This window comes from Pseudooctadecabacter sp., assembly GCF_965657175.1.
GTDB lineage: Bacteria > Pseudomonadota > Alphaproteobacteria > Rhodobacterales > Rhodobacteraceae > Octadecabacter.
Map to the genome: position 1 here is coordinate 1 of NZ_CBFHNH010000016.1, position 56,631 is coordinate 56,631.

Consider the following 56,631-nt stretch of genomic DNA (forward strand, 5'->3'; position numbering starts at 1 on the left):
CCCGCTGACCGGCAGTGGCTTGCCAAAGGCAAGGTCACGAGAGGGACGCGTCCCGAGAAGTTGATGCGAGGCGTCCGCTAAAAAATCCCGTTCCACCACCAACTGGCCAATCTTCGAATGCAGCTTGTCGATATCGGCAGCACTCACCTGTTCTGGGGCCGTACCTCGACGCGCAAAAGCAGTCGCCATGTTCTGTATCGCGGCGCGCTTCCATGTTCCGATCTGTGTCGGATGGACGCCGTAGCTCTCGGACAGTTCCGCAAGCGTCAGCTCCTCGCGGATCGCCTCAAGCGCAACCTTGGCTTTGAACTCCCCCTCTCATCGATACTGCGTATCGACTGCCGCGCAGTGAGACGAATGGTTCTTTCTTTTCTTCATTTTGGAGCGTCACTTTCGTCATGCGATCCACCTTAGCGGATGGCCCTAATTTCCGCGACCACCTCTCACCCCGAACCACTGACGTCAACCTCGCCGAAAAGTTTTGGGATCCTTGAGGCGGGCTGATTTGGGGGCCTTCCGGAGGATATGCTTCCGCACTCATGTGTGTGTGTTTTGACGGCAGGTTTACCCAACACGAGCAGGCAAACGGCCCGACCGGACGCGGGAGACGGATGAAGCGGCGGGATCGTTTTGCCCCGCAAAACAGACCAGAGCGCAATCCGGCGGAGCGGCCGGCAAGGGACGTGCTCGCGAGGCGGGCAAACCGGGATGCCGGGGTGCGACGCCGCGGTGAGGCCGCATGGCCGAATGCGACGGACCGCAGGGCCGTTCCTAACGACGATCGTTGGTATCAAGCAATTTCTTACCCATAATAACCCGCATCAAAAACGCACCGGATCCTGTGATGACAAGGAAACCAAGGAACGCTTCCATCGCTGCCAAAATCCGCAACTGTCCGGTTGGATTGATGTCGCCACGCCCCAGCGTCGTGTAATTGACGAGCGAAAAGTAAAACCGATCCGTGAACAACACTGGCTTCCCATCACTTCTAACCAAGCTGCCCAACTGCCACCCGTCTTCCAAAACTTGAAACGCTACTGCGAACGCCATCGCGATCATCAGATGCGACAGAATGATGAATTGCACCGAAAAAACGAAACATCTGATGGGATGCAAATTGGGATCAATCGTCCGAGCGAGATACCTCAACCCGTAGAAATGAAACAACGCTCCGCAATTGAAAAGGATAACACCCAACGCAATGACTGCACTCATCTGACCAAACGCTCCTTCGGCTTCCCGCTACATTGGCAAGGCTTTGGCCCCTGCCCTCGTGAATAGATATGACGAATAGCGGCCATTCAGCCCACGTTTCCAAAGCGATTGAGCGGGATTTTCAGATACCGCTCACCATCGTCTGCCGTTTCAGGTAATCGCCCGCCGCGCAGATTGATCTGTAAGACGGCCAGCATCCGGTCGGGCAGCCCAAGCGTGGCATCGCGGTCGTCGCGGGTCTTCAAGAATTCAGCCTTTGTGACATCGCCGCCCACATGAATATTTTTCCTGCGGTGGGTATCAACAGTCGTTTCCCATTCGGGCTGGTCCCTGTTGTCGGTTCCGTAGTCATGGCCGATGAAAAGGCGGGTTGACCCGGGCAAGGACAGGATCGCTTGCAACGAGTCCCAAAGGTCGCTGCTGCTGCCACCGGGAAAATCCGCGCGGGATGTACCGCTGTCTGGCTGCATGAATGTGTCATGCACAAAGGCCGCATCCCCACAGACATAGGTGATCGATCCCAGGGTATGGCCTGGTGACAACATCACCTGAACCTCCAGATCCCCGATCTGAAAGGTGTCCCCGTCTGCAAACAAGCGATCAAAATCACGGGTCACGTCGAAAGCGTCGGGCATGTTGTAAAATCCCCGCCAAAGCTTTGCGATGTCGGCAACCTTTTCACCGATCCCTGTGCGTGCGCCCGTTCTTTCACGCAATTGGGCTGATGCCATGGCGTGATCGGCATGCGGGTGCGTGTCCAGAATCCATTCAACCTTCAGATTCTGCTCCGCGACCAGATCAAGGACCCGCTCCATGCTTCGGGTCGACGTCGAAAAGCTGGCGGGATCAAAGTCAAGCACCACATCGATCAACGCCGCTTTCCGGGTGGACGGGTCCGCGCAGACGTACTGGATTGATCCAGTATCCGGCTCGTAAATTCCCCAGACGTGCGGGCTGCGTGGTCCCGTCGAAGGGGAATACCGGACAATCGGCTGGTCAAGTTGTGACGTTTCGGCCATGACACGCCTCTCTTTCGGTCAGTCTGTGTTGGTCTGAAAAACGGCGGACCAAGTGGTCCGCCGCCCTCCTTAGCCTGCGATCTGCAGGCTCAGCATCCAGATGCCCATGCCAAGCATCGCAAGATTTTCGCTCAACGAAATAAAGCCAAGGGGCACTTTGGAATCCCCACCGACGCAGGCGCAGGTCAATTCCCGCTTGTCGATGTAGACCGCCTTGATGACGCTCCAACCGCCGATGGATCCGATAAAGATACCGACGGGCGCGACAAGCCAGATCAAAGGACTTCCGGTGCCGATCAATGCCATCATACCGACGCCCGCATAAAGTTCCGCAAACGGGTAGGCATAGCCATAGGGCACATACCGCCGCGCCAAAATATCGTAGCCCAGAAATCCATTCACGAAGCCCTCGACGTCCTGCAATTTCTGAATGGCCAGCGCCACCATGGAGATCGCCAAGAACCATTTCAGCCACGTCAGGATTGGAAACCCGTCATAAAGGTTCAGCACAATCGCCAAAGCCATAAGTGCGGTGCAGGCAAAAATCGCGATCACCGGTTGATAGGTCGTATCGTCCTTGCCCAACACCCGATATCCGAAATGCTTTTTCAGATCGGTGTAACCGCCAATCATCTCGCCATCAATGAAAGTGATCGGCGTCGTCTTCACGTCGTGCGCCTCTTTGAACGCATCCACCTGATCGCGGGTTTCCAGCAAATTGTCGTCAACCTCGTACCCCTTCTGCTTGAGCAGCGAGAGAGATTTCAGACCATAGGGACACAAGTGCCCCGGCATCGCCATCCGGTAAAGGGAGGCCGTCTTGGCATTGCCTTTGCTTTTCTCACGGGCCACGTCCGGGCCGTCGATCATATCGGTTGCTGTCATGGCTGATTTCCTTATTGAACTATCGACCGCGTGAATTGCGAACGAAGAAGACTATTCCAGAGATAAGGAAGGCGATGACGAGGAGCATGATCACCATCATGCCCCCCGCCATCCACGCATTCCCGTGCATATCCGCGTCCATCATCACAGACCGCTTTCGGTGAACTCTTCGTTCCGCGGCGTGCCTGCCGGGGCATCGCCGTTGGCCTGAATGTCGTCGATGTAGAACTTCATCTCCGCAATCTCGCTCCGTTGGGCCTCGATGATGGCATCAGCCAATTCGCGAACACGTGGGTCGGAGATATTGGCCCGTTCACTGGTCATGATGGCGATGGAATGGTGTGGGATCATGGCCCGCATCCAAGAAATGTCCTCAACCGTATCCTGCGACCGGACGAGGTAGAGGCCAACCGCAAACGCAATCGCGGCCCCAACAAAAATCGCGATGTTCGCTTTACGGTTCGAATACATGCCCAGCATAAACGCCAGCATGATGATCGCCATCATCCCGCCCATATAGAGGGCCATCCACATCCGCGTCTGGCTGTAGAACACATGATCGAGCGCATAACTGTTCAGATACATCAACCCATACATCACGACCGTGGACGTAATGATCATCGCAAAGAAAGTACCGTAGCTCCCGCCAGAATGTTTTCCATCGTGCGAAACCTGAGCGGTGTTTGTAGTGTTGTCATGCTGTGTCATGGCCAATCCTTCATAATACCTTGATGGGGTATCAACAGGCGAAGGCTGATTGGGTTCCAAAAAAAGTTTGAGGTGAAAAATGAAAACGAGCAAAGACAAAACGATTGATCGTTTGTCGCGCATCGAAGGTCAGATCCGCGGCGTGAAAGGCATGGTCGAAGACGACCGCTATTGCATGGACATCCTTGCACAAACGGCGGCGATCCGGTCCGCCATCCTTGGCGTCGAAAAAATGGTTCTTGAAAATCATGCAGCCCATTGCGTCGAAACCGCAATTCAAAGCGGCGATCCAGATGAACAAAGAGCGAAGTTCGATGAACTCATCGGGCTGCTTCAAAAAGCGTCTCGCTAAGTCTTATTGCAGCGTGCGTCCTCGAAGCAGCAAGACCCCCAACCCGAACGCAAGCACCAGATCTATCCCAAAACAAAATGACCCCCACCAGTCAGGCGCGGGGCTGGCTTGAAGTCGATCAACGGTAATGTCGAAAATCCCATGTGCGAAAAGTGCTGCTGCCAAGATCCAGGCAGATGTCCGCGCACCGATTATGGACGCTATCAGAAACCCAACAGCAATCACGGTGTGTAGGATAATATCAGTTACATCGCCGCTCTGGATGGCGAAGACCACGTAAAAGGCTGCAATCGCGACAATAGTGGCCGCTCAAGTCCCGCGCTGACGCACAACCCCGCCAAGCGCCATGATGGACAAAGTCCCCCCTCCCAGAACGACGCCGATAGCAAAGGCGGTAATGTTTAGCACGATTGTGCCTCAGTTTGGCAAAAAGGCCACGCCACCAAACTGCACAACACCTCTAGTTTTAAGCCAACCTCATGACCATACGCCATCAACGCCCCTTCACAAGCCAACCTGAAAAAAGATTTCCCCCGCACCGGCCTCTCCACCAAATGCAACGACGTCATACCGTGCGGTCGGATCATTTCCCATTCCTGGCGACCCGAAGGGCATACCCGGCACGGAAATTCCAGCGACGTTCGGACGCTGTTCCAAAAGCTGTTCGATTGCTTCGAATGGCATGTGGCCCTCGACGACATAGCCGTCAATCGTCGCGGTATGGCATGCGATCATATCGTCAGGCACACCATTTTCGGCTTTCACGCTCATGATGTTATCCACGTCCGTGACCTCAATGTCGTATCCTTCTTCCCGCGCCAGCGCGATCCACGCACCGCAACACCCGCAGGTGGGGTCCTTCATGACATGCATCGTTCCTGCCTCAGCCATCTGGCCGTGGTTCTCTGCGTGAGACATTCCAGGCATCGCCAATCCAGCGAAACCAACCGCCAAGGCGGCAAAAGGTCCAGCGACGAGATTAATTCTCGATAAGATCATAAAACGTTCCTTTTTTTCCTACGGACTTACAGCACCAAGTCGAACGCCATCCGGCGACGATCGACGCTCCACGACTGATCATTCTTGCTGTCAACATAGTGACATGCAGGCCACTCGCAAGTCCAGCTTGGGAAGGTTTTCAAGGCGATGTGACGCAGTGCCCTCAATGGGCTGCGGTGCCAAGAGCCATCAACAAATGGTGTTCACGATGATGATCTTGACTCGCCATCAGCCCGAAAAATCCCAAACCTCTGATCTGTGCCGTTACCGAGGGGTCGTCACTCGTTACGATCAATTCCACTTCATCTGACCGCGGTACAACTTGAACGATATTTCTGGTGAAATCCGGGGAGGTTTCTTTAGATCGATCTCTCGACGACGGCACACCGTTGACCCTACCTAAATCGACGGTCGGAACCCTTGTGGCCGATGCGTCTTTGTTCGCGGAACGATATCATTGTGACGGCCTCGTCACAGCGAGATCAACTGTCTCGGTACTGCCTCGATCTCACGTCCTGAAGACACTGCAATCTGACGCCAGAATGGCAATACGCCTTTTTGAGAACCATGCCTCAGACGTTCAAAGACTGAAATCACACATCGAAATAATGCGTCGTCGACGTGTTTCTGAACGACTGAATGTCTGGATAGAGCTTTATGGCGAACCCGCGAAAGAAGGCTGGAGCACCGTTGCCGCGCAAATTGGCGTCTCTCCAGCTGCACTCTATCGTGAGCAGGCGCAGCGAAAACGCCTCACTTAACGAAAAAAGGGGAACCCTATTACCACGGCTCCCCTTTCGGTTCAGGTCGTCTCCCCCGCGCGTGCCAATTACGCAACCAGCGACAGCCCCGCGCCTGCGTCCTGCGGCTGCACATCGCTGTCAATGAACGGGATGATCGAGACTGTCTGCCCGCCGCGCTGTTCCTCGTTCTGCACGGCGTTGACGCGCAGGTCGCCATCGGGCGTGTTGATCTGCAGCGAAAGGTAGTCATTGCCCGTGCGGCGGCTTTTCGCCATCGGGGCCGAGCCGACACGGATCGGCGTGCCACGGGGCGAGCTGACCTCGATGCGGTAATCGGGGTGGGTTTCCTCGGTCTTGGAGCTGTTTTCGATCAACATGAACTCCAGATCGAACATCATGTTGGCGGTGTAGCCGGTGAAGGCGTTGTCGGCATCCATCGCGGTCGGTCAGGCCGATGCAGCTGCCGTTCGGCACATAGGTGATGAGGTACTGACCGAGCCAATCTTTGTGGACAACGTAGCCCGTATTGGCCCAATGCACGGTCTGCCCGGCATCGACGGCGGCCTTGATGTCTTCGAGTGTCATGATCGCCTCCCTGCCTATTCTGCTGCCACCCGGGCCGATACTGTCCGGCGTCCGTTCCCGTTCCAACGATCCGTGCCAGAATATCCACCGTGTCGATCCCGTCCCCATGCGGCAGGAACACCCGCAACTAGAAGGCGATGATCTTGGCGAGGCAACCGAGGGCCTTGAGGCCATCAATCATGCCCCGATCCACACCACCCAGCTCGAGGCGCATCTCACCTGCGACCCGGCGATGGGTCAGGCTCAGGCCCCGGCCCAGATCGACAGGCGCGGTGGTGCCAAGGGCGGCGGTCAGCAGGTAGAGCTTGGTCGTGGTGGTTTTTGGCAGGGATGCCGCCTCGGAATCCCAAAGCCGTGCGAACTCGGGCCTTCCGATCTCTTCCCAGGCCGAGGACTCGAAGCGCATCTCCCCCAGATAGCTCGACCCGTTTGGCCGCACCGCCTTGCGCATCAGCGTCACGCTATCCTCGTCATACATCTGCATGGCCCGCGCCGAGATGAGCGCCGCACGCACCGAGGCGCAGTTGACCATCGGCAGCTTGTCGGGGTTGCGCGACATTCCCAGCACATGCACCGGATCCGTCACTTCCAGCCCGATGATCCGCGTCACGGCGCTGGATTTCAGGCAGGTCCAGAAATCCTCTGTGGAAACCTGTTCGATCCTTTCGCCACGCAGGGTTTCGACCCCAAGATCGAGCGTACCTGCCGCCCGCGCCCGCTCGGTCTGATCGGCCCGTGACCTCGGCTACAGCCTCATCACCAAAAGCCCAGAGGATCTGATCGAGCGCCGAGGGGATCGGGGCCAGCGCCATCAACTTCATCATGGCCGCATCACGCAGGGCGAGCGCCTCGCGCGAGACAACGAGCGCACCGGTCTCATCCCGCAAGGGTTCCACCACCATGTTGCCGTCGATCTCCACGAGCTTTTGAGCATGGATCGGGAAGGCCTGTTCGAGATAGCCGAGAACACAATCGCGCGGCGTCAAGGCACCCTCGACCAGTTCATCCTCGGGGTCCATTGTCTCAAGCCGCCGTTTCAGCAAGCTCTCACCCGTCGACCCCACCTGAATGACGCAAGCCTTGTCCGCCGTGAGGTCATCTTCGATGGCGCGGATGATGGTCGGGGCCTTCATGCCCATCAGGAGATGGTTGAAGAAGCTGCTTGGTGCTCTCGAAGCGAGATTTGGCCGAGGCGCGTGCAGCCGAGGCATTGGTCTCCCCCGAGGCGTCGTTGACGCCGGTCGCGGTCAAAGCGGCTTCAGATTGTGGTGGATCATGCGGAAGGCGCCCACATAGGCGTCGTAGATCTCGATCTGGGCCGGGGTGAGCGCGTGTTCCAGCACGTCATACTCCACGCCATCAAAGCTGACGGCACGCGCCGTGTAGAGGCCAAACGTCTTTAGATCGCGCGCAACCACCTCCATGGCGGCGACACCGCCCGCCTCCATCGCTGAAACGAGGCTCTCGCGGCTTGGGAAGGGGTATTCGGGGCCCCTGCCCGCAGAGCCCCAGCCGCGCCGCATAGGCGAGGTTGTGCACGCTCGTCGCCCCCGTGGCCGAGATGTAGAAGACGCCGGCGCGGGGTGCTGCCAGTTGCAGCCGCAGGCCAGCAAGGCCCTGCTGGGAGGGCTTGACCCCCTGCCCTGCTCGGATCCGGCCGCGTTCTGCATGGCATGGGCCTCATCAAAAGCGAGGACACCTTCAAAGTCTTCGCCCATCGGGACGGGCTGGTCCGGTTTCCATTTGGAAAGCGGCATGAAAGCCACCAGCCGCCCACCGGGCGCGAGGCGCTTTGCGGCCGCGATGAGGTGCTTGGCGGCGATGTGCTTGTCGCGGGATCGATCGACCGAGGAGGCGAAAGGCGGATTCATCACCACGACGTCAGGTAGAACCGGCGTCCGCAGCAGATCATCCATATGTTCGCCGTCATGGCCCGTCACCGTAGGCCGCGCGCAAAAGACTCTGGCGAAAGGGATCGATCTCGTTGAACAGAAGTGTGGCACCAGCCCGTGCCGCGAACGCAGCCAGAGCACCAAAGCCAGCCGAGGGCTCCAGAACGGTTCCGCGCCGTCCCCACGCAGCAACACTCGGATGGCCGCGGCCTGTATCAGGTCGTACGCCATCCGCCAGTCCCAGGCACCGCCGGCATCGCTGCCGTTGAACGTCTCGCGCATGATGCGCAGGCGTGGGAATAAGTTGAAGCACCAATACCCTGCCGCGCTGCGCGCTCTCGGGACATTGATGCTGCTTCATCTTCTTCGTATTCCCAAAACGCCGAATTGCCGCAGTTCTGCACGATCGCGAAGGCGAGCTGTGGCCCGCCATCACGGTCCGCATGGTCAGCAGGAAGTTGTTCACGCCCTGATAGGGCTCACCGCCCACACGCAGCGGGCGAGAATTACCACCTGCGGTCCATGGCTTGCGCCACGGCAGAACACCGCGCTCGATGAGGCGGATGATTTCGTTTGTGATGGCCTCGGAGGCATCGCATTTGGGCATGCGGGATCGTGCCATGGTTGGCGTCCCCCGTGCGACCGCAAGAGTGGCCAAGGGAAAGCGTTCAATCGGCGCGAAGGTTGAAATGGTGGTCCAACCAAGATTGAGGAAAGTCCCACCCTCTCCGCAGATCACATGCGCGTGTGACAATGCTGCCGCGCGCCTGAGATAGCCGAGATCACGCAGAACGGTCTCGCGCTCAAGCCGTTGTCCCTGCCCCGTCTGGCCGGCTTGGCGTGGTTGCTCGTCTCGCCACAAAGAGGCAGCGGTCGCGCGCAGCACACGCAAGACACCTGTTTGCATGGGAATGCCCTTCATTAGGAAAGACAGACCGGAATCCGGCCCGGACCCGTCCGAGGCACCCCAAAGGCGCTCATCCGTCAGTCACAAAACCCGAAGAACCCTTTCACTTTCTGGGGCCGCAAAAATTCTCAGTGCCAGCACGCCGATTTCACTCCACAAATAAGTTTTCATCTTAATATCCTGTTTTTACACGATATTTACCGAGTTAAGGATAGATTCGAATGGAAATTGGATCTAACTGACAGTAAACCGCCACAAAGAGCGGTATTTTTCCAAAGCGGTCACTTATTGAGCGCAGTCTGTGTCCTTTTGAGGCAAAGAAAACACTGGCTGGAAATGCTCAGGACGCTCACCTCGACCCTGCAGCTGGGTTTAACGGTTCTGTCTAAAAAAATCAGCGGCTCTTTGCCTAATCAGCGCACCCCCAGTCCGTCTCCCCTGACGTGAAACAGGCGATTACCAATGCTGATCGACGTTTGAGATTCTTCGTCGCGCGCGCAAACCCCAGCCCACTTCAAACGGATCGATTTCACACATAAAAAGTTTCGACCTTTGCCCACGCCCCGCAAAGGGCGTGGTCAATGGCGCACAAACGTCTGTGGAAGACCAAGCCATTACAGCACGCCCAAACCGATCATTGTTTGAGCAGGTCGAGCCCAACCACAGGTGGGTGACGTGAGACTCTCACTTTCAAAAAGGCGGACTTGAGACGTCTCCAGATAGTCTTCAGAGCGGTGTGAGCAAAAAGGGACCACAGCAATGTCGCAGCTGATTTAAGTCTTAGTTGTCCCGTTATTCTAAGTCGTCACTGCACCCATGTCACACCTTGGGCAGCACCATCGGTCAATTGAAACGGATGAAGCAGACCAGCAACCAGAGGATGCAATTCGGAAACCAGCACTGGTCAGAGTTCACAACTGTGAACTTTTAGAAAAACGGATTGCTAGCAGAGAGTTCACAGCTGTGAACTATTTATGCAGCATTGCGTTTCATCAATGCCATTATCATGGGACTACAAGAGAACTCTCCTATGGCAGCTTTGGCCGACAACGATCTCAAATAGCCACCAGGGGAATGGATTTCGTCGAAGCGTTCAAGCATAGCGACAATGACGACTGCGGCTTCCTCAGGTCCCATATGCTGTTTGGCGTCGTCCCATGCCGAAGGGGAAATACCCATCATGGGGCGCACGATATCTGCAACTCGGACCAGATCATGCCAATGGCGTATCGGAGCGTCAGTATATGTCAGATACTCGGCGCATGCTTCCGTAACCAGACCAAGCGGAATTCTTGGAAGGTTGCGATCCAACGCTTGTACGTAGTCTGTCTCTTGATCCGTTGTTTCGACACTAGACGCTGCATTCGTCTCTGGGTCACGCCCTTTTGCCTTCGCTTTTTCTAAGCGTAGTTCAAGATCATGAGAGTCTATATTTGAATTCTGATGGTGCTGTTCATTTTGGACAGCACTGGTGCTCATATCTACTGTTTCTGGACCATCAAATACATTGCGTGCTGCATCCAACATCATTTGAAGCTGTCCTTCAATCTTCCGTAATTCCTCAAAGTCGAGTTTACGGCGCAGATCACGGGCTGTCAGGACTGCCATATCCGACGCCTGGTCCCAGAGGGGCAGGTCGGGGCGCACAGAACGGCCATAGTCCACCAGACCCGCCAGATCGCGCCGCATGAGGCTGACAGTGGTCCTGAGGCGCTTGTAGCGGTCCTCTGCGGCTCTGACGGCCTCTGCGGCCTCACAAACCTCTTGGAAGCGGTGGGCGAGGGGGGACAGGTCGAAGCCGAAGGCGACCTTTTCGTCGCCGTAGCGGCGCGCATAGCGTTTACCGTTCGGGCTGTCGCGGCGCACAACGAAGCCGGTTTGGACCAGATTGGCCAAATGGCGCCGCATGGTCGAGCACGGCATGCCGTTCAGACGTTCGCAGATGGCCTTGTTTGACGGATGCACCACAAGTTGGCTGTCATTGGCCCCGAGAATCGTTGCTTGATGAAAGCTGACGAGCGCCTGAAGGACGCTTAAATCGCGGTCCGAGAGGCCAAAGGCGATGCGGGCGGCGGAAAGTTCGCGCAGGGCCTCCCATTTGTTGACGCCTTCGGGTGGGGGTGCCTGTCGGGCTGTCGCCTGATGTTTCAGGATCGCAGCATTGATCGGTCGCCGGAATGGCGTGACGGGGGTGTAGTCCATATATCATTCACGAAGACAAAGATTTTCTGGTCCGCGAATCACTAAAGACTTGCGAAAAACGGTGATCGAGACTAACTTGAAAGTGCTAAGAACAAGTCTGGGTCTCGTGGAGCGGTCGCTTTGCGGGACCTTTTCTTTGGCTTTATCGTGCCTCCTGTTTTTTGGTTCTGCTCTGGCCTTATCTTCCTAACGCTGTTGCCAGCGGTCGTGAAGTTCTTTAATAAAATCAATGGCTTGTATTTCAACCCAATCTGCGAAGTCACCTTTTTCAAGCTCAATCGACAAACCCTTGGCAGTACGTTTCATCGTGCCACCGCCGGGCAGGTTCACCTTTGAATGTCGGGTCGAAGAGGGGGCCTTGGCGCGTTTGGCAGGTTTGCCTGTGACCTTCGAGACGGCATCCCAAACAGCCTCGAACGCCTGAACCGATGGATCATCAGCCACCGCCGCCTCATCAACGACCGCGCTTATCTGCGCCGCGTCATGGGCCTCATGCGCGATGCGGATGTAGGTTTCGGTCTGCAAGCCGTTGTCCGCGATGGCGCGGCCCAGTGCCTCCCACCGGGGACGGCCGATGCCATGGGCGGCGCCGATGGCGCGGACCAGATCCGGGCCGACCATATCCACGATGGCGATGGCCATAGAAACCGACGATTTGGTCACGGTCAGAACCTCGGCCACCTGGGATTGATTGCCGAAGCCCGAAGACACGAGGTCTTGGGCGAAAATCGCCTTTTCAATGAAGGACAGATCGCGGCGGGCCATGTTTTCTGAAATTTGGGCACGCAGGGCGCTGTCATCGTCCATGCTCGCCACGAGCGCACGAACTTTGGTGACTTTGTCAGAGCCGCGGATCGCCTCAAGCCTGCGCCGCCCATAGACCAGAAGATAACGGTCCGAGTCCTCAGGATGACGGCGCACGAGGATCGGCACGGTTTGGCCGTTCGCCTCGATCGCGTCACGCAGATCCAGAACATCCGCAGGATCGAGCCGGTCTGCCATACGGTCATCGACGATGCTGGAGGGATCAAGTTCCCAGACATGGTGGGAGTCGACCGCATCGCGGGCGGAGCGCAAAGCGCGGTTGGATGTCATCATCGGGGTCGCCGCGCGCGATTTCGGGGCAGGGGCGGGACCACCTGTTGCTGCAAGATTGTCGAGCATCGACATCCGCTTTTTCTTGCTGCTGGTCATGAGCGCCCCCATGTTTTCTGAATGAGGTCTGCGACCTCGTCATTGAGTGCATTCAGGCTTTCGAGGGCGCGATCGTAGGTGGAGCGGGTGAAGGCGCTGCGTTCGACCTCGTAAAGCGTCTGTTTCGTCAGGCCTGCATCGGAAATCGCTGTGGATTTGAGCATGGGCGAATTGAGGACCGCGTCGCCGTACATGGTGCGCAGAAAGGCCACGATCCGGTTTTGCGGCGCATCCTGCGGTTCATAGCGGGTGAGCGCGTAACGCATCCAATCGTGGGACATGTCCGCGCCGGATTCCGCGATCACGTCCATCAGATCGGCGGTCATGCGCAAGAATTGCGACATCGACATCACGTCAAGCATTTCGGGGTGGATCGTGACCAGCACGCCTGTTGCGGCCGAAAGCGCCGACATCGTGAGGAACCCCAGCTGTGGCGGGCAGTCGATGACAACCACGTCATAGTCGGCGTCAACCTGCGCAAGAGCCTCTTTCACGCGGAAAAAGAACAGCCCGGCGTTGCCCTGTGACAGGGCGCGCGGGGTTTCGTGCTCGAATTCCATCAGCTCAAGATTGCCGGGGATCAGGTCGAGGTTGGGGATATAGGTTTGGCGGATGACGTCGCGGATCGGGACAGGGTCGTCGTAGCGGATCGCGTCATAGAGCGTGCCGCCATCATCCAGATCGAATTCGGGCTGGACGCCATGCAGGGCCGTGAAAGAGGCCTGCGGATCGAGGTCAATGCCAAGCACGCGGTAGCCCTTCAGGGCCAGCCGTTGGGCAAGGTGGGCGGACGTTGTTGTCTTGCCGGAGCCACCCTTGAAGTTCATCACGCCGATGACCTGCAAATGGTCACTATCCCTGCGGCCGGGGATGTAATCACCGGGTTTGCGGGCGGTTTTTTCCAACAAGACGCGCAGGGCCTGGATGTCGTGGGCGGAATAGAGGCGGCGGTTGCCGGCGGTGAGTTCGGGGGAGGGGCCCTTGCCGTCCAGATTGAGCTTACGGAGGTAGGAATCGTTGACACCGAGAAGGGCTGCTGCCTCTCCGGAGGTGAATTTGCGCATTTCCTTCTTCGCATCGGGCGGAAAGAGGCTTTCGCGTTGGGAATGCAGCTGTCCTGCCAACCATTCGGAGTGTTGACGGATGACCGTATTCAGGTCTTGGTGTGTGAAGGTCTTGTTCATCTGCCCTCTCATCCTGTATCCGCATCTTTGGCGTGTTCACGGTAAATGACGTTTTTAGCCTCGTTTCCGTGACTATTGTCGAAAAGGGCAGATTCGCGCAAGAGTTTTCCACATGTGGTGGGGAATTGTGCCTGAGCCACAAGGGCAATCGGAACGATGCTGTGTGCGAAAGCGTCTCGGAAAGCACCGCGACGAGGGCCGCGGTGCTGGTGTTTGGCGTCCGATTTTCTCGCGTCAGATCTTCGCGCGACGCAGCCGGAGCGCGTTGAGAACCACGGAAATGGACGAGGCGCTCATTGCGAAGGCTGCGAACATCGGGCTGATGAGAATACCGAAGAACGGGTACAGCAGACCCGCTGCGACCGGCACGCCAGAGGCATTATAGATCAGTGCGAAGAACAGGTTCTGGCGGATGTTGCGCATCGTGGCGCGGGCCAGGCGGCGGGCGCGCACGATACCGTCAAGATCACCTTTGACGAGGGTGATCCCCGCGCTTTCAATCGCAACATCGGCGCCGGTGCCCATGGCAATGCCCACATCCGCCTGTGCGAGGGCAGGGGCATCGTTGACGCCGTCACCGGCCATGGCGACCTTGGCCCCGCCTTCTTGCAGGTCGCGCACGATTCTAGCCTTGTCTTCGGGCAGGACATCGGCGCGGACCTCGTCGATGCCGAGGCGGTCGGCCACGGCCTTGGCGGTACGTTCGTTGTCGCCGGTGGCCATGATGATGCGGAACCCCAGATCGTGCAGCGCCTTGAGCGCAGCAGGCGTCGTGTCCTTGATCGGGTCGGACACGGCGACAAGACCAACAAGCGCATGTTCGACAACGATGAACATCACCGTTTCGCCTTCGTCACGGCGGATGTTGGCCACGTCGCTCAAAGATCCGGTTTCAAGGCCCAGATCCTCAACCAGCTTGCGGTTTCCGAGGGCTACGGATTTCCCATCGACCGTGCCGCGAACGCCTTTGCCGGTCACGGCCTCGAAGTCAGTGGCGTTGACCATATCCACACCACGCTCTTCAGCGCCGCGCACGATGGCTTCGGCCAATGGGTGTTCCGAACCACGCTCTAGCGAGGCGGCAAGGCGCAAAACCTCTGCCTCGTTGTGACCGTCTTCGGGTAGGACCGCGACGAGGCGCGGTTTGCCCATGGTCAGCGTTCCCGTCTTGTCGACGATCAGCGTGTCGACTTTCTCAAACCGCTCAAGCGCCTCGGCGTTTTTGATCAGCACGCCGGCCTGCGCGCCACGACCGGTTGCCGTCATGATCGACATCGGCGTTGCAAGGCCAAGCGCGCAAGGGCAGGCAATAATCAGCACCGCGACGGCGGCAATCAAGGCATATGAGAGGGCAGGGGCAGGACCCCAAACGGCCCAAGCGACAAAGGCCAGAATGGCAATTACGATCACCGCAGGCACGAAGTAGCCCGCAACCATATCCGCGTATTTCTGGATCGGCGCGCGGGACCGTTGCGCGTTGGAGACCATTTCGACAATCTGGCTGAGCATCGTATCCGAGCCGACGCGCGTGGCTTCGACGATGAGCGATCCGGTGCCGTTAATCGTAGCGCCGGTAACTGCGTCGCCTTCAACCTTTTCAACGGGAATGGGTTCGCCGGTAATCATGCTTTCGTCGATAGAGGAGCGACCTTCGGCGACGACACCATCGACCGGCACCTTGTCGCCAGGGCGCACGCGCAAACGGTCACCTACGACCACATCTTCGAGCGCGATTTCTTCTTCGCTGCCATCCTCGCGGATAACGCGTGCGGATTTTGCCGCCATGTCCAGAAGGGCGCGGATCGCCTTTCCGGTGCCTTCGCGGGCGCGCAATTCCATCACCTGACCGAGAAGGACAAGTGTGACGATCACGGCCGCGGCCTCGAAATAGACACCTACGTGGCCTTGTTCATCACGGAAACCATCGGGGAAGATATCCGGCACAAGAACGGCAACAACGCTGAACACCCACGCGGCCATGACCCCCATCGCAATGAGTGAAAACATGTTGAGGTTCATCGTGCGGAACGAATTCCAGCCGCGGACAAGGAACGGCCAGCCGCACCACCACACAACGGGCGTGCCGAGTATCAGTTCAATCCAGAGCGTACCGCGTTCTCCGAATATGTCCCTGACGCCGGGAAAACCGATGAAAGGCCCCATGGTGAAGACCAGAAGCGGGATCGACAAAATCGTTCCGACCCAGAAACGACGGGTGAAATCGACCAGTTCAGGGTTCGGGCCGTCTTCGACCATGGCAGCACTTTCCAGTTCCAGCCCCATGCCGCAGATCGGGCAGGAGCCGGGATGGGTCTGGCGGACCTCGGCGTGCATCGGGCAAGTGTAGACTGCCCCCTCGTGGTCTGGCGGAACGGTATCGTATTTGCCGTCAGATTCAGCAGGACCGGCACCGTGGCCGTGCGCATGGTCATGCGACGCTGAGGCCTCGTCCTGCGGGACAAGGTGCATCCCGCATTTCGGACAATCGCCAGGCTGGTCGGACACGACCTCGGGGTGCATTGGGCAAGTGTAAACTGCCCCCTCGTGGTCTGCCGGAACGGTATCGTATTTGCCGTCAGATTCAGCAGGACCGGCACCGTGGCCGTGTGCATGGTCATGCGACGCTGACGCCTCGTCCTGCGGGACAAGGTGCATCCCGCATTTCGGACAATCGCCTGGCTGGTCGGACACGACCTCGGGGTGCATCGGACAGGTGTAGACTTGATGTTCCGGTGATGCGGTTGAATGGTCCATGTTGGAAGCCTTTTCTTGGTCAGATGAATTTGGACAAGCGACCGGATTTTCGTTTTTTGCTGACAAGGGCCGCGATCAGGGACAGCCCCGATACAGCGCCTAGGATTGCGATTGTCCAAAGGATGGATTCAGAATTTCCGGTCATCGCGACAGCCCCCATATGCGCCAGAAAAAGGCTCGCGGGGATGATGCCGGCCAATGTCGCAAGGGCAAAACGCCACGTTTGTATTGCGCTGAGACCCGCGGCATAGCTGATCAGGTCGAAGGACAGAAACGGTAGGAGGCGGCTGGCGAAGACAATGAATGTCAACATGTTCTGAGAGCCCAGGAGAGCCCAACGGGAGGTATCGCCAAAGTACCGCTCGACGAAAGGATGACCCAGTTTGCGGGCCAGCGCGAAAGCGATCAACGCGCCGAGTTCGGCCCCGATCACGACAAGTGCCGCGCCGGCCCAATGGCCATAGGCCGCACCAGCGGCCAGCGCGATCGGCGCGGAGGGCAGGGGGCTTGCCACGATCGCGATGGCCATGAGAGCGACAACCACGATCGGACCAAAGACGCCAGCAGCGTCGATCCAAGCCTCAAGATCGGCGCGGGTCGGCAATGTCAGGCCCAAATTGAGCATATCCGGTCGCGCGAGAACGACGAGGCCCCCGATGAGGGCGATCAAAGCTGCAAGACGAAGCATCTTGCCTAGCCCAAGAGGGCTAACAGAAGCGCCGAGACCAACAGTGCGACACCAAAAGCGGCATGGGGTGCGGGTTGCCGCAACACCACTACTGCGGCTTTGGGGGCGGTAGATTCTGGTTGACGGGTCTGTTCAGGGGCGTGCCGCTGTGTTGAATAAACGTGTCTTAATTTACCGTCTTGGGATCTCATATTTATAGTGCCTTCTAAGCTCGTCATGGATGCGATTATAACGCTCAGGTAGGGGTTCCACTGGCTGGAAGGTCAAGTCGCTTAAGTGTCACAATTACATTTTGAGACAAAGCGGTTCTGGTTCATGGGTCTTTGGGGTTCGTAATATCAGGGTCAGCTATCGTCATTTTGACGATTGTAGGTAAAATGCTATGTTAATCAATGCATTGTAGTGAAGTCTGATTAGGAGACGAAATGACACTTTTGACGCGCCGAACGGCTGTATTGACTGGGATCGCTGCCGCGACACAGCCAAGCCTTAGTTTTGCTCACCCCTTTGTCCTGCCGGATCGGTTTCTTCCTCAGCTTGTGAACACCTATCGGCCCGACTGGATCGCCGGATCGGTGCATGTCGTCCCCGATGACTTTTTCCTCTACTTCATGTTGGAAGACGGCATGGCAATCCGATATGGCGTAGGTGTCGGTCGGGATGATTTGTATGAGGCGGGCACGTTCAATGTTGCGCGCAAGGCCGAGTGGCCGCGGTGGCGTCCCACGAATGCGATGATCCGCCGCGAGCCGGAAAAGTACGCACGCTTTGCCGATGGCGTACCGGGTGGTCCTGACAATCCACTCGGCGCGCGCGCGTTGTATCTGTACGATGATGACGGGCGCGATACATATTTGCGCATCCATGGAACAAACGAGCCACGGACGATCGGATTTGCCGTATCAAACGGGTGTGCGCGTTTGACCAATGAACATGTGATTGATCTTTACGAAAGGGTGCAAGTTGGGGTCAAAGCGCATCTGTATCCAAAAAACCGCGTCGAGTTGAATGATGCCAACGTCGTCTGTCAGGGATTTTCTGATCAATGTATCACCATCGTGTAACTGAGGCCTTGGCCCGCGTATCAGTCCGACTCTGATATGAGCGACCTGCCCAACATCCTGATTGTAGACGATCACCCCGAAATTCGGCAGTCTGTTGCACGTTACCTGGTGCGTAATGAAATGCAGGTGGCTACTGCAGAAAACACAATCGAAATGGACAGCGCTCTTGCGTCGTCTCGTTTTGATTTGATCGTTCTGGACGTGATGATGCCGGGAGAGGATGGCCTGTCGGCGTGTAAACGGTTGCGTGAACAAAACGATGTTCCAATCCTGATGCTAACCGCAAAAGATCAGGACGAGGATCTTTTGAAAGGCTTCGACGCGGGCGCTGACGACTACATATCTAAGCCGTTCAATCCGCCGGAACTGCTTGCCCGAATCCATGCGATATTGCGCCGTGCGGCAAAATCCGAAAACGCCGACCGTGGGCTTGATGGACACAAGGTCAGTTTCGGAGATTTGATTTACGATGTAGACGCGAGGATCATTACGCGGGGCGATGGACGCATGGAAATTTTGACATCGGGCGAAGCGCAACTGCTGCGAATTTTGATAGAGAATGCGCGGGATGTCCTTAGCCGTGATGATTTGTTGATGCGGACGATGGGGCGAACGGCCGGTCCGTTTGATCGGACCATCGACAATATGGTCAGCAGACTGCGCAAGAAAATTGAACCCGACGTACTTAGGCCGCGCATCATTTCTACCATCCGCAATGGAGGGTATTCTCTGACGAGTGATGTGCAAATTCTGTGATGCGGGTTTCAAGGTGGCGACTGCAAACGCAGCTTGTCGTTCTGGTAGTCTTTGCGTTTCTGTCGGGGCAGCTTTTGAGTATCTGGCTGCTGACGGACGAAAGGTCGCTTGCGATTCAGGCCGCATTGGGCGCTGGGGCCGCTGGCAGGGCGGCCAATGTCGCAAAGCTGCTTGAGGATGCTCCACCCAACCTTCGAGAGCAGATCGTGCAGGCCGCAAACTCCCCGCTTGTCAGATTTGATATAGCCAGAGAGGCCAGCGTCAGTGAGGGAGAGCACCACGAAGATGCTGTCGTAAGCGCGAGGGTGCGCGCCCTTATGGGTGACAATTTCAGCCGTGCGATCCGCGTCGAGGTGCACGAGATCAGTCAGGAACTTCTTCCCGTCCCAAACCTGACGCCGGATATGGCGGAGCTTCATGCACAGATGATGCGCGGGACGGTTTCGACGATCGAACTGGAAATGTCGATCGCCTTGTCCGGTGGGGATTGGCTTAACGTCGGCACCCGGTTTGAACGACCACCCTGGCAAGTTTCTGGTGCGTCACTCACCTCGTTCATCATATCGGGCGGATTGATTGTTGTCGTTCTTCTTTGGTTTGTCATCGCCAAGCTGACACGCCCCTTGAGCGCCTTGACGCGTGCGACCGAAACATTGGGACGGGGCGGAGATATCGATGATTTGCCGAAATCCGGACCGTTCGAAGTGCAGCGGCTGACACAATCCTTCAACACCATGCAGGGTCGGTTGAGCCGGTTCGTGTCCGACCGAACTTTGATGCTGGCCGCTCTCGCTCATGATCTAAGATCGCCGCTGACGGCGCTGCGCGTGCAGTCAGAAATGGTCGACGATGAAGAAACACACGCTGCATTGGGACGGTCTATTGCCGAAATGTCGGACATGATTGACGCGACATTGGCCTATGCGAGTGGCGTGGGCGAGAATGAGACGGTACACGAAGTGTCCCTACGCGAGCTGGTGGCCCGCAGCGCGGAACATAGCGATGCGGCACTGTCCGATGCCGACGATGTTACAGTTCTCGTGCGCCCTGTCGCAATGGGACGGGCGCTGAGAAATCTGATCGAGAACGGTGTCAGATATGGGGATCGGGTGAGCATCGATTGGGAGAAAAATTCTACCGAAGTGGTCATTTCAGTCCGCGACGAGGGCCCAGGCATTCCTGAGGCAAAACTTGATCAGGTTTTTGAACCCTATGTCAGGCTGGAAGATAGCCGATCCCGAAAAACGGGTGGAACAGGGCTGGGTCTGTCGATCACTCGGAGTGTCGTTTTGCTTCACGGGGGTCAGCTGACTTTGCGAAATCTGCCCGAGGGCGGACTTGAGGCACGCATTTCGCTGCCGCTGTGAACAGGTGCTTTTTTGCAGCGATCATCTGCCGTTATTTCCGCGGGTTACATTTTGATACATCACATGGATGACCAGCGATGCTAGACCGCCAGAAAGAATTATACGAGGTATCGAGATGGTGCAGAAGAATGTGAAATGGACGCGTAGGGCGACCTTGATCGGTGGCGGCAGTTTTCTGGCCGCACCCGCAATCGTGAGTGCACAAGACCTGCAAAATGGATCACCGGAGCGCAATGTCGCGTCCTTCGCGCCGCACGATTGGCGGGATCATTTCGACAGCTTGGGCCGCGGGATCATCATCTCGGACACGATCACCCGTGCTTTGCAGCACTGGACAGCAGATGGCGAGATGCGAATTTATCCGACGTCCGTCCCGATGACGGATGAGTTGACGCGTCGCGGTTATACGACTGTGATTGAAAAACGCGAAAACCCGACCTGGCGGCCGACCCCGTCGATGCTGGAACGAAACCCCGATTGGCCCCGGGTTGTCCCCGGTGGCGACCCAATCAATCCGCTTGGAACGCGGGCGCTGTACCTGTCGTGGACCTATTACCGCATCCACGGAACACAGGACACGCGCAAGATTGGCCGCCGGTCGTCGAATGGATGCATCGGGCTTTACAATGAACAGATCGAAGAGGTCTATGACCGGACTCCGGTTGGAACACAGGTGAAATTAATCTGATGGACAGATCAGGAATATTGATTGGCCTGTTCTTCGTGGTCGGGCTCGGCTATGTTGGATACCAGACTTTCGCGGCACCCAATCCGGCTGGTCATTCGATGACTCCACCGGACCTGAGCGACATCGAAGCTGGCGCGCCAATCGCAAACGTGTCAGTGCCCGAAACCTTTTCCGAAGCGGCATTGGTGGGTCAGAACATTTTCAACCTGAAGTGCGCGGTATGCCACGGAGAGAACGCGGCGGGCCAGAATGGTGTCGCACCGCCCTTAGTGCACGTAACATACGAGCCGAACCATCATTCGGACATGGCGTTTGTGCTTGCTGCTCGAAACGGGGTCCGTGCGCACCATTGGGACTTTGGGAATATGCCAGCCATCGAGGGTTTGACCGAGGGCGACGTCAAATTGGTCGCGACCTACGTGCGGGAGCTTCAGCGCGAGAACGGGATCTTCTGAGCGTGGTCCGCCCATTTTCATTCCTGAATACGTTTTTGGTCGTGCTGATGCTATCTGTAATAGCATCCGTCGTTCCGAGCGAAACACAGGCGCATGTGGCCGTGCATGAAGTTGCTGAAACGGTGCCGCATCTGGATGTTGATGAGCCAGAACCGCATTGCCACGGCGAGATCGAATGTGTCGTGACCCTTTTCCCTGCCACTTTTGAGACATGGACGGCGATGTCTTATTCTCCTTCGGCCCATATCGTCGTGAGAGATACCCAACCTGTTGGGGCAGCGCTGCAACAAGATCCTCCGGTTCCAATAGCGTCCTGACCTTCGGTTAGGAAATCTAGGAAAATTGGAGAAATGAAATGAACTCGAAAATGAAAACGATGACGGTCGGATTTGCCCTTGCGGGGGGTCTGATCAGCAGTATCGCGCTTGCGCACACTGGCGCGACGGGTGTGGTCAAGGAACGGATGGACGGCATGGTGGCCTTGCGCGACGGTGTGCGCGACGTCACGCCGATGATGCGGGGCCAAACCGACTATGACGCGGATGCGGTCGCAGCGTTCGCACAGATCGTGCAAGAGCATGCCGGCGAGGCGATGACGGAACTCTTTCCTGAAGGATCAGGCGGCGGTGTGTCCAAAGCACAAGACGCGGTCTGGACCGATTGGGAAGAGTTTGAGGCCCTTGCCATGCGGCTTGAGCTACTGGGTGAGGCTTTGGAATTGGCATCTGTCAACGGTTTGGGCAGCGCCGAGGGCGGTGACGCATCTGCAACGGATATGATGGGTACGGGATCTACGATGACGACCGACACCGGCATGGGTGCCATGATGGGCACTGCCGCACCTGAAGTCATGGATCTGACCACGCTGGCGGCCTTGCCCGTTGATGACCTGTTCTCACAGGTCGGTCAGTCCTGTTTAGCGTGCCACACAAAGTATCGCGCGGAAGGAAACTGATATGCGGCGCCTTTGGAAGGGCGCAGGTGCGATCGCCGCTGCGGCGGCGGTCGGCCTTGGCGCAGTCTATGCGTGGCCGATTGGAACACCTCCCCCTGATACTCTTGCATCGCTGGACGGCAATGTCGGCAACGGGGCCTATTTGGCGCGTGCGGCCGGCTGTATCGCCTGTCACACCAACGCCGAAGGCGGCGCGCCGCTGGCGGGGGGTGTTCCCCTCGAGACGCCGTTCGGGACGCTGTATTCACCGAACCTGACGACGGATCCGGAGTACGGTATCGGAGATTGGTCCATCGAGGATTTTGCCGTGGCGGTACGCCAGGGCATTTCGCCGGAGGGTGAGCCCTATTACCCTGCCTTCACCTACCCGTTTTACGCGGACCTGTCGGATCAAGATATCGCGGACCTTTGGGCCGCATTTCAGACTGTTCCGCCAAACGAAACCCCGTCCATTGTGGCGGATATGACATTTCCGTTCGATCAACGGGCTGCTCTGAAAGTGTGGCGGGCGCTGTACCAGTACGACCCCCTGACCGAGCCGGTGGAAGGCCAATCAGACGAGTGGAACCGCGGAAAATGGCTGGTGGAAGGAGTGACGCATTGCGCTGCCTGTCATACGACCCGAAATATACTGGGCGGCCGTATGATCGAGACTGCAAAGTTTGCTGGGTCCGACATGTTGCCGGGGGGCGGTAATGCACCGCCCATTGACACCGCGTCGCTGGTGGACGGAGGCTGGGATGTAGAAAGCCTTGCCTATGCCTTGAAAACCGGAAGCACTCCGGAAGGCGACGCATTCGGAAACGCCATGGGCGAAGTCGTCCTTTACGGCACTCAGTACCTGACTGCGGACGATCTAACTGCGATGGCTTCTTATTTGATGGATCAACCAGAATGACCAAATTGGAACAGACAAAACTTACGCGCCGCGGCCTGATGGCCGGGGCGCTGGCAGGGGCGGGCCTGACGGCGTTGCCCGTGTTCGGGCAATCCGTTGCGTCACCCCCTATGGATCTGCGCGCGCAGGTCGCGATGAAACGTCTGTTGCCCGAACAATACGGGATGACAGAGGTTTGGGGGTATAACGGCGGCACACCGGCGGGCGAAATCCGTGTGGCGCAAGGGGCGCGCGTTCAGCGCCGCTTGGTCAACGAACTGCCGCAGTCCACGTCGATCCACTGGCACGGCATCCGCATTGATAATGCCATGGACGGGGTGAGCGGGCTGACACAGGATGCGGTTGAGACTGGCGCGAGTTTTGACTACGACTTTGTCGCGCCTGATGCGGGGACTTATTGGTATCACGCTCATAACCGGTCGATGGAACAGGTGGCCCGGGGTCTTTATGGACCGCTGATTGTCGAAGAAGCAGATGCGCTTGATATCGACCGCGAAGAAATTTTCATGTTCGATGACTGGTTGGTCGATCCGGCGACGGGACAGATTAAGGATGACTTCGGGGCGGCCCATGACCTGAGCCATGGCGGCCGGTCCGGCAACTACATCGTCACCAACGGAACCTTCGGGTTAACCAAACAGGTCAAGCAGAACGAAAGGCTGCGATTGCGGCTGATCAACACGGCGAATGCCCGCATTTTCCAATTGCAGTTTACCGGTCTTGCCGGATGGATCGTTGCGCTTGACGGTATGCCGCTGGCAACGCCGGAACCGCTTTCGGCAACGCTTTTGCTGGGGCCGGCGCAACGTGCGGATGTCATCGTCGATGTCACCGCCGATGAAGGTGGGGCCGCGGGTATTCTGGCGATGCTCGATCAGCAACCCCAGCCTCAGGTCCTTTTTGACGTCACCGGTCGGGCATCCACAAACCGGCGGCCCGAGGCAGGGGCCCTGCCGCCCAACGATCATACGATGGTGTCATTGGAGCAGACGAGACGGATCGAGCTGAAGATGGAAGGCGGTGCCATGGGTGGCCTTCGCTCGGCGATGTTGGGCGATCAAAACATGGGATTCCGGGAGCTGGCCAACGCCGGACAGTTCTGGGCCTTTAATGGTGCGATCGGCCGCATGGAAGATCCACCGCTTGCAAAGCTGGAGCGTGGCGAGCAGGTCCGGCTTACGATCGCCAACGAGACCTCGTTTCCGCACGCGATGCACCTTCACGGCGTGCACTTTCACGAGGTGTCCGAAGACGGCAGCCTCGGGCCATTGCGCGACACGACCCTTCTGGCCGCCGGCCGGAGCCGTGACATTGCCTTTGTCGCGGACAATCCCGGGGATTGGCTGTTTCATTGTCACATGCTGGGCCATGCCGCATCGGGAATGATGACCCGGTTTGAGGTGACCTGATGAACAAGGTGGTCGTGTCGGGAATTGTCGGTGCGCTGGTCATCGGCGGCGCCGCAGCCTTTTGGATGTTGGGCGATGACATGGCGGTCGAGGGCGCGATCGTGGCGTCAGCCGACATCGATCTGGTTGCCGGAGAGGCCATTTATGCGCAAAGCTGTGCAGCTTGCCATGGGGCCAATCTGGAGGGTCAGGCAGACTGGCGATCACCGGGGCCGGATGGACGTATGCCCGCGCCGCCGCACGATGAAACAGGTCACACCTGGCACCATTCTGACGAGGTCCTGTTCGCCTATACCAAGTTGGGTGGGGTGGAAATGATGGCCCAGCGGGGAATGGAATTCGACAGCGGGATGCCAGGCTTCGAGGGGCAACTGACCGATCAGGAGATCTGGAATGTCCTGGCCTATATCAAATCGACTTGGCCTGAAGACATTCGAGCGCGACAAGCGCAAAATAATCAATGAAACCCATTTCAAAGGATAGCCACATGAAGACTCTTATCACTTGCGCACTTTTGGCGACGACGGCTTTGCCGGGGATGACGGCAGCGGATGAACTGACCGAAGAACAGATCAAAGAACTGGTTTATGAGGCCATTCGCGAGAACCCCGGTATCATTATGGAAGCCGTCGCCATTTTGGAACGCAGCCAGCAACAAGCCCAGGAAAACGCAGTGGCGAAGGTTCTGAACGAGGAACGCGATCGCCTTGAACAGGACCCCAACGCGATCGTTTTGGGCAACCCTGATGGGGACGTTACGGTCGTCGAATTCTTTGATTACAATTGCCCCTACTGTCGGCGGGTGATGCCGGAGGTCTATACCCTCGTGGAGCAGGATCCGAACGTCCGGCTGGTCTATCGCGAATGGCCCATCTTGGGGGAAGGGAGCGATTTTGCAGCGCGGGCCGCTTTGGCATCCCGCAATCAGGGCCTTTATGAGGAATTTCACATTGCGATGATGGCCATGGAAGATCGGGCCGAGGAGGCTTCGGTTCTTCGGATTGCGCGCGAGGTCGGGTTGGATATCGAACAGTTGCGGCAGGATATGGATGCCCCTGAGATTGATGAACATATCGCCACATCCATGGATTTGACCCGCGCCCTTGGTTTCAGCGGGACGCCATCGTTTGTGATTGGGGATGCGTTGATCCCCGGATACGTCGAAGCGCAGGTTCTGATTGATGAAGTCGACAAGACGCGCGCGCAAGCGAACTGATCTGCTGTCTTGCTAACGCGGCGGGACTTTCTGGGCAGCATCGCGGCTGTCGGGGTGGGCGGTGTTATGCGGCCTGCCTCGGCTGGATCGGTGGCGCACAGGCTGCGCCCCGAGGCCCTGTCTGTGACCATCGGTGAGACGACGCAAACCATGCTCGGCTTCAACGGAAGCTGGCCGGGTCCGGAACTGCGCGTGGGGCAGGGGGACGACGTATCCGTGCAGGTGGACAACCGGCTGGACGAAGGCACCCTGGTCCACTGGCACGGGCTGCGTCTGCCCAACCGGATGGACGGGGTGAATGTGCTTACCCAAGAGGTTATTCCGCCCGGCCGGACATTTGATTACCGGTTCGCTGCCAAGGATGCGGGCACGTTTTGGTATCATTCGCACTATATCGCCTTCGATCAGGTCAGCCGAGGATTGTTCGGGCCCCTGATCGTGGAAGAGGCCGCACCACCGGACGTAGACCTTGATCTGACGGTACAGCTGTTCGAACTGCTGGTGGACAACGCGGGGCAATATCAAGAGGACTTTCCCGCCGATCAATTCACTGGGGCCGGACGCATGGGCAATGTTGTGCGGGCGCTGATGCCCGCACGCAGTGTGCAGCAGGGCGCACGCCTTCGGCTGCGCCTGATCAACCCGTCAATTGACCGTGTGTATCGGGTGCAGATTGGCGGTGTGGACGGTCACATCGTGGCCTTGGATGGAATGCCGCTGTTGGCACCGCGTGCCGTGGGCGAGATCGTTTTGGCCCCCGGTCAACGGTGCGACGTGATCGGGGACGTAACGGGGGACGTCGTGCTGTTTGATGGCGGCAACAGGATTGGTCAGGTTTCGGTGAATGGCGCACGCGCACGCCGCAACATACCATTGCCAACGCTGAGGCCGAATACAATGCCACGGCCATCATCGCAGCCGATCCAAGCGACGTTGACCTTGCAGGGCGGGGCAGGGGGCGGTGGTCACGGCGGGTTCGGCACCTGGGCGCTGAACGATGTGTCCGGTCTGCCACGCAGCCCTCTGGTAGATGTACGCCGTGGCACAAGCGTGCGACTGCGGATTGAAAACGCGACGGGGTTCGACCACGTGATGCATCTGCACGGACATCATTTTTGGGAGCTTGACCCAACAACGGATGCCGTCGGGGACTACCGAGACGGCACGTTTATCCGCGCAGGCGACACGCGGGACATTCTGTGCGTGCTTGATAATCCCGGCAACTGGATGCTGCATTGCCACATGCTGAGCCATCAGGCCGATGGCATGGGCACGTGGCTGCGGGTGCGTTAGGATTTATTTTCAGGTGAGGTCGGACGGCAACGCCTCAAGGGCGTCTTCCACTGAGACGATGGGGAACCCCCCTGCGATCCAACCTGGCCCGCGCGACGATCCCATCATGCCTTCGGACACATCGATGATACCGCCATAGCCCGCGTCCAACATTCCCGTCAAAACGGCGTTTGACCGCCCGCCCACGGCACAAATGACCGCAACGGGGCGATCCTCTGCGCGGGTCTTGGCGGCCAGCAGGCGCTGAAGAAACCGCGGTTCATGCAGGCTGATGGGCCATGCCCCTTCGGCCACGCCGGTTTGCATCCATTCTTCACGGGATCTGACATCCACGAGGCGGATACGGTCCTCGACCAAAGCCTGATAGGCTTCGGCCGCTGACCAGATTGTGTCAGATTGGGCGCGCAGGGGTAGGGCAGTGACGAGGCCCAAGGCAACACCACCCGACAGGACCAGACGCCGCGAAGGGAGAAGAACATCAACCATCGCTGTCGTCACCATCCATGCCGTCCATGCCGTCCATATCGCCGTCCATGCCGTCCATGCCGTCCATGTCGCCGCCCATGCCGCCCATGCCGTCCATGCTCATGCCACCACCCATGTGATCCATTGCAGACATATTGTCCAAGGCGGCCTGCAATTCATCGAGGTTTACATCACCGCTTCCGTCGGCGTCGAGGCTCTGGAACCGGTCGACCATCATATCGCGCAAGGCCTGGCTGTCCCATACTGCATATTCATTCATGTCCAGCATTCCGTCCCCGTTGGAATCGAAATCTGCCAATGCGCTGTCCACATCATTGCCATCGAACAGGGCGCTGATCTGACCGTTCATTGCCATCTGGGTCATCATCGACATATGCATTTGCATCATGGACTGCATCATCGCCATATGATCGCCACCCATGCCGGACATACCACCCATACCGGACATGCCATCCATACCGGACATACCGCCCCCCTCAACGAAGGGTGTTTCGCCGTTATCTCCGTTATTGTGATGGTGGTTTTCGGCAAGGGCGCTGGATCCAGCGGCAATTGCGCCGAAGGACAACAACGAGAGCATCATGGGGCGAATTTTCAAACTGAGCATTTCAAGACCTTCTTTGTTTCTTCGCAAGGATATGAGACCAAACCCAGTGGGAACAATGACAGGTGGCGTTTTGATGCGTCTTGTTTTGTCACAGGGATCGATTACAAATCACGACATGACACTGCTAAACTGTAGGATGGGGGTCTGATACCTGACGGTTGCTATGACATCCGATGGAGTATGCCATGACACCTGAGATCGGCCATTTTGCACTCGCCCTTGCTTTGGCATTGGCGTTGATCCAATCGGTCCTGCCCATTCTAGGCGCGGCGCGCAATGATGCGGTCTGGATGAAAAGCGCGGTTTGGACATCGGTCGGGCAGACCGTCTTTGTCGGGATTGCCTTCGCTGCTTTGATGACCGCCTTCGTGACGAGTGATTTCACGGTCCTCAACGTGATTGAGAATTCACACTCGCTGAAGCCCATGCTGTTCAAAATTTCCGGCACATGGGGCAGCCATGAGGGATCGCTTTTGTTATGGGTGCTGATCCTTGCGGCGTTTGGGGCGCTCGTGGCTTTGCTGGGCAACAACATTGCCGAGGGGACCAAGGCGCGGACGCTGTCCGTGCAGGCTTGGATCAGCGTGGGGTTCCTGTCTTTCATGCTGTTCACGTCGAACCCGTTCGATCGGGTTTTTCCGCCTCCGTTGGACGGGCAAGACCTGAACCCGTTGTTACAAGATGTGGGTTTGGCGCTGCACCCGCCGCTTTTGTATCTTGGCTACGTCGGCTTTTCGATTGTGTTTTCCTTCGCGGTGGCGGCCCTCATTGAGGGGCGTGTTGATGCCGCATGGGCCCGATGGGTACGGCCATGGGCATTGGCGGCTTGGGTCTTTTTGACAGCCGGCATCGCGCTGGGATCGTGGTGGGCCTACTACGAACTGGGCTGGGGCGGTTGGTGGTTCTGGGATCCGGTCGAGAACGTCAGCTTCATGCCATGGCTGATGGGGACGGCTTTGCTGCATTCTGCGATTGTCACTGAAAAGCGCGGCGCGTTCAAAAGCTGGACGATCCTGCTGGCGGTCCTGACGTTTTCGCTGTCACTGCTGGGCACATTCATTGTCCGGTCGGGGCTTTTGACGTCAGTCCATGCCTTTGCGGTCGATCCCGAGCGGGGGCTTTATATCCTTGGGCTTTTGGCGATCTCTATCGGGGGGTCATTCGCGCTTTATGCGTGGCGCGCGCCGTCGATGGAGGGGGGCGGGCTGTTCAAGCCGGTCAGCCGAGAGGCAGGGCTATTGGTGAACAATCTGATCCTTGCCACGGCCACGGGGATTGTCCTGTTCGGCACGCTCTATCCGCTGTTCTACGAGGCGCTGAACGACGGTCAGAAACTGTCCGTGGGTCCGCCATTCTTCAACGCAGGGTTCATTCCCGTGATCCTGCCGCTGGTCTTCATGAGGGGGTTGGGACCGTTCCTATCCTGGAAACGGGCTGACGTGGGCACGGTTGCGGCCCGTCTGAAATGGGTCGCAGTGCTGAGCGTCGGATTTGGCTTGGTGCTGTGGTATCTGGTCCGTGGCGGCCCAATTCTGGGGTATCTGTCGTTGATCCTTGCGGCGTGGCTTCTGTTTGCGACGCTGCGCGAGTGGGCGATGCGTATTCGTTTGTTCGATGAACCTTTCAGGGTCGCCATGCGTCGTGCGCGGAACCTGCCGCGGGCGTCCTGGGGGATGACGATTGCCCATGGCGGACTGGCCATCGCGATCTTCGGGTTCGTCGGATCGAGTGTATGGAAAAGCGAGCAGATCCTTTTTGTCTCGCCGGGGACAGAGATTTCCATTGCGGGCTTCGATGTGACCTTCACCGAGGCCGAGCAGATCCGCGGACCCAACTATGTCGCGGAACGCGGGACCTTGAGTGTCCGTCGCGACGGTGAGGACCTTGGATTCCTCTATCCGGAACGCCGTTACTATCCTGTTGCGGATTCAAGCACGACTGAAAGCTCTATCCGTTCAACCTTTGCGGGTGATCTGTATGCATCGCTGGCACAGCCGGCCTCCGAAGAGGTCGAAGGAGAAAACGTCTGGACTTTGCGCATCTTGTACGAGCCGCTTGTCATGCTGATCTGGATCGGATCGACCCTGTTGGTGCTGGGCGGCACAATATCGTTGACGGACCGAAGGTTGCGCGTGGGCGCGCCACGACGCACAGCGGCCTCGAAACCGGCGCCTCTGCCTGTTCCGGGGGAATAACGCGATGCGCTGGTTGGCCTTTGCCCCCTTGCTGATCGCGGCTGTGATCGGTGGATTCTTTTTGTGGGGCCTTGACCCTGACCGGGATCCAAACGCAATTCCGTCGGTCCTGATTTCCCAACCTGCACCTGCTTTTGATCTTGAAGCAGTTGCAGGGCTGGACATGCCGGGACTGGAGCGTGCGGACCTTGTGGGCAATGAAGGACCGGTGATTGTGAATGTCTTTGCGTCTTGGTGTGTGCCGTGTCGGGCGGAACATGCGGTTCTGACCTCCTTTGTGGAACAAGAAGGGCAGACGCTGTTCGGGATCAACTATAAGGATAAGCCCGAAGACGCGGTGCGCTGGCTGAACGAGCTGGGAAATCCCTATGCGCGGATCGGATCAGATTTGTCGGGACGCGCGGGAATCGAATGGGGAATTTCCGGCGTTCCCGAAACTTTTATCGTCGCACCCGACGGGACCGTTCTTTATCGCTACGTTGGGCCGGTGGTGGGCGACGATGCGGTGCAGACCTTTCGGGCGGCCCTGCGTGACGCCGAGGATTGGCAACCGGAGGTGGGATCATGAGAAGGTTTATTGCAACCTTGTTTGTTGGACTGGCGCTGGCCAGTGCAACCTTCGCCGTCGAACCGGATGAAATCCTGCCGGATCCGGTGATGGAGGAACGTGCCCGCGAGATTTCCAAGAAATTGCGCTGTGTGGTTTGTCAAAATCAGGACATCGACAGTTCCAACGCAGGGGTTGCGCGTGATTTGCGGCTGCTGGTGCGCGAACGTCTGGTCGCGGGCGACAGCAATGCAGAAGTCATCGCCTATGTTCGCGCGCGGTATGGCGATTATGTCTTGATGTCACCGCCGTTGAACGGGGCGACATTCGCGCTCTGGGCGGCGCCGTTTGTGCTGGTTTTACTGTCTGTGGGGGCCTTCGTTATCGTGGTGCGTCGTCGACCTTCGCAACAGCCCGCTGGCCTAGACGAGGTGGAACAGGCGGAGTTGGACGCCTTGCTGGCACCGACCAAACAGGATGGAAACACTTCATGATCTGGATTATTTTCGCGGCGCTGAGTGCGGCAGCTGTGGGGTTCATGCTAATGTCTCTGCGTCCGCAAAAGGCGGCTTTGGGACGGTCCGAGCTGTCACGCGCGATCTTTGAGGATCAGCTTGCCGAAATCGACCGCGACGAAAAGCGGGGTGTGATTTCGGGAGACGAGGCCACAGCCGCCCGAGCGGAGGTATCCCGCAACATCCTCAAGGCATCGCGCATAGGCTCGTCCGGAACGAGACAGATGGACACCACCAGCCGTATGGGAATTCTATTGGCAACCTTGCTGGTTCCCGCAATCACCTTTGGTTACTACGCTGAATTTGGAAACCCCGACATCTCGAGCCTGTCCATCGCGGATCGTGCGGCCGAACGACAGGAACGGGATGAGGTCGTGGCCCTCGCATCGCGGCTGGAGACCGAGTTGCAAGCCCATCCGGAGGGTGGCCCATCCGAGGGGTGGATGTTGCTGGGGCAGACGCGTATGCGACTGGGTGATTACGAGCGCGCGGCAGACGCCTATTCGGTCGTGGCGGAGCGTGACGAGGCTGATTCTGCGGTCTTCTCCATGTTGGCTGAGGCCTTGATTGCGCAGGAACAGGGTGTCGTGACCCCCCGCGCCGATGCGGCGATTGCCCGTGCGCGAGAATTGAGCCCGATGAACCCCGCAGGCACGTTTTATGCCGCGCTGTCGTTGGAACAATCCGGGCAGGGCGGGGCGGCCCATGACCTGCTGATCGAGCGGCTGGACTTGGCAGATGGATACTATCCTTGGATGGACACCTTGATCGCACAGGCGAACCGGATCGGTGCCTCCATCGGGCGTGACCCGATTTCGGTGGCGCAATTTGCCCCAATGGCGACCCAACCCGGCCCCACGCAGGATCAGGTTGCCGCCGCGCAGGACATGTCGGAAGAAGATCGCGCCGCGTTCATCGCCTCAATGGTTGACCGCTTGGCGACACGGTTGGAAGACGAACCGGACGATCTGGATGGGTGGCTCAGGCTTGCGAACGCTTACACCGTTCTGGGCCGACAGGATGAGGCCGTGACCGCATATGAAACGGCTGTAACCCTTGCGGATGCCTTGCCGGACACTGACCCTAGAAAGGTTGCCGCTGAACAGGGGCTGGCATCGCTCAGGGATTGAAGCTGCTGTTGGTCAGTTGGAACAGACGTTCCTGCAGGTTTGACAGTTCCGCCCGCTGGATCGCGTCCATCACCGCTGACGCTGTCAGAACCTCGGGCAGGATGATGCCATTCGGGGCATTCGGGCCGTAGACGGCATTAAAGGGAATACCGTAGCGGTTGTTGTCCTCAAGGAACCGGGCGATGGCCTCGTCCGGTCTTGTCCAATCTGCCTGCAGTGCGACGACGTCCGACCCATTCAGCGCCGTTCTGACAGGATCACGTTCGAGCACAAGAACCTTGTTCGCTTTGCAGGTGACACACCAGTCGGCGGTCACGTCGACAAAAACCACTTGCCCCCGCGACACGGCCCGCGCGATGGCCGCACGTTCAAAGGTCGACCATGCGATCAGATCATCGTCGATGACAATTGGGGCAAGTTCCTGCTGTGGACGCATTTGGATGGTCAGCACAAGCGCAAGAACAACTGTCAGCGTTGCGATAACCGGATGGTTTGCGATGTGGCGACTGCCCTGGAGCAGTGCCAGAAGGACAAGTCCCGCGCCCAGTGTCAAAGCGGTGATGGGCCAGCCTGCGACACCGATCATCACCCACGCGAGCCAGACCACTGTTCCGACCAATAAGGCGCCCACGCCCCATTTGACCCAGATCATCCACCGGCCCGGTTTGGGCAACGCCCGCGCCAGTCTCGGTGAGGCCGCCAAAGCGAGATAGGGGAGCGCAAGGCCAAGACCGAGGGCGGTAAACACGATGACGATGTCCACAGTCCGGCCAGCCAGCGCGAAGGCAACGGCTGTCCCAAGGAACGGAGCCGAACACGGCGTCGCGAGCAGAGCCGCGAAAAAGCCGGTGAAGAAATCACCGAACGACGATGACCCGCCTGCACGATCCATACGGGTCTGAAGCCGAGAGGGCAGCGAAATTTCGAATACGCCAAAGAGATTGCCTGCAAAGAGCAGAAGGATCGTCAGGGCCACCGCCAGAAATGCGGGGTTCTGGAACTGTATGCCCCACCCGATGGAGGCCCCAAGCGCCTTGAGAACAATCAGCACCCCCGCAAGGAGCCACATGAACGTGAGAATGCCGAGCGTTGTCATCAAAAGGCCACGCCGGTGATCTGTCTGGTGTGATGCGTCATTGCGCGTCAAGGACGAAACCTTGATCGCCAGAACCGGCAGCACGCAGGGCATCACATTGAGGACCAGTCCCCCAAGGACCGCGATCAGGGCATACCACAGGATCGTGTCAACGCTGACCCCCGGCACGGCCAGTTCAACCGGAGGGGCAGGGGCGGCACCCACCATGTCCGGCTGGGCCGTGAACACGGCACCACCGCGTTCGACAACTGTCACCGTGAGAGGTGCCCCGGTTTCAACATCGGCATAGTTGATCGGAAATTGCGCCCAGGCCCTGCTGCGATCCTGCGAGAAGCGGATATCGGGTTTTCCGAAGGTGGAGGCGTCGCCCAATTCCGGAAAGATATCGACTGTGTCGAAGGCCCGCGTGGCGGTCACTGCGATTGTCAGCTGCGTGCTGGCCTCATCCATGAAAGCCGTGAAACCCGAGATCTGCGATGGCAGACCGTCGGTCGGAACCGTGGCGAGAGCGTCCGCAATCGTGTCGCTCGCGACAGCATCACGGCTATCCGACAAGGGCAGCGCGACATCGAGGTTCAGCGATTGCGGCACGCAAACGTCCGAGCAGACCAACAGGTCCAACGAAAAATTTGCTTCGGCGGGTACGCCTGCCTCGGTCAATTGGACTTTAAGAGGAAAGACCACGCGGTCTTCGTAGCCGAAGTTCTCGATCCCGAAGGCGACGAATCGTGTCGGGGCGGGCCAGAGGATTTCGACAGCGCCGATGTTGGTGGAACCGCCAATCGTCAGAGCCGGGGGCAAGCCAACTTCACCGGGGGACCGCCAATAGGTTTTCCAGCCCGGTTCAAGATCAACAATGACCGCCGCCGAGAGGGTCTCTGCCCCCTGGATCACACCATCCTGAGCGAAGATCAGTTGTGCCGACACGCTGTCGGTGCGGACAATCTCCGACTGTGCGGCAAAGGCGGCGCCGGCAAATCCAGCCCAAAGGCAAACGGCCAGCATCGCGCGTCGCCAAAGTATCGGCACCCAATTTTTCATGACGATCAATCCGATCCGGTGATGATAAATCCCTGACGTCCATCCTCGCAGGTCAGCGCCTGAACCGACCCCGTGGAGGGACCTGCAAAGTCACAGGATTGCGGCATAACGGCCGACCCTGGACGCTCCACCGCCGCTTTTTCAACCCCATCGAGGGCCTTTTGGCAGGCACAACCGCTCAGCAGCATCAAGGCCATTGCGCGGAGCGGGACAAGCGTCACTGTGTTCGCGTCGCCGGAATGGACGTCGGACTCAGTGGGATGTCCGACAGGTCTTCTTTGGTCTTTTCAGTTTTATCTGATCCGTGGCAGGATTTGCCCATGACCGCAAACATGGCGACATGAACGCCGATGCAAAGCGCAATAGGGACGAACACGCCCAGATTGCCCATCAGACCGGCGATGGTTCCGCCCGCGATAAAGAAGCCCGCGACGGGCAACAACATAATGGCACAACACACTGCCATTCCGGCGTGCATGAGGCCAAAACCCTTTTTGGCCGACGTATTTTCCTGATCGTTCATAGCAAAACCTCATCGTTTCTGGTCGCTATAAACCCGCGCTTGACCTTGCAAAGCAAGATTACATTCGAAGACATTGGGGTCCCCCCTGTAGCCAAGGGAACCTCTAACCACATATTGCAGTCTAGAAATTGTTGCTACTTTGAGAGGATGAATATGAGTGCCCTGACACGCCGCCACTTCATTGCGGGATCGACGTTGCTTTTCTCGGCCCCGATCGCAAGCCCGCTTGCCGCCCGTCCAACGTCAGACAGGTTGATGTGGGATATCTGGGACGAAGACGTGCGCCCCGCCGGCTATGACCCTTTCACTTCGAACCCTTGGGGGCTTGAAGAACGGTTCTTGCCGCGCCGAGTCTTCGCAAATGACGGGTTGACGCCTGGCGATATCCACGTCGATGCTGTCGCGCGGTATCTTTACCACGTCGAGGAAAACGGGACCGCGATGCGCTATGGCGTCGCCATTGCCCGTGGCGATCTATACGAGCCAGGCACCTATACGATGCAACGCAAGACAAAGTGGCCGATCTGGACGCCCACTGCCAACATGATTGCACGTGAGCCCGAAGTATATGAACAGTTTGCCGGTGGTGTGGACGGGGGACCGGAAAACCCATTGGGATCGCGGGCGATTTATCTGTTTGTCGGGAACCGCGACACCTACTTGCGCATTCATGGCACGCCATTCCAGAGGTCTATCGGCGGCCGCGCAAGTTCGGGGTGTGTTCGCATGGTTCAGCAACACGCTATCGACCTGTATGAGAATGTCGAAACTGGAAAGACAGCTTTTCTTTATCCGCCCGAAGACGCGATCGGCGAAGCCTAAGCCGGCTGCGCCTGAGCGGAAATTATGCAAAGCTGTGCGCCTGCTGTGTTTCGAAGCGGCAGGCGCGTGGTTTCCACGACACCGGCATGCATGTAATAGAAGCAGTTGTCTGTTGGATCCATAAAGGCAGTCGACAGATCCTGATAGGTTGCAGCCCTTTCAACGACCTGTAACGGCAGTTGCGGATAGGGGCTCTCCGGTTCCGGCGGTGTAGGGTCGACAACAGCACAGGCTGTCACAACCGTCATAGTCAATAGAGCGGCAGGCATCTTGAGATGGGTCATGGCTGTCCTTTCGAAGGCAATATTTAAATAGACGGTTCTGCCGGATAACCGGCTTTTTCCAAAGCCCGACGCATCGCGTCCTGATCCGCCTTCGTGACGATGTTTACCTGCCTCAGATCAGTATCTGCCTTAACTAAGGCGTCAGCGTCAACCTCATGCGCGGCCTTGGTTATCGTCGAGACACAGTGTCCGCAGCTCATGTTTGGTACGCGAAATAGCATTTTGGCTCCCTAGTGTAAGACTTTGCGGTCACAAAAACCGCTTTTTAAGCAGCTAGAACGATTGGCGTCATTAGGCCAGTGCGCTGCCGATTACATTTCACGACAGAGGCGGCGCTGGCATAGGGGCTGTTCCCGCGTCATAACGTCGGCGTCCGCAACCCGAGGAGCAAAAAAGTGTCTCAGGCGTTCGCATTTTGGCAATGGAATATGCGCTTGCTTTTCGTATTTTGCAGCGTGCTCTTCATCATTCTAGGGGGGACAGCTCGCGCGCATCCTCATGTTTTCGTCGACGGCGGCATCGACTTCATATTTCTGGAAGACGGGCAGCTTGGCAGCATAGTGGTGACGTGGCGCTACGATGCCTTCGAGACACTCTATCTCTTGTCAGACATCGGGATCATCCCGGAGCAGGGTGCGGATTTTACCGATCAAGATCGTGCTTTGGTCGAAGAACGATTGGGAGAGTTTCCGTCCGATTTCGACGGTTCAGCCCATTTGACGGTGATGGGACAGACCGTCTCCCTCGACTGGCCACGCGATCTGACCGCGCGGTTGGTCGGCGACCGCCTCGAAGTTTCGTTTTTCAGGGATCTGACGACGCCTGTCGCGCTTTCGGACACGGGCCTTCAGGCACAGTTCTACGAACGCACCTATTTCTTCGCGTTCAGCTTGACAGATGCGCCGGATTTCATCGGAGACAACGGACGATGCTCCGGCAATATCGACCCCTTTACGCCATCCGATGACACGCAAGACCTGACAGACATGCTGGCTCAACTGAGCCGGGAAGAGACCCCACAGGATGTCAATGTCGGTGCGACTTTCACTGACACGTTGGAGGTGACATGCAACGCCGCATGATCATGACGGGCAGCGGGCTTCTGATCACGGCCGCGCTTTTGTATCTTCAATGGCCGGTCATTCTGGATTGGGCCGTGCAGGCGCAACGGGAATTTCAGAACGCCATGGCCCGCGGACTGCAGGCAGCCCGATCCGGCGATCCCTGGGCGATTATCGCGCTGTGCTCAGCCACCTTTGCTTATGGTTTCGTACATGCCTTAGGTCCGGGTCACGGCAAGATCCTGCTGGGTGGCGCGTCTGTCGCGACAGACTCCACGCACCGACGGATGATCATACTGTCGTTTGCATCGGCGCTGGCGCAGTCCGCTACGGCAATCGCACTCGTTCTGGGTTTCGTCGGCGGTGCGAGCCTATTGTCCGGTTCAGGGGCGGTCGACATGGTGGAAAGCTGGCTTATGCCGCTAAGTTATCTTCTGATCGCAGGCGTTGGTGGTATTCTTGTCCTGAGAGGACTTCGACAGCTGTCTGACCATATGCGCCGCCGCAACGACGCATCATGCTGTGGCCATGCCCATGGTCCAACGGCCGATGATGTCGCGCAAACACGAGGATGGTACGACACAGCGGCCTTGATTATTACGATTGCGATCCGCCCCTGTTCGGGCGCCTTGTTCCTGCTGATCATCGCAGTGCGCCTCGATCTGATCTGGCTCGGTGTTCTTGGCACCATTGCGATGGGATTGGGAACCGCCCTGCTGAATGCGGGTGTCGCGTCCTCGGGTGTTTTTGCGCGGCGGGCCATTCAGACCGGCAATGCGGCGTCTTTGCTGGTCGTTTCCGGATTGCTGCATGTGGTGGCCGGGGGGGTCGTTGTCCTGCTCAGCTCTGCCGTTTTGCTACGATTATTCTGATCGATCACGAAAAAGTCTTGAGCTTCCAGCAACTGGAAGGCCTATATGAGGTCTGAAAGCTGATTCAGGACCATGATATGACCTCTACATCGACGATGACCTTCAACGTAAATGGCATGAGCTGCGCCTCCTGCGTCAGCCGTGTTGAACGCGGATTGAGCGATCTGCCGACCGTCGACACGGTGCAAGTGAATCTTGCGACGGAAACCGCGACGGTTCAGGCGAACGATCCTTCGGCAGCAACAGATGTTGTGCGCACCCTTGAGGATTTGGGATATCCCGCCCGAACGGCCCGTGTGGTGCTGACCGTCGGGTCCATGTCCTGCGCGTCCTGCGTGGGGCGGGTGGATAAGGCGCTGGCGGGTGTTCCCGGGGTGGTTTCGGCCTCCGTCAATCTGGCGGCAGAAACCGCAACGGTCGAGTATGTTGAAGGTGTCGTGACCGTTGATCAGATCGCGCAGGCATCCACCGACATGGGATACCCCGCGACCGTAGCGCAGGAAGATGCGTCGCAGACACGTGCGGACCGAAAGGCAGATGAAGCCAAGGGTTTACGCAGGCTGGTGATCTTTGCAGCCCTTCTGACGCTGCCGGTCTTTATTCTGGAAATGGGCGCGCACCTTATTCCCGCGTTCCATATGGCGATTGAAAACAGCATCGGGATGCAGGTGTCGTGGTACATCCAGTTTGTCCTGACCACGATCGTTCTGTTTGGGCCGGGACGGTATTTCTTTACCAAGGGCTTTCCGGCGCTGTTCAGGGGCGCACCGGATATGAACAGCCTTGTGGCTTTGGGCACAGGGGCCGCCTGGTCCTATTCCGTGATCGCGACATTCCTGCCAAATCTGGTTCCCGATGATATCCGTGCGGTCTATTTCGAAGCTGCCGCTGTCATCGTCGTGCTGATCCTTGTGGGCCGCTGGCTGGAGGCCCGTGCGAAGGGGCAGACCGGCGCGGCCATTCAGGCCCTGTTGGGGTTGCAGGCCCGCACCGCCCGCGTCCTGCGCGACGGCGAGACTGTCGAACTGGACGTTGACCAACTCCGTGTGGGCGACACAATTCTTGTGCGCCCAGGTGAACGCATTCCGGTCGATGGTGAGGTGACCGATGGCACCAGCAATGTCGATGAAAGCATGATCACGGGCGAGCCTGTGCCAGTGGCCAAGACCAGCGGGGCCAGCCTGACCGGCGGCACCGTGAATGGCACGGGCAGCCTGACATTCCGCGCCGCCCGCGTGGGCAGCGACACGACACTGGCGCAGATCATCCGTATGGTTGAGGACGCTCAGGGCGCAAAACTGCCCATTCAGGGGCTGGTGGACCGGATAACACTCTGGTTCGTGCCGGCGGTCATGGTGCTTGCAGCCCTGACCGTTCTGGTCTGGATCGCGATCGGGCCTGATCCTGCGGTGACATTTGCGCTGGTCGCAGGGGTGTCGGTGCTGATCATTGCCTGTCCCTGTGCCATGGGTCTGGCCACGCCGACCTCGATCATGGTCGGCACTGGGCGGGCCGCCGAAATGGGGGTGCTGTTCCGAAAGGGTGACGCGCTGCAGGAACTGGCCGAGGTCAATGTTATCGCCCTCGACAAGACCGGCACGGTGACCGAAGGCGAACCCACTTTGACGGATGTCATCGTCGCAGATGGCATGGATCGCGGCGCCGTGCTGTCCCTGATCGCGGCGGTCGAGGCGCAGTCCGAACACCCCATCGCAGAGGCCATCGTGCGCGGGGCCCGCAGCGAAGGTGTTGCCCAATTGACGGCAACGGATTTCCAGTCGTTTACCGGCTTTGGCGTGTCCGCGCAGGTCGATGGCAAGACGGTGCTGATCGGGGCGGACAGGTTCATGCGGCGCGAGGGTGTGGATATCGCCCCCTTGACCGAGACCGAGAATGACCTTGCCCAGCGTGGCAGGACGGCCTTGTTCGCGGCAGTGGACGGTGCGCTGGCCGCCGTGATCGCAGTCGCCGATCCGGTAAAACCGGCAAGCCGTGCAGCCATTGAAGCCTTGCACAAACGGGGGTTCAAGGTCGCGATGATCACTGGCGACAAACGGCAGACCGCCGAAGCCATTGCCGCGGAAACCGGTATTGATATTGTCATCGCCGAGGTGCTGCCCGACGGTAAGGTCGCGGCACTCGATGATCTGCGGGCAGGGGGGCGCAAGATCGCCTTTGTCGGTGACGGGATCAACGATGCGCCCGCACTGGCCCATGCGGATGTTGGCATTGCGATCGGCACGGGCACGGATGTCGCCATTGAATCTGCTGACGTGGTCCTGATGTCCGGTGACCTGCGCGGGGTTGTTAATGCGGTTGAGGTGTCGAAGCGGACGATGTCCAATATTCGGCAAAACCTGACGTGGGCGTTTGGGTATAACGTGGCGCTCATCCCTGTTGCCGCAGGTGTGCTTTATCCCGCGTTCGGGCTGTTGCTGTCGCCGGTGTTTGCGGCCGGTGCGATGGCCCTGTCGTCTGTGTCTGTCCTGACGAATGCTTTGCGACTGCGGCGTATCACGCCCGCCATGCGCGAAGAGGCACAGCCAGCTGTGCGTGCTGGCACGATCCAAACCCAACCAGCAGAATAGGAGGCCCGTCTCATGAACATCGGCGAAGTGGCAAAGCGATCTGGGCTGCCCCCTAAGACGATCCGCTATTACGAAGATATCGAATTGATCCGACCCAAGCGCCATGACAATGGATACCGAGTTTTTCGTGAAACCGATCTTTACAAGCTGGCGTTCCTGGGCCGCGCCAGAACGCTCGGCTTTTCGATCGAGGACTGCCGCATATTGCTGAGCCTTTACGAGGATGAGACCCGCGAAAGCGCGCAGGTCAAGGCACTGGCGCAGGATCATTTGACCGCAATCAACGACAAGATCAGCCAGCTGCGCGCAATGCGTGAAACCCTGCAGGAGCTGGTTCAATCCTGTCACGGGGACGACCGACCCGATTGCCCGATCCTGAGCGATTTGTCCGGAGAGACTGCCGATCCCGTCTAGAAATCGCCGACAGGTCTGCCTGTCAGTTACAAAGTCATACATCTTTCGCAGCCAATTTTGTCGACACGACGGGGCGGGAATTTTCGCCCTGACCGGCCAGATCGCACAGTTGGCCGGCCCGTATTTTCCAATGGCCTTCATCGCTGGGGCCTTCGTATAAAGCCTAAACGCTTACACCTACATCAAGATCGGCGGCATCGCATTGTTCGGCATCGCAGCTTTGTGGGCGGGCGGGTTTCAATTTGCCGCCGATGGAGGTGAGGCCCAATCCTTCGGGGCAGGTGGTGTTCTATCTGACGGTGCTTTTGGCCGCCGTCGCCACGGCCTCGGGTGTTCTGGCCAGCGTCCTCGCAGTGTTCCGGATGCTGACGATGCTGACAAAGATGGAGATGATCCCACACAGTCATTTCGGCATGTCCGGTTCCATCCGCAGTCATATGCTGGTTTACACGGTCGTGATCGCATCCGTTCTGGCAGTCTTTTTTGATCTGTCGCGTATCGCATCGCTGGGGGCGTTCTTCTATCTCGTGGTGGACATGACCATTCACTGGGGCGTGTGGAAAAACCTCAAGTCTGAGATCGGCGCAAACGGGTTGGTGATCCTGTCGGCGTTCTTTTTTGATGCCGTTGTTCTGATCGCATTCAGCGGCATGAAACTGCAGTCTGACCCGTGGATTGTGGCAATTGCTGCTGTTGCGATTGTGATGGTGTTCATCGCACTGCGCTTTTACCTGGGGCAGTGGATTGCACCGCGCGAGGACGCGGACCAATCCACGCGACAAAACAATACAAAACAGGTCCTAGATTGAGGCTTGAGGCGATGGACGCTGTTGGTGTGATCGTTCACACCTAAACGGATTGTCACGACAAGGGTCTTCCCCATGGCCACATCATCCCATCACGTCGCTTTAGCTGCGTCCGGCGGATCATTTCTGCTTCTGGCCGGAGCCTGGACCTTTCAGGCCATAGGGTACGCCCCCTGCGCCATGTGTATCTGGCAACGCTATCCACAGGCGATTGCGATTGTGGTCGGGGTTTTGGTACTGCTGGGTCTGCGGCATTGGGGTCTGTATTTGCTTGGGGCGGCCGCAACAGCGACCACCGCCGCGATTGGTCTATTTCATACTGGGGTCGAGCGTGATTGGTGGCAGGGTCCGACATCCTGTTCAGGGTCTGGGTTCGATCCGAGTTCACTGTCCGGAGCAGACCTTTTGTCACAGAAGGCCCATCAAACATCGTCATCTGTGACGAAGTGGTCTGGGCATTATTCACCGTGTCCATGGCGAGCTGGAACGCGCTTTTAAGCCTCTTGTTGACTGGAATCTGGATCGCCGCTGTCTTAATGCGTCGTGCTAGATGACTTGTCACACATAAATCCTCCCATCATCTCAAAGGGTGAATACAGAATGCAGCAAACCATCTTCCGAAACGTCTTCTGGCTGACCTTTTTTGCCATCGTCTTGTGGGCGTGGTGGGTGATGTACAGTATGGCGACAGCGCCCATGTCGATGATGCCGAGCGAATTGTTCCGCTTGTTCATCATGTGGGCCATCATGATGGCCGCGATGATGGGGCCGACCTTTGTCCCAACCATGCGCGCCTACGAGGACCTTATTGTATCGGCCAATGGAAGCCGGGCAGGATCCATTGGCGTCGTGATTGGCTTTTTCATCGTCTGGATCGGCTTTGCAGGTCTGATTGCCACTACACAATTCAACCTCATTGAATGGGGTCTTTTGACCTCTATGGGGCAGTCGGTGTCGAAAATCTTCTCTGCCGCTCTCCTGCTTGCCGCGGGACTATACCAGTTTACGGCGCTCAAGGACCGGTGTCTTGCGCATTGCCGATCCCCGATGTTCCAGTTTCTGGCCCATTGGCGGCCCGGCTTTGGCGGCGGCGTCTATATGGGGCTGCACCACGGTGCCTACTGCGTGGCCTGCTGCTGGGGCCTGATGGTCATCGGATTTGTCGGCGGCACGATGGACCTGATTTGGATGGGGGGGGCGACCCTCATGATGACGCTGGAAAAACTGCCTGATGTCGGGCGTTACCTGACAAAACCACTTGGAATCGCGCTGATCACCTGGGGAATTTCTGTACTGGTTCTCTGACCGATTTGCCCCGCCTGTCACACATTCAATGCAGACCTCAAGAGAGGAAATGACCAATGTTGCCACTTTATATTCCGTTTCCGGAGATCGGGACCGAAGCCTTCGGCTTTGACATCGGGGACTTTCGCATCGCTCTGCGGTGGTACGCCTTGGCCTATATCGTCGGCATCCTGCTGGGATGGTGGATGATCCGCAGGGCTTTGGCACGTGCGGACCTGTGGGCGCAAAGCACGCCACCGATGACGACAAAACAACTCGAAGACTTGGTCACCTGGATCATTCTCGGCGTCATTATCGGCGGACGGCTAGGGTTCGTGCTGTTCTATCAACCTGCCTATTATTTCCAGAACCCCACCGAAATCCTGATGGTTTGGCAAGGTGGCATGTCGTTTCATGGCGGTTTCTTTGGCGTTGTCGTTGCCGGTCTGTTGTTTTGTTATCGCAACGGCATACCAATTTTGCCCACCGCCGATCTTCTTGCGTTGGCAACACCGCCCGGCTTGTTCCTTGGCCGGTTATCGAATTTTACCAACAACGAATTATGGGGTCGTCCGACGGATGTGCCATGGGGCGTCGCGTTCCCGGGTGACGCGGCCCAATATTGTGAAGGCGTCGTCGGCATCTGTGCCCGCCATCCCTCGCAGCTCTATGAGGCACTTTTGGAAGGTCTCGTTCTTGGCCTGATCCTGATCATCCTCGCCTGGCGGCGCGGATGGCTACGCACACCAGGCGGTCTGACGGGCGTCTTTCTCGTGGGATATGGCAGTGCTCGATTTCTTGTCGAGTTTTTCAGACAGCCAGACGCGCAGTTTATTACCCCTGACAACCCGATCGGTCATGCAATCCATTGGGGAACAGGGGGGCTGACTATGGGTCAGATCCTGTCCACACCGATGGTCATTGTTGGAATTCTTCTGATCATACTGGCGCGTTCTGGGCGAACCTCTCAGCAGCGGCCCGCAGAGATATGATACAGAAATTCGGACCGCTACATATAAATACAAAACTCCGGTTTGAAACACGGCCGGTTTGACTAAACCAAATAAGAACAACTTTTTGTCGGGGGCTTAACCAATGAACAGACGCTTTTTTATCGCCGGGCTTCCCATGCTCGTTGCATCCTGTTCGGCACCAGAGGTCTGGGCCCCCGATGACGCGATCTCCCGCTACATCCACCGCGAAAAGGGCCCCAAATACCTGACCCTCTACACGATGAAAAACGTCAGTTCGGGCAACGGCGCGCATTCGGCTTTGCTGATCAATGCCAGCCAGCGGGTCATCTTTGACCCCGCTGGATCCTGGGAACAGGAACAAATGCCAGAACGCAATGATGTATTGTACGGGGCGTCTCCACGTTTGGAGGAATACTACGTCAGTTTCCACGCCCGCGAGACTTACTATGTCATTGGTCAAACGGTTCCGGTTTCGGCCGAAGTGGCAGAACAGGCACTGCGTCTGGCCATCGCATCCGGACCGGCGCCGCAAGCCAATTGTTCGCGATTCACATCAAGACTGCTGCGTCAATTGCCCGGCTTTGAGAGCATTGGACAAACCTGGTTCCCCAACAATCTGTCCGATGATTTCGGACAGCTTCCGGGGGTTGAGACGCAAGAATTTCGGGAGGATGATGCGGACGATAAGACCGTCGCGGCGGCGGCTATCGCTGCGGAACTCGCATCCCCATAGGCGTTTGACGTTCTTTTTTCAGATAATCGAGGTTTTCGCGCTCGGCGGGCAGCCTCGGAGTTCACTCTTTCGCAGGAAAATTGGGGCTTGACCCTAAGGCTGCTTTAGGGTGGTGGCGTCTTTGACGACGGTTCCAACCGTGACCGATTGCAAGACGTAAAGAGGAAAACCACTAGACTGACACGACGCCATTTCGTTTCAACGACTGCGGTCCTGTTTTCTGCACCTCTGGCTATTCCGACCGTTGCGAACGCAGCGCCCTCTGCTTTGCAAAAAGCAACGTGGGATGCACAGGTTACACCCGCCAATTATGTGCCCGAAACCTCCAATCCATGGGAATTCAGCCACGCTTTCTTCGAAGACGCGTCGAGGCAAGAGACAATCTGACGTCGGGCGATATCCACGTCGATGCGGTTGCCCGCTATCTTTACCACATCGAAGAGGGCGGAACGGCCATGCGGTATGGGGTCGCGATCGCGCGCGGAAATCTGTACGAGCCCGGCGTCTATACAATCCGACGCAAGGTCGAATGGCCGACTTGGACGCCAACAGCATCCATGATCGAACGCAATCCTGAGTATGCCCAATGGGCGGATGGTATGGATCCTGGCCCAAACAATGCTTTGGGGTCGCGGGCGCTTTATCTCTACACCGGAAACCGCGACACGCTTCTTCGTATCCACGGATCTCCGCACCCGCGCTCTATCGGTGGGCGGGCTAGTTCCAGCTGCGTACGCATGGTCATGGCCCACATCAATGACCTGTATCCGAATGTGGCTATGGGCTTCACCACCTATCTGTACTTTGCAGAAGATAGTGTCGTTTCAAGCAGCTAAATCGACGGCCAAATGACGTCGAGGACGGCAAAGGATGCAACCGCTGACTTTACCGTCCTCGGCACTACGCTGATTGAGCGACACAAATTGCCCGACCATCAAACGTTCTAAGTGGCAGCAACGTCGTCTCAACCGGACCGCGGTGCATATAGCAGTAACATTTGTCTTCTGGCAAAAGCCGGGCGGTGTTCGGGTCTTCCTGAACAACGACAGGTTCGCAAGCCGCAAGGAATATTCCAGTCCCCATCAGCAATCCAAGCCTAGCAATGATCAAGTGGTCCAATCGACTTCGCGTTAAACCTTAGTACTGGTCTACTTTTTGCATCCCAACCGCCATCTTGCAACGCCAGTCGGGCCCAACCCGAAAAAAGCGAAGTCAGTTCACTTAGGGCTTGAAGCTAAAGCGGCTGTAGCAATTACGTTACTCCTGAACATGAATTCGGAGAGTGTCATGACAAACGACAATGCAGGCGATGATCACAGCAAACACGATCATTCCAACCCTGCGCATACCCACGATCATGCGCATGAGGGCGCATGTTGCGGGTCAGATCAGAGCAGTGTCGTGCCGGCGTCGCCGCCACCCGCGAACGGTCGCAGCTTTCAGGTCAACGGTCTGGATTGCGCCGAGGAAGTCTCGATTCTGTCGAAAGTTGTAGGACCCAAGTTGGGTGGTGCCGAACATCTCGCGTTCGATGTCATCAACGGGCGCATGACGGTTCTGGACAGCGCCACGTCCCTATCGGATGCCCAAGTCATGGAATTGGTCGCCAGCACGGGCATGTCGGCACGTCCTTGGGACGCCGAAAACGCGAGTGCGGATCAAGCGGCACATCTTGCCAAACAAAAATGGTTCACAATTGGCAGCGGCGGGTTCTGGGCTGCGGGGTTCGGTTACCACATCATTGAGACGGGTCTGAGCGGCGCGCTGGGGCTGTTTTCGGGCCACGGCGAGTCTGCCATGCCGTTGGTCGAGGTCGTCCTTTTTGGCCTCGCGATCCTATTCGGGGTCTGGTTGGTTGCGCCAAAGGCGTGGTCCTCGGCCCGTCGTCTGTCACCTGATATGAACCTGCTTATGGTCGTTGCCGTTGCGGGCGCGATCGTTCTGGGCGAATATTTCGAGGCCGCCACGGTCGCCTTCTTCTTTTCGCTTTCGCTTTACCTTGAAAGCTGGAGCGTGGGGCGCGCGCGAAATGCGGTGTCCGCTTTGCTTGATTTGGCCCCGCCGACGGCACGTGTCCTGAAAGATGACGGGACAGAGGCCGATGTACCCGCGGCGGAGGTCATGGTCGGCACCCAGTTCATTGTCAGAGGTGGCGACCGCATCCCGTTGGATGGCGAGGTGACCGATGGGGCAGGGGCGGTAGATCAGGCCCCCATCACGGGTGAAAGTGCTTTGGTGCCGAAAGAGGCTGGCGACGATGTCTATGCTGGCACTATCAATGGTGAGGGCACATTGACGGTCCGCGCGACGAAGGCCGCAACAGACACCGTTTTGTCCAAGATCATCCGCATGGTGGGCGACGCCCATTCGCGTAGGGCTGAAGTCGAACAATGGGTGACCAAATTTGCCCGCATTTACACCCCGATCGTCATGTTGCTGGCGATTGCGATCGCGATTTTACCGCCCCTGTTGATGGGTGGGGACTGGAACTATTGGTTCTACAACGCGCTTGTGCTGCTGGTGATTGCCTGCCCCTGTGCGCTTGTCATCTCTACCCCTGTGTCCATCGTCGCGGCGTTGGCTGCGTCCGCGCGGGCCGGGGTACTTATCAAAGGCGGGGCCTATGTCGAAGCGCCTGGGCGCTTAAAGGCTCTGGCATTGGACAAGACCGGCACCATCACGATGGGCGAGCCGGAGGTTGCCGCCGTCTATCCCTTGGGCGACGCCACAGAAGGCAGCCTATTGGCGCTTGCCGCCGCGTTGGAAGCGCGGTCTTCGCACCCGTTGGCGCGCGCCATTTTGGGTCGGGCTGAACTGGACGGGATCGCGGTCAGTGCTGCGGAAGACACCCGAACAGTGCCGGGCCGCGGGCTTGAGGGGCGTATGAACGGGCAGGGGGTCTGGCTTGGATCGGATCGCTTCACCGAGGAAAAGGGTTTTGGCCCATCTATCCCGTCAGATATCCGTGACCGCGTTGAAGGCGCGGGGAACACGCTTGTCGTGGTCGGAGACGAGACCGGTGTGACCGGCCTTCTGGAATTGCGCGACCGGATCCGGCCTGACGCGAAGGGCATCGTCGCCAAGCTCCATGCGCAGGGTGTGGAAAAGATTATCATGCTGACGGGCGACAACGAACGCACGGCGCGGGCTGTCGCGACGGAAGTGGGCATTGACGAAGTGCGCGCAGAGCTTTTGCCGGAGGACAAGGTCACTGCCATCGAAGAGTTGGTGGCAAAATATGATATGGTCGCGATGATCGGTGACGGAGTAAATGATGCCCCAGCCATGGCACGCGCCCATTATGGGATCGCGATGGGAGCGGTTGGGTCAGATGCGGCCATCGAGACGGCCGATATTGCCCTGATGACCGACGATATCGGTAAGGTGCCTTGGCTGATCGGCCATTCGCGCCGTACGATGATGATCATTCGCCAGAACATCGGGATTTCGCTGGCGACAAAGGCGCTATTTGTCGGGCTGACGGCGTTCGGAATGGCGACCATGTGGGGCGCGATTGCAGCGGATGTCGGTGTGTCGTTGGTTGTGGTGGCGAATGCGTTGCGTCTCTTGCGGTCGAAAGATACGCGAAGCACGCCCGACGACAGGGATGGTGTAGGAGAGCAACTGGCATTGGGTGCCCTTGCCCACGGACATTGATTTTGGGAGGGGTCCGCAGTAGGGTCGTGCAAAACAAATCAAAAATTGGGGCAGACCATGAAAGCACTTTCTATCACTCGACGCGGCGCGTTGTTGGGCGGGCTCATGACCTTCCTGTCCGCATGCGCCAGCAAGTTCCGGACCTACGACGGTCCCGAAGTCACCCGCGTGCGGGTCTACAAGGCAGAGCGATTGATCGTCCTTGACGGGGCGACCGAGCCATTGCGGACCTACCCCATGGGCATGGGCTTCGCACCGGTTGGTCACAAGCAGTTCGAGGGCGACGGAAAAACGCCAGAAGGGTCGTATATCATCGACCGCCGCAACCCGAACAGCCAGTTTCACCTTTCAATCGGCATTTCCTACCCGAATGCAGCAGACCGTGCTTTTGCCGCAGCGCAAGGCCGGTCCCCCGGCGGTGACATTTTTATCCACGGCGGCCCCAGACGTGGAATCGATCCGATGAATGTCCGGGATTGGACGGCGGGATGTATCGCCGTCACTGATCGCCAGATCGAAGAGATTTATTCCATGGTGAAGAACGGAACGCCGATCGACATCTATGCCTGATTTGGTTTTGGGCCAGGCACGAAAAAGAGCAGTGCGACACCGCCAACCACGAAGACATCTGCCAGATTGAATGCTGGCCAATGTAGGCTGCCCACATAGAAATCGAGAAAATCGGTGAGCGCGCCAAACCGCAAACGGTCAACGACACTGCCGAGTGCGCCGCCGACGATTGCACCGTAGGCGACGGCCTTGATCCTATTCGTCGCACGAACCAGCATCACCGCCAGACCAGTACAGATGATGCCAGCCAGTGCCGATAGACTCCACCATGGAGCCTGATCGAATAGCCCGAAACTTACCCCTTAATTGCGTCCGAAAACGAGGTCGAAGCCCGGGAAAATCGGATGTCCGGATCCGATCCGTCCCGCGTTATCGACTCTTATCGTCTTGGTTACCTGATCAATCAGCAGGGCCGCGACAAGGGCCAGACTTCCTGTTGTCATCGGTTTTATGGCCTACCCCAGCCACACATCCAGGAACAGCATAATGACAAGACCGACGGCGAGGCCCAGTGTCGCCCTGTTCTGATGTCCGTTTCTGTGGGTTTCAGGAATGATTTCGTGGCTGATAACGTAGAGCATGGCACCAGCTGCAAAAGCCAACCCCCATGGCAAAAGAGGTTCTGAAATCGAGATTATGCCAGCACCAATCACACCACCTATCGGCTCGATCAGTCCCGTCAGTGCCGCGATGCCCCAAGCGCGGAACTTGGAATAGCCTTCACCAAGAAGGGCGACCGCAACGGCGAGACCCTCAGGCGCATTCTGTAAGCCGATACCGATCGCCAAGGGCAGGCCGCCCGCGACGCCTCCCGACCCGAAGCCCACGCCAACAGCCAGACCTTCGGGGAAGTTGTGGATCGTGATCGCAATGATGAACAGCCAGACCCGCCGTAGCGACGCAGATGCAGGGCCTTCGCGACCGGTTTTGAAATGCTCGTGCGGGAGCTTTTCGTTCATCAGCGCGACGGCACCCATACCCAAAAGAATTGCGATGCAAACGATGGCTGCTGGCATCGCTTCGCTTGCGTACATTGGCTCGGCTGCGTCGAGGGCCGGTATGATCAGGGAGAAGAAAGAGGCCGCCAACATGACGCCTGCGGCAAAACCCAGTGACAGGTCTCGCGTGCTTTGAGACGGCAAACGACCGAAAAGAATCGGAACTGCTCCGACCGATGTCATTAGTCCAGCGGCAAGACTGCCCAAAAAGGCGAGGGCGAGAGGGGAGAGCGATTCCATGATATGTCCAGTCTAGTTTTCAGAGTAAGATGTGAAGTCGTCAGTAGATCCATCATCGTTGATCAGAAATACATCATATGCTTCGCGATTGTCATCGGGGCCCACGCACGGTGATCCGTAGGGCATGCAGGGCACCACGAGGCCTACGGCATCATGGCGTTCCGAAAGAAGTCGGCGGATGTCGGCCGCAGGCACGTGACCTTCGATCACGTAACCGTCGACAAATGCGGTATGGAAAGACGTCATGGCTTGCGGCACGCCGCTGTCTATCCTCTGACGAATGAGCAAACCGCCATGCATGTCTTCACCCGTCGGTGCAAAGCCATTGTCTTCCAGATGGTTCATCCAGCCAAGACAACATCCACAGCCATTGGTCTTCATCACTTCGAAAGGAGTATCTTGCGCAAATGCGGGAGCAGCGGTGAACCCGACAGGAGCGAGGGTAAGCGATGTCAGAAAAGATTTCATGGGTCAGAGCCTTTCATTTTCATCTGGCTTACGCTCAGTGGAGAGGGTGGTTACAAGAAGGGTTCTAACATCGCTTTATTGTAAGTTCCCATCGGGATCATGCGTTTCACCAGCGATGACCGCCGCAAGCCGGTCATCAGTGAGAGGGTCAATCGGATTGCCGTCAATATGCACTTCGTAATGCATATTTGGACCGGTCGCTGTTCCGGAAGCCCCAACATTGCCGATGACATCCCCAGCGGAAACGCGTTGTCCAACGGCAAGTCCATCACGATACGCGCTCAGGTGGGTGTAACGGGTCATTGTATCCGCACCGTGGGCGATTTCGACCACTCGGCCGTATCCGCCTCGCCAGCCGACAAAGGATATCTGTCCAAGCGCTGTCGCATGAACCGGTGTTCCCATGGGGGCCGCGAAATCGACACCTGTGTTCATTCTGACGTTGCCGTAGATGGGATGGCGACGTTGCCCGAACACCGAACTGACCCGTGCACCGTCGACAGGTTGTACGAACACCCGCAACAGTTCTCCATTTACATATATCGTCGCTTGCCCTGTTCCATCCTCCGGCCACACCACTTCGTAAAGCGCGTGGCCAAGGTCAAGCGCCGCATACGTTATCTCTGGCTGACCAATCCGCATGTCGTCCAAGCGTGCTTCGCGCCACAAAACCTGCGGTGTTTCACCGCCCTGCAATTCCCGACGAAAATCAACTGTCCCGCCCAGCATCTGGGCCAAATCAACGGCGAAACGCGCCGGGATGTCGGCGTGCAGCCCACCCGAGAGGGTCGTATTGACAGTTAGTGTATGTCCAGGCCGCAGGCGTCGCAGATCGAATTCCGCGCCGATGGCGAGGGCCACCTCGGCACGCAACGCCGCGTTCAGGCCGGCCTCCATCAACAGGCTGTCGAGTGTTCCTCCCGTGGCGACTTTCCCAGACCAGGATGTGAAAAGGTCTTCGGGTGCCAGCGTCAGCACCGGAGCGAAAAGTTGCGGACCGGCGGGAGGCGAAATTGCGCTCCCTTCGGTCAAGGTCAGCGCATCCAAGCCATCCACGGCCGGGGCCTTTACAGGTTCCGGTGCCCATTCCCCAGCCGTCTCAAGTGCCTCCGGAGTGGCCAATCCACCCCATGGGTTCGACACCGCGATGGTCAAGACGGCAATGCCGCCCGTCATGGCAACCGCCATGGCCCAATGTCTGATTTTCATACCGGCTCCTCGCTTGGTATTTCCAAGGCCTGTCTGATCTTTGGAACCGCAAACTCTCGCGGTTCGTGATAGTCGATTGGTCCCGATAATCTGCCCGTTTCATCGAACAGGAAGACGCTTGCGGTGTGGTTCATGGTGTAATCGCCACTGTCGGTCGGGATCTTTTCATATCTCACTCGGAATCCGTCTGCCGCGCGGGCGATCTCATCCCCAGGGCCAGTCCAGCCGCGCACCGAGGGATGAAAATAACTGACGTAATCGGCCATTGCCTCTACGGTGTCACGTTCAGGATCAACGGTGATGAAGATCACATTCATGCCCTCGGCCTCCGGCCCGAAGTCTTCCAGCCAGGCAGAGATGTCGGACAGGGGGGTCGGGCAAACATCCGGGCAATAGGTGAAGCCGAAAAAGACCAGCATCCAGCGACCCGCAAAATCATCCTGGGAGCGCACCATGCCACGATGATCGGTGAGTTCGAACCCAGCTTCAAACGCCGGCGCGTCGACGAAAGTGCGCGTATTGCTTTGGTCGCACCAAATTTAGAACACGGCAAAGGATACCGCTGCCGCGATCGCCAAAAGCCACAGCACTTTTTGAAGGACTGCCAATTTTACCCGCAAGGAACTGTTCTTAGACCTCTTCCTTGCGGGTGGATGAAACTTCTAGCGGCTAGAGGTTCAAGGCCTTTCTGCGGCAGTGCGGCGGGGTGTCACGCTTCAGCAGAAAACCGCCGTGCCTTGCCTTGGTTGCGGCGCATATCTACAGTGACTTTACTTTACAGGAGATAGATATGCTCACCATCGGAACGCTCGGGCGGAAAACAGGAACCAAAGTGCAGACCATCCGATATTACGAGCAAATCGGACTGATGCCGGAGCCCGGCCGGACAGAAGGCGGGCAGCGACGCTATGGCGATGCTGAATTGGATCGTCTGGCCTTCATCCGCCATGCGCGACAGCTCGGCTTTTCATTGGACGCTATTCGGGAACTCCTGGAACTCTCGGACAACCCGGACACATCCTGCGAGGATGCGGATGCCATCGCACGCCGCCAGCTTGAACAGGTTGAGCAACGTATGATCCGTCTCGAAGCGCTGCGCACTGAGCTCAAGCGCATGGTCCATGAATGCAGCGGCGGGAATACGGCTGACTGTCGTGTTCTTGAGGTGTTGCGCGACCATTCGGAGTGCCTCACCAATCATCAGGAGATCGGTGCCTGAGGGCCGGCCCCAATCGCCAATCCACACGCCGCATTGGCCGATTGTTTTGTCATCTGGGCCTGGTGACATCAGGGCGCTGCTGTCTGTCTTGTCGGTGGCGCGACTATTTTTGGGCACCCCGCAGGGTCTGAGCCCGTCTTCTGCTCTGCTTGCTTGGACTATGTCCGTGTCGTGGGAACAGTCACACCAAACGGGCCAAACGAAACTGGAAACGCGAAAATGCGTAAGTGTTTCCTACGCAGCTAGGGGAGCGGCATGCCATTGAGCGCCGCAGCCATCAATGCCGTCTGCGTCTGGCTATTGGCACGGTTGCGCGATCCAGACGTCATATCAGGGCCGCGAATACGTTCAGTTGGAACGACTTTGCGGCCAACCTTGGCATTGTGGTCGCGGGTGGCCTCGTCGCTTGGCTCGGGTCCAACTGGCCCGATCTGGCGGTGGGGGTCGTCGTCGCCTGCATCGCCTTCTGGGGCGGGATAGAGATTTTGCGAAACGCGCACAAAGAACACCACAAAGCAATTCACGACGATCCGGAGCAATTTTTGCTTGAACCTATAGCGACTGTAGAGACTACACCGATCCCATCTTGATTCGAGGACGAGGATATGACGATTGATTCATTGTTAAATGCCACTGCGCTGCTTGATTTTCATGATCCTGCCATACGGTCCCTGATCGCAGGACGCGGCTGGGAAACGATGGCGGAATTCGAAAAGATCGGAGCGGTTTACCATTTCGTTCGCGACGACATCGCCTTTGGGTACAACGGCGCGGACGATATTCCTGCATCCGAGGTGCTTTCGGATGGGTATGGGCAATGCAACACCAAAGGGACGCTATTGATGGCGCTTCTCAGGGCCGTGGGGGTCCGGTGCCGGTTGCATGGCTTCACGATCCACAAGGGGTTGCAACGCGGCGTCGTGCCGGAACTGGTCTTTCCGATTGCGCCCGATGAGATCCTGCATTCATGGGTCGAGGTCGAATACAATGGGTCGTGGGTGAACCTTGAAGGCTTCATTCTGGACAAGACCTTCCTTTCATCCTTGCAGACCTCTTTCCCGACCGCCCAGAGCCTGTGCGGCTATGGCGCCGGAACGGATTGCATCGATGCGCCTGCCGTCGACTGGACCGGCGCGGATACTTACATCCAGAAAACCGGGATCGTACAGGATTTCGGGATCTTCGAGGACCCGGATGCGTTCTACATGGCACACGAACAGTCCTTTGGCCTGGTTCGTGGGGTTCTCTATCGTCATATCATCCGCCATTGGATGAACGCCCGTGTCCGCGCCTTGCGCAGCGGTCGACTCAAACCGAAAAAAACGTCACGCATATCCATCCGGAGACACCAAATGCCGCATGACCATGCCCACATTGATCCTGAGTCCGGCGACAAAAGGGTCGGAATTGCGATCTGGGCCAACGGGCTTCTGACTGTCGCGCAGATCATCGGCGGAATTTTATCCGGCAGCCTCGCCTTGATTGCGGACGCGCTGCACAATTTTTCTGATATGGCTTCGCTTATCATTGCCTTCGCCGCGCGCAAAATCGCGCGCCGTCCGGCCGATGAGCGCATGACCTTCGGGTATGGCCGAGTCGAAATCGTGGCGGCTCTGATCAACTACACGACCCTGATCGTGATCGGCTTTTACCTGATCTACGAGGGCGGTATGCGCATGATCGATCCCCCCGAAGTTATGGGGTGGACGGTTGTCATCCTCGGCGTGATCGCATTGGTGGTCGATACATTGACCGCGATGCTGACCTATTCGATGCAGAAAGGCAGCGTGAACATCCGCGCGCTTTTCCTCCACAACCTTTCGGACGCATTGGCGTCCGTGGCGGTCATTGCCGGCGGGACGCTCATTATCCTTTATGACATGCGATGGGTCGATCCGGCGATTACCATCGGTATTGCGCTCTATATCCTTTATCTGGCCCTCACCGAGATCGGCGGGCCGATCAAAACCCTCATGCTCGGAAGCCCACCGGACATTGACGGCAACGAGGTGGTCGACGCCATTGAAAAGATCAATGGTGTCATCGAAGTCCACCACGTTCACCTTTGGCAAATGCAGGAGCATATAGCGGCGCTGGACTGCCACGTTGTTGTCGACCTGGTGCACTTGGAAAAGGCCGAAGCGATAAAGCAAAATATCAAGTCAATGCTGTCTGATCGTTTCTCCATCGAACATTCCACGCTCGAGTTTGAAGCGCGCGACGATATGCATGACAATGCCGAGGTGTTTGGACATGGCCCATGACGGCGGGTCAGACCATCGTGTTCGTTATCGGCATACTGTCGGGCATGGTTTTGATTTGTGCGCTTATCTGGTCCATCGTTTTCCCAGCAAGCGCATTTGGCCGCCCAGGGATTTCAAGTCCAAAATTCCGACGGTTGCGTGGGGTTTGACGCTTTCCGTCTATACTGCCGCGATAAGCCTCGGGCTTTCGGTGTGGAAAGAGGGAGCCGTACCTTCTTCGTTTCTGTGGGTATCAGGATCAGCCTTTATCTTGGTTGGTAACCTTGTCGCATGGCGGGGCGCATTTGCGATCGGCCTGAAAACGACGAGCGGGGGCAAGGGTGAACTTGTGACTACAGGGCTGTACCGTTACTCACGTAACCCAAAATAGCTGGCTGACATCGCCATTTTCCTAGGCATTGGCCTTTTGTTTTCGTCGATTTGGGTGTGGCCTGTCGTTGTTATCGGCATCGTTGCTTTGGTCCTGGCCCCTGACGCTGAAGAACCATGGCTGCGTGCGCATCATGGGCAGAAATACATCGATTATTGCGCGACGACGGGTCGGTTTTTCTGAAATTTTGACCTCAAAGTATTGTCATTGATTTCCTCTTGAACCTCTAG

53 protein-coding genes and 10 pseudogenes are annotated in these 56,631 nt (G+C 57.8%); 35 read left to right on the plus strand and 28 right to left on the minus strand.

Going from position 1 to position 56,631, the window contains the following annotated elements; genetic code table 11:
• The 5 genes and pseudogenes from ACTG36_RS12615 to ACTG36_RS12635 form a co-directional block, all read right to left on the minus strand.
• Positions 1-282: pseudogene (locus ACTG36_RS12615) on the minus strand (hypothetical protein); the annotation flags it as partial.
• 489 nt (positions 283-771) lie between these two features.
• A complete protein-coding gene (locus ACTG36_RS12620; RefSeq protein ID WP_375280841.1) occupies positions 772-1,215 on the minus strand; it encodes an ion channel in 444 nt (147 codons plus the stop codon).
• A gap of 86 nt (positions 1,216-1,301) precedes the next feature.
• On the minus strand, positions 1,302-2,234 hold the full coding sequence (locus ACTG36_RS12625) for an MBL fold metallo-hydrolase (protein WP_375280842.1): 933 nt from the start codon (positions 2,232-2,234) through the stop codon (positions 1,302-1,304).
• Between the two features lie 69 nt (positions 2,235-2,303).
• Entirely contained in the window at positions 2,304-3,119 is an 816-nt protein-coding gene (locus ACTG36_RS12630) for a MauE/DoxX family redox-associated membrane protein (protein ID WP_375280843.1), read from the minus strand.
• Positions 3,120-3,263: 144 nt separating this feature from the next.
• Positions 3,264-3,827, minus strand: a complete 564-nt coding sequence (locus ACTG36_RS12635; protein WP_439142517.1) for a DUF305 domain-containing protein — start codon at positions 3,825-3,827, stop codon at positions 3,264-3,266.
• A gap of 79 nt (positions 3,828-3,906) precedes the next feature.
• On the opposite strand from ACTG36_RS12635, the gene ACTG36_RS12640 reads away from it, so the two are divergent.
• Complete coding sequence (locus tag ACTG36_RS12640; RefSeq protein ID WP_375280844.1) at positions 3,907-4,179, plus strand: metal-sensitive transcriptional regulator; 273 nt, start codon at positions 3,907-3,909, stop codon at positions 4,177-4,179.
• A 504-nt stretch (positions 4,180-4,683) separates the two neighbouring features.
• On the opposite strand, the gene ACTG36_RS12645 is transcribed toward ACTG36_RS12640, so the two are convergent.
• From ACTG36_RS12645 to ACTG36_RS12700, 12 genes and pseudogenes are all read right to left on the minus strand, one after another.
• Positions 4,684-5,106, minus strand: coding sequence for a DUF411 domain-containing protein (locus tag ACTG36_RS12645; protein ID WP_439142519.1), 423 nt, complete (start codon positions 5,104-5,106; stop codon positions 4,684-4,686).
• A 901-nt stretch (positions 5,107-6,007) separates the two neighbouring features.
• A pseudogene (locus ACTG36_RS12650) lies at positions 6,008-6,364 on the minus strand (DUF736 family protein); the annotation flags it as partial.
• Positions 6,365-6,633: 269 nt separating this feature from the next.
• Positions 6,634-6,990, minus strand: a complete 357-nt coding sequence (locus ACTG36_RS12655) for a hypothetical protein (protein ID WP_439142521.1) — start codon at positions 6,988-6,990, stop codon at positions 6,634-6,636.
• Positions 6,977-7,639, minus strand: a complete 663-nt coding sequence (locus ACTG36_RS12660) for a hypothetical protein (protein WP_439142523.1) — start codon at positions 7,637-7,639, stop codon at positions 6,977-6,979. The genes ACTG36_RS12655 and ACTG36_RS12660 overlap by 14 nt, the downstream gene beginning before the upstream one ends.
• A 114-nt stretch (positions 7,640-7,753) precedes the next feature.
• On the minus strand, positions 7,754-8,422 hold the full coding sequence (locus tag ACTG36_RS12665; RefSeq protein ID WP_439142525.1) for a strawberry notch-like NTP hydrolase domain-containing protein: 669 nt from the start codon (positions 8,420-8,422) through the stop codon (positions 7,754-7,756).
• A 388-nt stretch (positions 8,423-8,810) separates the two neighbouring features.
• Positions 8,811-9,020: pseudogene (locus ACTG36_RS12670) on the minus strand (ArdC-like ssDNA-binding domain-containing protein); the annotation flags it as partial.
• Positions 9,021-9,023: 3 nt separating this feature from the next.
• Positions 9,024-9,320 (minus strand): annotated as a pseudogene (locus tag ACTG36_RS12675) (hypothetical protein); the annotation flags it as partial.
• A 957-nt stretch (positions 9,321-10,277) separates the two neighbouring features.
• Positions 10,278-11,507, minus strand: coding sequence for a plasmid replication protein RepC (gene repC / locus ACTG36_RS12680; protein WP_375280846.1), 1,230 nt, complete (start codon positions 11,505-11,507; stop codon positions 10,278-10,280).
• 186 nt (positions 11,508-11,693) lie between these two features.
• Complete coding sequence (gene repB, locus ACTG36_RS12685; protein ID WP_375280847.1) at positions 11,694-12,701, minus strand: plasmid partitioning protein RepB; 1,008 nt, start codon at positions 12,699-12,701, stop codon at positions 11,694-11,696.
• Positions 12,698-13,885, minus strand: coding sequence for a plasmid partitioning protein RepA (gene repA, locus ACTG36_RS12690; protein WP_375280849.1), 1,188 nt, complete (start codon positions 13,883-13,885; stop codon positions 12,698-12,700). The genes repB and repA overlap by 4 nt, the downstream gene beginning before the upstream one ends.
• Positions 13,886-14,119: 234 nt before the next feature.
• Positions 14,120-16,639 carry a copper-transporting P-type ATPase gene (locus tag ACTG36_RS12695; protein ID WP_375280850.1) on the minus strand — a complete coding sequence of 840 codons (2,520 nt, stop codon included), beginning with the start codon at positions 16,637-16,639 and terminating at the stop codon, positions 14,120-14,122.
• 19 nt (positions 16,640-16,658) lie between these two features.
• Entirely contained in the window at positions 16,659-17,327 is a 669-nt protein-coding gene (locus ACTG36_RS12700; RefSeq protein WP_375280851.1) for a TVP38/TMEM64 family protein, read from the minus strand.
• A 425-nt stretch (positions 17,328-17,752) separates the two neighbouring features.
• Here ACTG36_RS12700 and ACTG36_RS12705 point away from each other — a divergent pair, with 425 nt between their 5' ends.
• The 12 genes from ACTG36_RS12705 (at position 17,753) to ACTG36_RS12760 (ending at position 27,428) form a co-directional block, all read left to right on the plus strand.
• Positions 17,753-18,391 carry a L,D-transpeptidase gene (locus tag ACTG36_RS12705; RefSeq protein ID WP_375280852.1) on the plus strand — a complete coding sequence of 213 codons (639 nt, stop codon included), beginning with the start codon at positions 17,753-17,755 and terminating at the stop codon, positions 18,389-18,391.
• Between the two features lie 36 nt (positions 18,392-18,427).
• A complete protein-coding gene (locus tag ACTG36_RS12710) occupies positions 18,428-19,147 on the plus strand; it encodes a response regulator (protein WP_375280853.1) in 720 nt (239 codons plus the stop codon).
• Positions 19,148-19,272: 125 nt separating this feature from the next.
• The gene (locus ACTG36_RS12715) at positions 19,273-20,514 is read left to right on the plus strand and encodes an ATP-binding protein (protein WP_375280854.1); all 1,242 of its coding nucleotides are present in this window, start codon (positions 19,273-19,275) and stop codon (positions 20,512-20,514) included.
• 115 nt (positions 20,515-20,629) lie between these two features.
• The gene (locus ACTG36_RS12720) at positions 20,630-21,202 is read left to right on the plus strand and encodes a L,D-transpeptidase (RefSeq protein ID WP_375280855.1); all 573 of its coding nucleotides are present in this window, start codon (positions 20,630-20,632) and stop codon (positions 21,200-21,202) included.
• Entirely contained in the window at positions 21,202-21,657 is a 456-nt protein-coding gene (locus ACTG36_RS12725) for a c-type cytochrome (protein ID WP_375280856.1), read from the plus strand. Before ACTG36_RS12720 ends, ACTG36_RS12725 begins: the two co-directional genes overlap by 1 nt.
• Before the next feature lie 2 nt (positions 21,658-21,659).
• On the plus strand, positions 21,660-21,974 hold the full coding sequence (locus tag ACTG36_RS12730) for a hypothetical protein (RefSeq protein ID WP_375280857.1): 315 nt from the start codon (positions 21,660-21,662) through the stop codon (positions 21,972-21,974).
• A 50-nt stretch (positions 21,975-22,024) separates the two neighbouring features.
• Positions 22,025-22,612: a c-type cytochrome gene (locus tag ACTG36_RS12735; RefSeq protein WP_375280858.1), complete on the plus strand. Its 588-nt coding sequence runs from the start codon at positions 22,025-22,027 to the stop codon at positions 22,610-22,612.
• A 1-nt stretch (position 22,613) separates the two neighbouring features.
• Entirely contained in the window at positions 22,614-23,510 is an 897-nt protein-coding gene (locus tag ACTG36_RS12740; RefSeq protein WP_375280859.1) for a c-type cytochrome, read from the plus strand.
• Positions 23,507-24,919 carry a multicopper oxidase family protein gene (locus tag ACTG36_RS12745; RefSeq protein WP_375280860.1) on the plus strand — a complete coding sequence of 471 codons (1,413 nt, stop codon included), beginning with the start codon at positions 23,507-23,509 and terminating at the stop codon, positions 24,917-24,919. Before ACTG36_RS12740 ends, ACTG36_RS12745 begins: the two co-directional genes overlap by 4 nt.
• Positions 24,919-25,383, plus strand: a complete 465-nt coding sequence (locus ACTG36_RS12750; RefSeq protein WP_375280861.1) for a c-type cytochrome — start codon at positions 24,919-24,921, stop codon at positions 25,381-25,383. The genes ACTG36_RS12745 and ACTG36_RS12750 overlap by 1 nt, the downstream gene beginning before the upstream one ends.
• A gap of 23 nt (positions 25,384-25,406) precedes the next feature.
• Entirely contained in the window at positions 25,407-26,135 is a 729-nt protein-coding gene (locus ACTG36_RS12755; RefSeq protein ID WP_375280862.1) for a DsbA family protein, read from the plus strand.
• A 9-nt stretch (positions 26,136-26,144) separates the two neighbouring features.
• Positions 26,145-27,428: a multicopper oxidase family protein gene (locus ACTG36_RS12760; RefSeq protein ID WP_439142533.1), complete on the plus strand. Its 1,284-nt coding sequence runs from the start codon at positions 26,145-26,147 to the stop codon at positions 27,426-27,428.
• A gap of 9 nt (positions 27,429-27,437) precedes the next feature.
• Here the strand turns inward: ACTG36_RS12760 and ACTG36_RS12765 are convergent, their stop codons facing one another.
• The gene (locus ACTG36_RS12765; RefSeq protein ID WP_375280864.1) at positions 27,438-27,929 is read right to left on the minus strand and encodes a rhodanese-like domain-containing protein; all 492 of its coding nucleotides are present in this window, start codon (positions 27,927-27,929) and stop codon (positions 27,438-27,440) included.
• Positions 27,907-28,521 (minus strand): hypothetical protein, encoded by a 615-nt coding sequence (locus tag ACTG36_RS12770; RefSeq protein WP_439142535.1) that lies wholly within the window; start codon positions 28,519-28,521, stop codon positions 27,907-27,909. Before ACTG36_RS12770 ends, ACTG36_RS12765 begins: the two co-directional genes overlap by 23 nt.
• 185 nt (positions 28,522-28,706) lie before the next feature.
• On the opposite strand from ACTG36_RS12770, the gene ACTG36_RS12775 reads away from it, so the two are divergent.
• From ACTG36_RS12775 to ccmI, 4 genes are read left to right on the plus strand one after another with little or no spacing between them, the layout of a single operon-like run.
• Positions 28,707-30,716 (plus strand): heme lyase CcmF/NrfE family subunit, encoded by a 2,010-nt coding sequence (locus ACTG36_RS12775; protein WP_439142537.1) that lies wholly within the window; start codon positions 28,707-28,709, stop codon positions 30,714-30,716.
• Positions 30,717-30,720: 4 nt separating this feature from the next.
• Positions 30,721-31,284, plus strand: a complete 564-nt coding sequence (locus ACTG36_RS12780) for a DsbE family thiol:disulfide interchange protein (RefSeq protein WP_375280868.1) — start codon at positions 30,721-30,723, stop codon at positions 31,282-31,284.
• The gene (locus ACTG36_RS12785) at positions 31,281-31,757 is read left to right on the plus strand and encodes a cytochrome c-type biogenesis protein (RefSeq protein ID WP_375280869.1); all 477 of its coding nucleotides are present in this window, start codon (positions 31,281-31,283) and stop codon (positions 31,755-31,757) included. Before ACTG36_RS12780 ends, ACTG36_RS12785 begins: the two co-directional genes overlap by 4 nt.
• Positions 31,754-32,908: a c-type cytochrome biogenesis protein CcmI gene (gene ccmI / locus ACTG36_RS12790; RefSeq protein ID WP_375280871.1), complete on the plus strand. Its 1,155-nt coding sequence runs from the start codon at positions 31,754-31,756 to the stop codon at positions 32,906-32,908. Before ACTG36_RS12785 ends, ccmI begins: the two co-directional genes overlap by 4 nt.
• Here ccmI and ACTG36_RS12795 read toward each other — a convergent pair.
• On the minus strand, positions 32,898-35,045 hold the full coding sequence (locus tag ACTG36_RS12795) for a protein-disulfide reductase DsbD family protein (protein ID WP_375280872.1): 2,148 nt from the start codon (positions 35,043-35,045) through the stop codon (positions 32,898-32,900). The genes ccmI and ACTG36_RS12795 overlap by 11 nt on opposite strands.
• Before the next feature lie 217 nt (positions 35,046-35,262).
• Positions 35,263-35,568, minus strand: a complete 306-nt coding sequence (locus ACTG36_RS12800; protein ID WP_375280873.1) for a DUF2933 domain-containing protein — start codon at positions 35,566-35,568, stop codon at positions 35,263-35,265.
• 153 nt (positions 35,569-35,721) lie between these two features.
• Here ACTG36_RS12800 and ACTG36_RS12805 point away from each other — a divergent pair, with 153 nt between their 5' ends.
• Positions 35,722-36,390 carry a L,D-transpeptidase gene (locus ACTG36_RS12805; protein WP_439142540.1) on the plus strand — a complete coding sequence of 223 codons (669 nt, stop codon included), beginning with the start codon at positions 35,722-35,724 and terminating at the stop codon, positions 36,388-36,390.
• Here ACTG36_RS12805 and ACTG36_RS12810 read toward each other — a convergent pair.
• Complete coding sequence (locus ACTG36_RS12810) at positions 36,387-36,674, minus strand: hypothetical protein (protein WP_375280875.1); 288 nt, start codon at positions 36,672-36,674, stop codon at positions 36,387-36,389. The genes ACTG36_RS12805 and ACTG36_RS12810 overlap by 4 nt on opposite strands.
• 23 nt (positions 36,675-36,697) lie before the next feature.
• Positions 36,698-36,895: a heavy-metal-associated domain-containing protein gene (locus tag ACTG36_RS12815; protein ID WP_439142542.1), complete on the minus strand. Its 198-nt coding sequence runs from the start codon at positions 36,893-36,895 to the stop codon at positions 36,698-36,700.
• A gap of 207 nt (positions 36,896-37,102) precedes the next feature.
• On the opposite strand from ACTG36_RS12815, the gene ACTG36_RS12820 reads away from it, so the two are divergent.
• The 13 genes and pseudogenes from ACTG36_RS12820 (at position 37,103) to ACTG36_RS12880 (ending at position 49,633) form a co-directional block, all read left to right on the plus strand.
• Positions 37,103-37,756: a DUF1007 family protein gene (locus ACTG36_RS12820; protein ID WP_375280877.1), complete on the plus strand. Its 654-nt coding sequence runs from the start codon at positions 37,103-37,105 to the stop codon at positions 37,754-37,756.
• Entirely contained in the window at positions 37,741-38,607 is an 867-nt protein-coding gene (locus ACTG36_RS12825; RefSeq protein ID WP_375280878.1) for a nickel/cobalt transporter, read from the plus strand. Before ACTG36_RS12820 ends, ACTG36_RS12825 begins: the two co-directional genes overlap by 16 nt.
• 77 nt (positions 38,608-38,684) lie before the next feature.
• Positions 38,685-41,195 (plus strand): heavy metal translocating P-type ATPase, encoded by a 2,511-nt coding sequence (locus tag ACTG36_RS12830; protein WP_375280879.1) that lies wholly within the window; start codon positions 38,685-38,687, stop codon positions 41,193-41,195.
• Positions 41,196-41,207: 12 nt separating this feature from the next.
• A complete protein-coding gene (gene cueR, locus ACTG36_RS12835; RefSeq protein ID WP_375280880.1) occupies positions 41,208-41,609 on the plus strand; it encodes a Cu(I)-responsive transcriptional regulator in 402 nt (133 codons plus the stop codon).
• 275 nt (positions 41,610-41,884) lie between these two features.
• Positions 41,885-42,418 (plus strand): annotated as a pseudogene (locus tag ACTG36_RS12840) (amino acid permease); the annotation flags it as partial.
• Between the two features lie 72 nt (positions 42,419-42,490).
• Positions 42,491-42,913, plus strand: coding sequence for a disulfide bond formation protein B (locus ACTG36_RS12845; protein WP_375280882.1), 423 nt, complete (start codon positions 42,491-42,493; stop codon positions 42,911-42,913).
• Positions 42,889-42,969, plus strand: coding sequence for a hypothetical protein (locus ACTG36_RS12850; protein ID WP_375280902.1), 81 nt, complete (start codon positions 42,889-42,891; stop codon positions 42,967-42,969). The genes ACTG36_RS12845 and ACTG36_RS12850 overlap by 25 nt, the downstream gene beginning before the upstream one ends.
• A gap of 46 nt (positions 42,970-43,015) precedes the next feature.
• The gene (locus ACTG36_RS12855) at positions 43,016-43,720 is read left to right on the plus strand and encodes a DUF2182 domain-containing protein (RefSeq protein ID WP_375280883.1); all 705 of its coding nucleotides are present in this window, start codon (positions 43,016-43,018) and stop codon (positions 43,718-43,720) included.
• A gap of 56 nt (positions 43,721-43,776) precedes the next feature.
• Positions 43,777-44,691 (plus strand): prolipoprotein diacylglyceryl transferase, encoded by a 915-nt coding sequence (lgt, locus tag ACTG36_RS12860; RefSeq protein WP_375280884.1) that lies wholly within the window; start codon positions 43,777-43,779, stop codon positions 44,689-44,691.
• Positions 44,692-44,794: 103 nt separating this feature from the next.
• Entirely contained in the window at positions 44,795-45,406 is a 612-nt protein-coding gene (locus ACTG36_RS12865) for a hypothetical protein (protein ID WP_375280885.1), read from the plus strand.
• 228 nt (positions 45,407-45,634) lie between these two features.
• A pseudogene (locus ACTG36_RS12870) lies at positions 45,635-46,242 on the plus strand (L,D-transpeptidase).
• Positions 46,243-46,693: 451 nt separating this feature from the next.
• On the plus strand, positions 46,694-49,063 hold the full coding sequence (locus tag ACTG36_RS12875) for a heavy metal translocating P-type ATPase (protein ID WP_375280886.1): 2,370 nt from the start codon (positions 46,694-46,696) through the stop codon (positions 49,061-49,063).
• A 57-nt stretch (positions 49,064-49,120) separates the two neighbouring features.
• A complete protein-coding gene (locus ACTG36_RS12880; RefSeq protein WP_375280887.1) occupies positions 49,121-49,633 on the plus strand; it encodes a L,D-transpeptidase family protein in 513 nt (170 codons plus the stop codon).
• On the opposite strand, the pseudogene lspA reads toward ACTG36_RS12880, so the two are convergent.
• From lspA to ACTG36_RS12905, 5 genes and pseudogenes are all read right to left on the minus strand, one after another.
• Positions 49,624-50,076: pseudogene (gene lspA, locus ACTG36_RS12885) on the minus strand (signal peptidase II). The gene ACTG36_RS12880 and the pseudogene lspA sit on opposite strands and share 10 nt — an antisense overlap.
• Positions 50,077-50,088: 12 nt before the next feature.
• On the minus strand, positions 50,089-50,871 hold the full coding sequence (locus ACTG36_RS12890) for a ZIP family metal transporter (protein ID WP_375280888.1): 783 nt from the start codon (positions 50,869-50,871) through the stop codon (positions 50,089-50,091).
• Positions 50,872-50,883: 12 nt separating this feature from the next.
• Entirely contained in the window at positions 50,884-51,339 is a 456-nt protein-coding gene (locus tag ACTG36_RS12895) for a DUF411 domain-containing protein (protein ID WP_375280889.1), read from the minus strand.
• A 3-nt stretch (positions 51,340-51,342) separates the two neighbouring features.
• Positions 51,343-52,548 (minus strand): annotated as a pseudogene (locus tag ACTG36_RS12900) (M23 family metallopeptidase).
• Entirely contained in the window at positions 52,545-53,087 is a 543-nt protein-coding gene (locus ACTG36_RS12905; RefSeq protein ID WP_375280903.1) for an SCO family protein, read from the minus strand. Before ACTG36_RS12905 ends, ACTG36_RS12900 begins: the two are co-directional and overlap by 4 nt.
• Positions 53,088-53,338: 251 nt before the next feature.
• On the opposite strand from ACTG36_RS12905, the gene ACTG36_RS12910 reads away from it, so the two are divergent.
• From ACTG36_RS12910 to ACTG36_RS12925, 4 genes and pseudogenes are all read left to right on the plus strand, one after another.
• The gene (locus ACTG36_RS12910; protein ID WP_375280890.1) at positions 53,339-53,767 is read left to right on the plus strand and encodes a MerR family transcriptional regulator; all 429 of its coding nucleotides are present in this window, start codon (positions 53,339-53,341) and stop codon (positions 53,765-53,767) included.
• Between the two features lie 255 nt (positions 53,768-54,022).
• Positions 54,023-54,357 (plus strand): annotated as a pseudogene (locus ACTG36_RS12915) (hypothetical protein); the annotation flags it as partial.
• 15 nt (positions 54,358-54,372) lie between these two features.
• Positions 54,373-55,130 (plus strand): annotated as a pseudogene (locus tag ACTG36_RS12920) (transglutaminase-like domain-containing protein).
• Entirely contained in the window at positions 55,120-56,031 is a 912-nt protein-coding gene (locus tag ACTG36_RS12925) for a cation diffusion facilitator family transporter (RefSeq protein WP_375280892.1), read from the plus strand. Before ACTG36_RS12920 ends, ACTG36_RS12925 begins: the two are co-directional and overlap by 11 nt.
• Positions 56,032-56,631: the final 600 nt, after the last annotated feature.

What these genes read in the sequence shown, in the direction of transcription:
- ACTG36_RS12800 (WP_375280873.1), bottom strand. Translation starts at nt 35,568, where the DNA reads ATGAACGATCAGGAAAATACGTCGGCCAAAAAGGGTTTTGGCCTCATG.
- ACTG36_RS12710 (WP_375280853.1), top strand. Translation starts at nt 18,428, where the DNA reads ATGAGCGACCTGCCCAACATCCTGATTGTAGACGATCACCCCGAAATT.
- ACTG36_RS12795 (WP_375280872.1), bottom strand. Translation starts at nt 35,045, where the DNA reads ATGAAAAATTGGGTGCCGATACTTTGGCGACGCGCGATGCTGGCCGTT.
- ACTG36_RS12645 (WP_439142519.1), bottom strand. Translation starts at nt 5,106, where the DNA reads ATGCCTGGAATGTCTCACGCAGAGAACCACGGCCAGATGGCTGAGGCA.
- ACTG36_RS12750 (WP_375280861.1), top strand. Translation starts at nt 24,919, where the DNA reads ATGAACAAGGTGGTCGTGTCGGGAATTGTCGGTGCGCTGGTCATCGGC.
- ACTG36_RS12725 (WP_375280856.1), top strand. Translation starts at nt 21,202, where the DNA reads ATGGACAGATCAGGAATATTGATTGGCCTGTTCTTCGTGGTCGGGCTC.
- ACTG36_RS12910 (WP_375280890.1), top strand. Translation starts at nt 53,339, where the DNA reads ATGCTCACCATCGGAACGCTCGGGCGGAAAACAGGAACCAAAGTGCAG.
- ACTG36_RS12785 (WP_375280869.1), top strand. Translation starts at nt 31,281, where the DNA reads ATGAGAAGGTTTATTGCAACCTTGTTTGTTGGACTGGCGCTGGCCAGT.
- ACTG36_RS12805 (WP_439142540.1), top strand. Translation starts at nt 35,722, where the DNA reads ATGAGTGCCCTGACACGCCGCCACTTCATTGCGGGATCGACGTTGCTT.
- ACTG36_RS12745 (WP_375280860.1), top strand. Translation starts at nt 23,507, where the DNA reads ATGACCAAATTGGAACAGACAAAACTTACGCGCCGCGGCCTGATGGCC.
- ACTG36_RS12720 (WP_375280855.1), top strand. Translation starts at nt 20,630, where the DNA reads ATGGTGCAGAAGAATGTGAAATGGACGCGTAGGGCGACCTTGATCGGT.
- ACTG36_RS12895 (WP_375280889.1), bottom strand. Translation starts at nt 51,339, where the DNA reads ATGAAATCTTTTCTGACATCGCTTACCCTCGCTCCTGTCGGGTTCACC.
- ACTG36_RS12875 (WP_375280886.1), top strand. Translation starts at nt 46,694, where the DNA reads ATGACAAACGACAATGCAGGCGATGATCACAGCAAACACGATCATTCC.
- ACTG36_RS12630 (WP_375280843.1), bottom strand. Translation starts at nt 3,119, where the DNA reads ATGACAGCAACCGATATGATCGACGGCCCGGACGTGGCCCGTGAGAAA.
- repC (WP_375280846.1), bottom strand. Translation starts at nt 11,507, where the DNA reads ATGGACTACACCCCCGTCACGCCATTCCGGCGACCGATCAATGCTGCG.
- ACTG36_RS12735 (WP_375280858.1), top strand. Translation starts at nt 22,025, where the DNA reads ATGAAAACGATGACGGTCGGATTTGCCCTTGCGGGGGGTCTGATCAGC.
- ACTG36_RS12625 (WP_375280842.1), bottom strand. Translation starts at nt 2,234, where the DNA reads ATGGCCGAAACGTCACAACTTGACCAGCCGATTGTCCGGTATTCCCCT.
- ACTG36_RS12700 (WP_375280851.1), bottom strand. Translation starts at nt 17,327, where the DNA reads ATGCTTCGTCTTGCAGCTTTGATCGCCCTCATCGGGGGCCTCGTCGTT.
- ACTG36_RS12655 (WP_439142521.1), bottom strand. Translation starts at nt 6,990, where the DNA reads ATGCAGATGTATGACGAGGATAGCGTGACGCTGATGCGCAAGGCGGTG.
- repA (WP_375280849.1), bottom strand. Translation starts at nt 13,885, where the DNA reads ATGAACAAGACCTTCACACACCAAGACCTGAATACGGTCATCCGTCAA.
- ACTG36_RS12640 (WP_375280844.1), top strand. Translation starts at nt 3,907, where the DNA reads ATGAAAACGAGCAAAGACAAAACGATTGATCGTTTGTCGCGCATCGAA.
- ACTG36_RS12850 (WP_375280902.1), top strand. Translation starts at nt 42,889, where the DNA reads ATGGCGAGCTGGAACGCGCTTTTAAGCCTCTTGTTGACTGGAATCTGG.
- ccmI (WP_375280871.1), top strand. Translation starts at nt 31,754, where the DNA reads ATGATCTGGATTATTTTCGCGGCGCTGAGTGCGGCAGCTGTGGGGTTC.
- ACTG36_RS12825 (WP_375280878.1), top strand. Translation starts at nt 37,741, where the DNA reads ATGCAACGCCGCATGATCATGACGGGCAGCGGGCTTCTGATCACGGCC.
- ACTG36_RS12765 (WP_375280864.1), bottom strand. Translation starts at nt 27,929, where the DNA reads ATGGTGACGACAGCGATGGTTGATGTTCTTCTCCCTTCGCGGCGTCTG.
- ACTG36_RS12865 (WP_375280885.1), top strand. Translation starts at nt 44,795, where the DNA reads ATGAACAGACGCTTTTTTATCGCCGGGCTTCCCATGCTCGTTGCATCC.
- ACTG36_RS12695 (WP_375280850.1), bottom strand. Translation starts at nt 16,639, where the DNA reads ATGGACCATTCAACCGCATCACCGGAACATCAAGTCTACACCTGTCCG.
- ACTG36_RS12755 (WP_375280862.1), top strand. Translation starts at nt 25,407, where the DNA reads ATGAAGACTCTTATCACTTGCGCACTTTTGGCGACGACGGCTTTGCCG.
- ACTG36_RS12810 (WP_375280875.1), bottom strand. Translation starts at nt 36,674, where the DNA reads ATGACCCATCTCAAGATGCCTGCCGCTCTATTGACTATGACGGTTGTG.
- ACTG36_RS12890 (WP_375280888.1), bottom strand. Translation starts at nt 50,871, where the DNA reads ATGGAATCGCTCTCCCCTCTCGCCCTCGCCTTTTTGGGCAGTCTTGCC.
- ACTG36_RS12925 (WP_375280892.1), top strand. Translation starts at nt 55,120, where the DNA reads ATGCCGCATGACCATGCCCACATTGATCCTGAGTCCGGCGACAAAAGG.
- ACTG36_RS12880 (WP_375280887.1), top strand. Translation starts at nt 49,121, where the DNA reads ATGAAAGCACTTTCTATCACTCGACGCGGCGCGTTGTTGGGCGGGCTC.
- ACTG36_RS12665 (WP_439142525.1), bottom strand. Translation starts at nt 8,422, where the DNA reads ATGGATGATCTGCTGCGGACGCCGGTTCTACCTGACGTCGTGGTGATG.
- ACTG36_RS12620 (WP_375280841.1), bottom strand. Translation starts at nt 1,215, where the DNA reads ATGAGTGCAGTCATTGCGTTGGGTGTTATCCTTTTCAATTGCGGAGCG.
- ACTG36_RS12855 (WP_375280883.1), top strand. Translation starts at nt 43,016, where the DNA reads ATGCAGCAAACCATCTTCCGAAACGTCTTCTGGCTGACCTTTTTTGCC.
- ACTG36_RS12770 (WP_439142535.1), bottom strand. Translation starts at nt 28,521, where the DNA reads ATGCTCAGTTTGAAAATTCGCCCCATGATGCTCTCGTTGTTGTCCTTC.
- ACTG36_RS12740 (WP_375280859.1), top strand. Translation starts at nt 22,614, where the DNA reads ATGCGGCGCCTTTGGAAGGGCGCAGGTGCGATCGCCGCTGCGGCGGCG.
- ACTG36_RS12780 (WP_375280868.1), top strand. Translation starts at nt 30,721, where the DNA reads ATGCGCTGGTTGGCCTTTGCCCCCTTGCTGATCGCGGCTGTGATCGGT.
- ACTG36_RS12845 (WP_375280882.1), top strand. Translation starts at nt 42,491, where the DNA reads ATGGCCACATCATCCCATCACGTCGCTTTAGCTGCGTCCGGCGGATCA.
- lgt (WP_375280884.1), top strand. Translation starts at nt 43,777, where the DNA reads ATGTTGCCACTTTATATTCCGTTTCCGGAGATCGGGACCGAAGCCTTC.
- ACTG36_RS12635 (WP_439142517.1), bottom strand. Translation starts at nt 3,827, where the DNA reads ATGACACAGCATGACAACACTACAAACACCGCTCAGGTTTCGCACGAT.
- cueR (WP_375280880.1), top strand. Translation starts at nt 41,208, where the DNA reads ATGAACATCGGCGAAGTGGCAAAGCGATCTGGGCTGCCCCCTAAGACG.
- ACTG36_RS12815 (WP_439142542.1), bottom strand. Translation starts at nt 36,895, where the DNA reads ATGCTATTTCGCGTACCAAACATGAGCTGCGGACACTGTGTCTCGACG.
- ACTG36_RS12830 (WP_375280879.1), top strand. Translation starts at nt 38,685, where the DNA reads ATGACCTCTACATCGACGATGACCTTCAACGTAAATGGCATGAGCTGC.
- ACTG36_RS12660 (WP_439142523.1), bottom strand. Translation starts at nt 7,639, where the DNA reads ATGAAGGCCCCGACCATCATCCGCGCCATCGAAGATGACCTCACGGCG.
- ACTG36_RS12705 (WP_375280852.1), top strand. Translation starts at nt 17,753, where the DNA reads ATGACACTTTTGACGCGCCGAACGGCTGTATTGACTGGGATCGCTGCC.
- repB (WP_375280847.1), bottom strand. Translation starts at nt 12,701, where the DNA reads ATGACCAGCAGCAAGAAAAAGCGGATGTCGATGCTCGACAATCTTGCA.
- ACTG36_RS12775 (WP_439142537.1), top strand. Translation starts at nt 28,707, where the DNA reads ATGACACCTGAGATCGGCCATTTTGCACTCGCCCTTGCTTTGGCATTG.
- ACTG36_RS12820 (WP_375280877.1), top strand. Translation starts at nt 37,103, where the DNA reads ATGCGCTTGCTTTTCGTATTTTGCAGCGTGCTCTTCATCATTCTAGGG.